Annotated in this window: 61 protein-coding genes, 1 tRNA gene and 1 pseudogene; 50 read left to right on the top strand and 13 right to left on the bottom strand. The window is 39.4% G+C overall.

The features are described 5' to 3' along the window. The first annotated feature begins 79 nt into the window (after positions 1-79). The 3 genes from GHD25_RS08540 (at position 80) to sigI (ending at position 2,876) form a co-directional block, all read left to right on the top strand. Complete coding sequence (locus GHD25_RS08540; RefSeq protein WP_164215969.1) at positions 80-901, top strand: S1 family peptidase; 822 nt, start codon at positions 80-82, stop codon at positions 899-901. A 75-nt stretch (positions 902-976) separates the two neighbouring features. Continuing rightward, positions 977-1,696 (top strand): PRC-barrel domain-containing protein, encoded by a 720-nt coding sequence (locus GHD25_RS08535; RefSeq protein ID WP_164215968.1) that lies wholly within the window; start codon positions 977-979, stop codon positions 1,694-1,696. Between the two features lie 445 nt (positions 1,697-2,141). Then, positions 2,142-2,876, top strand: a complete 735-nt coding sequence (sigI, locus tag GHD25_RS08530; RefSeq protein WP_462943521.1) for an RNA polymerase sigma-I factor — start codon at positions 2,142-2,144, stop codon at positions 2,874-2,876. A gap of 131 nt (positions 2,877-3,007) precedes the next feature. Here the strand turns inward: sigI and GHD25_RS08525 are convergent, their stop codons facing one another. After that, on the bottom strand, positions 3,008-3,247 hold the full coding sequence (locus GHD25_RS08525; RefSeq protein WP_164215967.1) for a YhdB family protein: 240 nt from the start codon (positions 3,245-3,247) through the stop codon (positions 3,008-3,010). Positions 3,248-3,411: 164 nt separating this feature from the next. Here GHD25_RS08525 and GHD25_RS08520 point away from each other — a divergent pair, with 164 nt between their 5' ends. The 11 genes from GHD25_RS08520 to GHD25_RS08470 all read left to right on the top strand — a co-directional run bounded on the left by GHD25_RS08520 (position 3,412) and on the right by GHD25_RS08470 (position 15,464). Continuing rightward, the gene (locus tag GHD25_RS08520; RefSeq protein WP_164215966.1) at positions 3,412-4,101 is read left to right on the top strand and encodes a YhcN/YlaJ family sporulation lipoprotein; all 690 of its coding nucleotides are present in this window, start codon (positions 3,412-3,414) and stop codon (positions 4,099-4,101) included. A gap of 329 nt (positions 4,102-4,430) precedes the next feature. Continuing rightward, positions 4,431-5,795, top strand: coding sequence for a sigma-54 interaction domain-containing protein (locus GHD25_RS08515; protein WP_164215965.1), 1,365 nt, complete (start codon positions 4,431-4,433; stop codon positions 5,793-5,795). 323 nt (positions 5,796-6,118) lie between these two features. After that, the gene (locus tag GHD25_RS08510; RefSeq protein ID WP_164215964.1) at positions 6,119-6,895 is read left to right on the top strand and encodes a 3-hydroxybutyrate dehydrogenase; all 777 of its coding nucleotides are present in this window, start codon (positions 6,119-6,121) and stop codon (positions 6,893-6,895) included. A 148-nt stretch (positions 6,896-7,043) separates the two neighbouring features. Then, positions 7,044-8,327: a GntP family permease gene (locus GHD25_RS08505; RefSeq protein ID WP_164215963.1), complete on the top strand. Its 1,284-nt coding sequence runs from the start codon at positions 7,044-7,046 to the stop codon at positions 8,325-8,327. Positions 8,328-8,566: 239 nt separating this feature from the next. Beyond that, the gene (locus GHD25_RS08500; protein WP_164215962.1) at positions 8,567-9,217 is read left to right on the top strand and encodes a class I SAM-dependent methyltransferase; all 651 of its coding nucleotides are present in this window, start codon (positions 8,567-8,569) and stop codon (positions 9,215-9,217) included. A 1-nt stretch (position 9,218) separates the two neighbouring features. Beyond that, the gene (locus GHD25_RS08495; RefSeq protein ID WP_164215961.1) at positions 9,219-9,680 is read left to right on the top strand and encodes an S-ribosylhomocysteine lyase; all 462 of its coding nucleotides are present in this window, start codon (positions 9,219-9,221) and stop codon (positions 9,678-9,680) included. Between the two features lie 30 nt (positions 9,681-9,710). Then, entirely contained in the window at positions 9,711-10,631 is a 921-nt protein-coding gene (locus tag GHD25_RS08490) for a PLP-dependent cysteine synthase family protein (protein ID WP_164215960.1), read from the top strand. Positions 10,632-10,644: 13 nt separating this feature from the next. Then, positions 10,645-11,781 carry a bifunctional cystathionine gamma-lyase/homocysteine desulfhydrase gene (locus GHD25_RS08485; RefSeq protein WP_164215959.1) on the top strand — a complete coding sequence of 379 codons (1,137 nt, stop codon included), beginning with the start codon at positions 10,645-10,647 and terminating at the stop codon, positions 11,779-11,781. A gap of 265 nt (positions 11,782-12,046) precedes the next feature. Continuing rightward, entirely contained in the window at positions 12,047-12,985 is a 939-nt protein-coding gene (locus tag GHD25_RS08480; protein WP_164215958.1) for a hypothetical protein, read from the top strand. Between the two features lie 321 nt (positions 12,986-13,306). Continuing rightward, positions 13,307-14,677, top strand: coding sequence for a dipeptidase (locus tag GHD25_RS08475; RefSeq protein ID WP_164215957.1), 1,371 nt, complete (start codon positions 13,307-13,309; stop codon positions 14,675-14,677). A 31-nt stretch (positions 14,678-14,708) separates the two neighbouring features. Continuing rightward, the gene (locus GHD25_RS08470; protein ID WP_164215956.1) at positions 14,709-15,464 is read left to right on the top strand and encodes a (S)-benzoin forming benzil reductase; all 756 of its coding nucleotides are present in this window, start codon (positions 14,709-14,711) and stop codon (positions 15,462-15,464) included. A 199-nt stretch (positions 15,465-15,663) separates the two neighbouring features. On the opposite strand, the gene GHD25_RS08465 is transcribed toward GHD25_RS08470, so the two are convergent. Genes GHD25_RS08465 through GHD25_RS08455 form a run of 3 tightly spaced genes read right to left on the bottom strand, consistent with a single transcriptional unit; the run spans position 15,664 to position 17,703 of the window. Then, a complete protein-coding gene (locus tag GHD25_RS08465) occupies positions 15,664-16,461 on the bottom strand; it encodes a hypothetical protein (protein ID WP_164215955.1) in 798 nt (265 codons plus the stop codon). Beyond that, positions 16,445-17,329, bottom strand: coding sequence for an ATP-binding cassette domain-containing protein (locus GHD25_RS08460; protein ID WP_164215954.1), 885 nt, complete (start codon positions 17,327-17,329; stop codon positions 16,445-16,447). The genes GHD25_RS08465 and GHD25_RS08460 overlap by 17 nt, the downstream gene beginning before the upstream one ends. Further along, positions 17,326-17,703, bottom strand: a complete 378-nt coding sequence (locus GHD25_RS08455; RefSeq protein WP_164215953.1) for a GntR family transcriptional regulator — start codon at positions 17,701-17,703, stop codon at positions 17,326-17,328. Before GHD25_RS08455 ends, GHD25_RS08460 begins: the two co-directional genes overlap by 4 nt. 276 nt (positions 17,704-17,979) lie before the next feature. Between GHD25_RS08455 and GHD25_RS08450 the strand changes: the two genes are divergently transcribed. After that, positions 17,980-18,090, top strand: a complete 111-nt coding sequence (locus GHD25_RS08450; RefSeq protein ID WP_164215952.1) for a YjcZ family sporulation protein — start codon at positions 17,980-17,982, stop codon at positions 18,088-18,090. 206 nt (positions 18,091-18,296) lie between these two features. After that, complete coding sequence (gene map / locus GHD25_RS08445; RefSeq protein WP_164215951.1) at positions 18,297-19,049, top strand: type I methionyl aminopeptidase; 753 nt, start codon at positions 18,297-18,299, stop codon at positions 19,047-19,049. 64 nt (positions 19,050-19,113) lie between these two features. Here map and GHD25_RS19945 read toward each other — a convergent pair. Further along, a pseudogene (locus GHD25_RS19945) lies at positions 19,114-19,284 on the bottom strand (Na+/H+ antiporter NhaC); the annotation flags it as partial. 470 nt (positions 19,285-19,754) lie between these two features. Between GHD25_RS19945 and GHD25_RS08435 the strand changes: the two are divergent. The 6 genes from GHD25_RS08435 (at position 19,755) to GHD25_RS08415 (ending at position 22,012) form a co-directional block, all read left to right on the top strand. Then, positions 19,755-20,483 (top strand): AzlC family ABC transporter permease, encoded by a 729-nt coding sequence (locus GHD25_RS08435; protein WP_164215950.1) that lies wholly within the window; start codon positions 19,755-19,757, stop codon positions 20,481-20,483. Then, positions 20,480-20,773 (top strand): AzlD domain-containing protein, encoded by a 294-nt coding sequence (locus GHD25_RS08430; protein ID WP_164215949.1) that lies wholly within the window; start codon positions 20,480-20,482, stop codon positions 20,771-20,773. The genes GHD25_RS08435 and GHD25_RS08430 overlap by 4 nt, the downstream gene beginning before the upstream one ends. A gap of 220 nt (positions 20,774-20,993) precedes the next feature. Beyond that, the gene (locus GHD25_RS08425; protein WP_164215948.1) at positions 20,994-21,227 is read left to right on the top strand and encodes an IDEAL domain-containing protein; all 234 of its coding nucleotides are present in this window, start codon (positions 20,994-20,996) and stop codon (positions 21,225-21,227) included. Between the two features lie 111 nt (positions 21,228-21,338). Then, on the top strand, positions 21,339-21,494 hold the full coding sequence (locus tag GHD25_RS08420) for a hypothetical protein (protein ID WP_164215947.1): 156 nt from the start codon (positions 21,339-21,341) through the stop codon (positions 21,492-21,494). Beyond that, the gene (locus GHD25_RS20160; RefSeq protein ID WP_276207812.1) at positions 21,495-21,626 is read left to right on the top strand and encodes a hypothetical protein; all 132 of its coding nucleotides are present in this window, start codon (positions 21,495-21,497) and stop codon (positions 21,624-21,626) included. It begins immediately after the preceding gene. Between the two features lie 233 nt (positions 21,627-21,859). Further along, positions 21,860-22,012 carry a hypothetical protein gene (locus GHD25_RS08415; RefSeq protein WP_164215946.1) on the top strand — a complete coding sequence of 51 codons (153 nt, stop codon included), beginning with the start codon at positions 21,860-21,862 and terminating at the stop codon, positions 22,010-22,012. Positions 22,013-22,062: 50 nt separating this feature from the next. Here the strand turns inward: GHD25_RS08415 and GHD25_RS08410 are convergent, their stop codons facing one another. Further along, positions 22,063-22,980 (bottom strand): zinc dependent phospholipase C family protein, encoded by a 918-nt coding sequence (locus GHD25_RS08410; RefSeq protein WP_164215945.1) that lies wholly within the window; start codon positions 22,978-22,980, stop codon positions 22,063-22,065. Positions 22,981-23,302: 322 nt separating this feature from the next. On the opposite strand from GHD25_RS08410, the gene fumC reads away from it, so the two are divergent. The 19 genes from fumC to GHD25_RS08315 all read left to right on the top strand — a co-directional run bounded on the left by fumC (position 23,303) and on the right by GHD25_RS08315 (position 40,695). Then, positions 23,303-24,688 (top strand): class II fumarate hydratase, encoded by a 1,386-nt coding sequence (gene fumC, locus GHD25_RS08405; RefSeq protein ID WP_164215944.1) that lies wholly within the window; start codon positions 23,303-23,305, stop codon positions 24,686-24,688. 157 nt (positions 24,689-24,845) lie between these two features. Further along, entirely contained in the window at positions 24,846-25,052 is a 207-nt protein-coding gene (locus GHD25_RS08400) for an alpha/beta-type small acid-soluble spore protein (protein ID WP_164215943.1), read from the top strand. Positions 25,053-26,209: 1,157 nt separating this feature from the next. Next, entirely contained in the window at positions 26,210-26,563 is a 354-nt protein-coding gene (locus GHD25_RS08395; RefSeq protein WP_164215942.1) for a YojF family protein, read from the top strand. A gap of 40 nt (positions 26,564-26,603) precedes the next feature. Further along, complete coding sequence (gene bshB2 / locus GHD25_RS08390) at positions 26,604-27,275, top strand: bacillithiol biosynthesis deacetylase BshB2 (RefSeq protein WP_164216089.1); 672 nt, start codon at positions 26,604-26,606, stop codon at positions 27,273-27,275. Positions 27,276-27,353: 78 nt separating this feature from the next. Then, complete coding sequence (locus GHD25_RS08385) at positions 27,354-27,548, top strand: PspC domain-containing protein (RefSeq protein WP_164215941.1); 195 nt, start codon at positions 27,354-27,356, stop codon at positions 27,546-27,548. Beyond that, positions 27,548-27,904: a phage holin family protein gene (locus GHD25_RS08380; protein WP_164215940.1), complete on the top strand. Its 357-nt coding sequence runs from the start codon at positions 27,548-27,550 to the stop codon at positions 27,902-27,904. Before GHD25_RS08385 ends, GHD25_RS08380 begins: the two co-directional genes overlap by 1 nt. Positions 27,905-28,010: 106 nt before the next feature. Continuing rightward, complete coding sequence (hprK, locus tag GHD25_RS08375) at positions 28,011-28,940, top strand: HPr(Ser) kinase/phosphatase (RefSeq protein ID WP_164215939.1); 930 nt, start codon at positions 28,011-28,013, stop codon at positions 28,938-28,940. Positions 28,941-28,956: 16 nt separating this feature from the next. After that, positions 28,957-29,853, top strand: coding sequence for a prolipoprotein diacylglyceryl transferase (gene lgt / locus GHD25_RS08370; RefSeq protein ID WP_164215938.1), 897 nt, complete (start codon positions 28,957-28,959; stop codon positions 29,851-29,853). A gap of 30 nt (positions 29,854-29,883) precedes the next feature. Beyond that, on the top strand, positions 29,884-30,843 hold the full coding sequence (locus GHD25_RS08365) for a nucleoside recognition domain-containing protein (protein WP_164215937.1): 960 nt from the start codon (positions 29,884-29,886) through the stop codon (positions 30,841-30,843). Beyond that, the gene (gene ppaX / locus GHD25_RS08360) at positions 30,818-31,453 is read left to right on the top strand and encodes a pyrophosphatase PpaX (RefSeq protein ID WP_164216088.1); all 636 of its coding nucleotides are present in this window, start codon (positions 30,818-30,820) and stop codon (positions 31,451-31,453) included. Before GHD25_RS08365 ends, ppaX begins: the two co-directional genes overlap by 26 nt. A gap of 3 nt (positions 31,454-31,456) precedes the next feature. After that, the gene (locus GHD25_RS08355; protein ID WP_164215936.1) at positions 31,457-31,972 is read left to right on the top strand and encodes an acyltransferase; all 516 of its coding nucleotides are present in this window, start codon (positions 31,457-31,459) and stop codon (positions 31,970-31,972) included. Between the two features lie 181 nt (positions 31,973-32,153). Further along, positions 32,154-33,830, top strand: coding sequence for a glycerol-3-phosphate dehydrogenase/oxidase (locus GHD25_RS08350; RefSeq protein ID WP_164215935.1), 1,677 nt, complete (start codon positions 32,154-32,156; stop codon positions 33,828-33,830). A 227-nt stretch (positions 33,831-34,057) separates the two neighbouring features. After that, a complete protein-coding gene (locus GHD25_RS08345; RefSeq protein ID WP_164215934.1) occupies positions 34,058-35,047 on the top strand; it encodes a tetratricopeptide repeat protein in 990 nt (329 codons plus the stop codon). 89 nt (positions 35,048-35,136) lie between these two features. Beyond that, positions 35,137-36,090 (top strand): thioredoxin-disulfide reductase, encoded by a 954-nt coding sequence (gene trxB, locus GHD25_RS08340; RefSeq protein ID WP_164215933.1) that lies wholly within the window; start codon positions 35,137-35,139, stop codon positions 36,088-36,090. A 614-nt stretch (positions 36,091-36,704) separates the two neighbouring features. Further along, positions 36,705-37,589, top strand: coding sequence for an RNase adapter RapZ (gene rapZ / locus GHD25_RS08335; protein WP_164215932.1), 885 nt, complete (start codon positions 36,705-36,707; stop codon positions 37,587-37,589). A 2-nt stretch (positions 37,590-37,591) separates the two neighbouring features. After that, positions 37,592-38,548 (top strand): gluconeogenesis factor YvcK family protein, encoded by a 957-nt coding sequence (locus GHD25_RS08330; protein WP_164215931.1) that lies wholly within the window; start codon positions 37,592-37,594, stop codon positions 38,546-38,548. Positions 38,549-38,583: 35 nt separating this feature from the next. Then, positions 38,584-39,534, top strand: a complete 951-nt coding sequence (gene whiA / locus GHD25_RS08325) for a DNA-binding protein WhiA (protein ID WP_164215930.1) — start codon at positions 38,584-38,586, stop codon at positions 39,532-39,534. 167 nt (positions 39,535-39,701) lie between these two features. Beyond that, the gene (locus GHD25_RS08320; RefSeq protein ID WP_164215929.1) at positions 39,702-40,145 is read left to right on the top strand and encodes a GtrA family protein; all 444 of its coding nucleotides are present in this window, start codon (positions 39,702-39,704) and stop codon (positions 40,143-40,145) included. A gap of 295 nt (positions 40,146-40,440) precedes the next feature. Beyond that, the gene (locus GHD25_RS08315) at positions 40,441-40,695 is read left to right on the top strand and encodes an HPr family phosphocarrier protein (protein WP_164215928.1); all 255 of its coding nucleotides are present in this window, start codon (positions 40,441-40,443) and stop codon (positions 40,693-40,695) included. An 86-nt stretch (positions 40,696-40,781) separates the two neighbouring features. Here GHD25_RS08315 and clpP read toward each other — a convergent pair whose 3' ends face one another. Further along, positions 40,782-41,375: an ATP-dependent Clp endopeptidase proteolytic subunit ClpP gene (gene clpP / locus GHD25_RS08310; RefSeq protein WP_164215927.1), complete on the bottom strand. Its 594-nt coding sequence runs from the start codon at positions 41,373-41,375 to the stop codon at positions 40,782-40,784. 341 nt (positions 41,376-41,716) lie between these two features. Here clpP and GHD25_RS08305 point away from each other — a divergent pair. The 6 genes from GHD25_RS08305 to GHD25_RS08280 all read left to right on the top strand — a co-directional run bounded on the left by GHD25_RS08305 (position 41,717) and on the right by GHD25_RS08280 (position 45,789). Then, positions 41,717-41,792: transfer RNA gene (locus GHD25_RS08305), tRNA-Arg, on the top strand. Between the two features lie 203 nt (positions 41,793-41,995). After that, a complete protein-coding gene (locus GHD25_RS08300) occupies positions 41,996-42,163 on the top strand; it encodes a hypothetical protein (protein ID WP_164215926.1) in 168 nt (55 codons plus the stop codon). 389 nt (positions 42,164-42,552) lie between these two features. Beyond that, positions 42,553-43,374 carry a sugar phosphate isomerase/epimerase family protein gene (locus GHD25_RS08295; protein ID WP_164215925.1) on the top strand — a complete coding sequence of 274 codons (822 nt, stop codon included), beginning with the start codon at positions 42,553-42,555 and terminating at the stop codon, positions 43,372-43,374. Between the two features lie 57 nt (positions 43,375-43,431). Then, positions 43,432-44,190, top strand: a complete 759-nt coding sequence (aroD, locus tag GHD25_RS08290; protein WP_164215924.1) for a type I 3-dehydroquinate dehydratase — start codon at positions 43,432-43,434, stop codon at positions 44,188-44,190. A 253-nt stretch (positions 44,191-44,443) separates the two neighbouring features. Next, positions 44,444-44,818 carry a PaaI family thioesterase gene (locus GHD25_RS08285; protein WP_164215923.1) on the top strand — a complete coding sequence of 125 codons (375 nt, stop codon included), beginning with the start codon at positions 44,444-44,446 and terminating at the stop codon, positions 44,816-44,818. A 20-nt stretch (positions 44,819-44,838) separates the two neighbouring features. Then, a complete protein-coding gene (locus GHD25_RS08280; protein ID WP_164216087.1) occupies positions 44,839-45,789 on the top strand; it encodes an aldo/keto reductase in 951 nt (316 codons plus the stop codon). A gap of 90 nt (positions 45,790-45,879) precedes the next feature. Here the strand turns inward: GHD25_RS08280 and GHD25_RS08275 are convergent, their stop codons facing one another. Then, positions 45,880-46,893, bottom strand: a complete 1,014-nt coding sequence (locus GHD25_RS08275; protein ID WP_164215922.1) for a LacI family DNA-binding transcriptional regulator — start codon at positions 46,891-46,893, stop codon at positions 45,880-45,882. A 144-nt stretch (positions 46,894-47,037) separates the two neighbouring features. Further along, the gene (locus GHD25_RS08270) at positions 47,038-48,399 is read right to left on the bottom strand and encodes a hypothetical protein (protein ID WP_164215921.1); all 1,362 of its coding nucleotides are present in this window, start codon (positions 48,397-48,399) and stop codon (positions 47,038-47,040) included. 249 nt (positions 48,400-48,648) lie between these two features. Between GHD25_RS08270 and GHD25_RS08265 the strand changes: the two genes are divergently transcribed. Genes GHD25_RS08265 through GHD25_RS08255 form a run of 3 tightly spaced genes read left to right on the top strand, consistent with a single transcriptional unit; the run spans position 48,649 to position 52,859 of the window. After that, the gene (locus GHD25_RS08265) at positions 48,649-50,079 is read left to right on the top strand and encodes an aldehyde dehydrogenase family protein (RefSeq protein WP_164215920.1); all 1,431 of its coding nucleotides are present in this window, start codon (positions 48,649-48,651) and stop codon (positions 50,077-50,079) included. Between the two features lie 25 nt (positions 50,080-50,104). Next, on the top strand, positions 50,105-51,097 hold the full coding sequence (locus GHD25_RS08260; RefSeq protein ID WP_164215919.1) for a zinc-dependent alcohol dehydrogenase: 993 nt from the start codon (positions 50,105-50,107) through the stop codon (positions 51,095-51,097). Positions 51,098-51,110: 13 nt separating this feature from the next. Next, positions 51,111-52,859 carry a thiamine pyrophosphate-binding protein gene (locus GHD25_RS08255; RefSeq protein WP_164215918.1) on the top strand — a complete coding sequence of 583 codons (1,749 nt, stop codon included), beginning with the start codon at positions 51,111-51,113 and terminating at the stop codon, positions 52,857-52,859. Between the two features lie 392 nt (positions 52,860-53,251). On the opposite strand, the gene GHD25_RS08250 is transcribed toward GHD25_RS08255, so the two are convergent. From GHD25_RS08250 to GHD25_RS08235, 4 genes are all read right to left on the bottom strand, one after another. Beyond that, positions 53,252-54,751 (bottom strand): tripartite tricarboxylate transporter permease, encoded by a 1,500-nt coding sequence (locus tag GHD25_RS08250; protein WP_164215917.1) that lies wholly within the window; start codon positions 54,749-54,751, stop codon positions 53,252-53,254. A gap of 15 nt (positions 54,752-54,766) precedes the next feature. Then, positions 54,767-55,204, bottom strand: coding sequence for a tripartite tricarboxylate transporter TctB family protein (locus GHD25_RS08245; protein ID WP_164215916.1), 438 nt, complete (start codon positions 55,202-55,204; stop codon positions 54,767-54,769). Between the two features lie 248 nt (positions 55,205-55,452). Next, positions 55,453-56,499, bottom strand: coding sequence for a tripartite tricarboxylate transporter substrate binding protein (locus GHD25_RS08240; protein ID WP_164215915.1), 1,047 nt, complete (start codon positions 56,497-56,499; stop codon positions 55,453-55,455). A gap of 28 nt (positions 56,500-56,527) precedes the next feature. Continuing rightward, complete coding sequence (locus GHD25_RS08235; protein WP_164215914.1) at positions 56,528-57,595, bottom strand: Bug family tripartite tricarboxylate transporter substrate binding protein; 1,068 nt, start codon at positions 57,593-57,595, stop codon at positions 56,528-56,530. Positions 57,596-57,671 lie beyond the last annotated feature (76 nt).

Here is a 57,671-nt window from a genome sequence, read left to right as displayed (position 1 = left end):
TATAGTTATCAAGTGTATCAGCCGCAGCAAGGTAGAGGACAACAGCTGCTGTATAAATGCTTAAAGCATGGGGTGACATATGCAAAATAAGGATGATCATAACAACCGTGATATGATAGACGAAGATTTATATGAGGAATTTGATGATGAAGAGCTCTATGAACTTGTGCAGGAGGAGAAGAAAAAAGCACTGGAAAGGGAGAAAAAAAATCAGGAAGAGCGAACATCAAAGCGTCGCTTCCCCAAGTGGGTGTTTTGGCTGATTGCTATTGCTCTGGTGTTTAATATTTTTGCATTAATTCCGCAGACATTTTCCATTCCTGCCATTGAGTTTTTACAAACTTCAGCAAGACTGTCCGCACAGGACGATATTCAAACATATAAGGAATCAGTGGTGGTAGTGGAAACAGTCGATTCCAGGGGAACGGGCTTTTCCATATCTGAAAATGGAATGATTATGACAAATCATCATGTTATTGAGGGAGAAGATGAAGTAACTGTTGCATTTCCGGAAGTTGGTTTATTTAACGCGGAAGTGACTGAACAATACCCGGACATTGACTTGGCCATTTTAGAGGTGGAGAAAGGAGATGATCTGCCCTATCTATCCCTTGCGGAGGAAGCAGCATTTCAGGAAGATGAACATATTTATTTTATCGGAAATCCTTTAATGTTTAATGGGATTGCCAACGAAGGTACGATTGCCGGTTATACAAATCTCAGCAGCTGGGAAGAGTCTGTAGTGATGCTGAAGGCACCAGTGTATAGAGGGAATAGCGGCAGTCCGGTGATTAATCAAGCCGGGGAAGTGATCGGTGTTGTATTTGCTACTTTGCACCATGATGTGGAAGGCAGAGTAGGTCTGTTTGTTCCGATAGATTATTATTATGAACGGAAATAGCTCAATATATCTTCGTTTACTGTAAAAAATCAGCGGGTATATATCATTATATAAACGTCTAAAGGGAGGCGGTATATGATGTATGCTTTCACTTCTGATTTGAAAACATATAATATTGAAGCAGCAGATGGAGAAATGGGAAAGGTTAAGGATTTGTATTTTGATGACCATAAATGGGCCATACGTTATGCGATCGCAGACACGAGAAAATGGCTGCCGGGGAGAAAAGTATTATTATCACCGGAATCATTTAAAGAAATAGAGGATAAGAATAAAATATTGCATATAGGCTATGACAAGGAAACAGTTAGAAATAGTCCTTCTGTGCCTGAAAACAAAGCCTTTACGAGGGATACGGAAAATACGTTAATCGGCTATTACGGCTGGAGCAGATACTGGATAGGCAGTATGCTTTGGGGGCCGGGGGACCGTCCGCTGGCAACTTTCAATGTACAGCCGCAGCCAGGGCAGATTGATGAGAAAGACGTAACACCATATGAACAAAGGCAGTCAGAGCTGCGCAGCGAGAACGAATTAATTGGCTGCCGCGTTCATGCGGATGACGGCAAGCTCGGACAGATTAAAGATATCGTTTTTGATACAGCGTATTGGAAGTTAAGATATATTGTCATGCAAAATAGTGAAAACTTTACAGAAGAGGAATATATCCTGTGCCCCGCGGAGGATATCGAATCTGTTGATTGGAACGAAATGGATGTTTATGTAAAGGGTACTGTCATGGAACGAAAAGCGAGGTTTTTTTACAATCAGGATGAAATATTAAAAAGTATATAAACCATGGGTGAAGACTGTTCCAGTTCATATGGGACGGTCTTTTATTACGCTAAGAAACAGCCATGGCAGACAAGCGTATACTGCCGTTTATGATGAAACCAGCCAATTCCATTGGAAACAGTATCCTCTTCATTACGATGGTTACACTGATGAATTGTTCTGTCCCAATAACCGCTGTTTTTAAAAGTTTAAAATTTTTAGGCCAGTAGACTTTTCAGATCGGCCAATCGCTTCGAAATTCTGCACATTCCCTCGTATGTTTCAATTATTACTTATCAAGTAAATATATTTTAAAGAAATTGTTATCCAATTGTGATGGAAACAACAGTCATTCTGGGATAAGCTAAATCAAAGTATGACAAGCCTGTAAAAACTTTTCAGGTTTTATAAGCTTATCTGCATAAAATAGAAAAAATAGATGCAAAGATAGCCGGAGGTGAGTCTCTTGGAGATAAGCGAACCTTTAGGAGGTATATCATTAGAGGAAATGATTATCTCAGCACAGCAGGGTGATGGATCCATTCAGAATTTTTTATTGCGTTCCTATCAGCCGTTTATCGCCACTTGTGTCTCCGAAGTGTGCAAACGATTTATAGATCCAAAAAAAGATGATGAATTCAGTATCGGTTTATGGGCCTTTAATGAGGCAATATTATCTTATGCCCCGGAACGGGGATGCTCCTTTTTATCCTTTGCAAAACTTGTTGTTAAACGGAAGGTCATTGATTATATCCGTTACATAAAACGAAAACAGCCTTTTTTTTCATTGGATGAAACGTATGATGCAGAGCAAATGGAAAATCCGAGGGAAATTGCGGCAGTAAAGAAAAAATATGCCCAAGAGCAGGATTGGATACACCTGAAAGAGGAATTGTCCGATTATAAAGAATCACTTGGTAAGTATAAATTAACACTTGCTGAACTGACAAAAACCGCTCCAAAACACCGGGATGCCCGTGAATCTGCTGTTTATACCGCAAGAATTCTCTATAATGATCCAGCTTTACGTACATACGTTTACCGAAAGAAAAAGCTGCCGATCAAAGACTTGCTGAAGAAAGTGAATGTGAGCAAAAAAACATTGGAAAGAAACAGGAAATTTATCCTGGCTGTTTTTGTTGTTTTCGACGGTGATTATGAGTATATCCGTGAATATTTAAAGGGGGTTGGCGAGAGGTGAATCGATAATCCCGACAATCGGGAAAAGGCATCCTTACTGTTTTGGCAGACGGGAAAGTATAAAACTTTCCTGTCTGCATAAGTCCCAAAGCTTGGTAACAAGCCAAGTTTTATAAATGGAATGTCGGTGTTTTATACCTTCATCGCCATGCTTATTGATTCCTGTTTCATGGCGTGGTCTAAATAAAAAAGAAGGTTATCATGGGAATCAATGATCTTGCGCTGATCCAGTGAGTAATGATAAGCATTCAGGAAGTACTGTATTTTTTTTGAAAGCAAATCGTCATTCGTGCGCACCATCAAGACGAGTAAATCATCCCATTGGCCCCAAAGTGTGTAATACAGTGCCTTGTCGTAATCAGGTATATCCATATTTCCCCTCCTTAAAAATAAGGGTCATTACCTATTGTCTCCCTAACTTATATATATTGTCTGAAACAAATATGGTGTTATTACCATAAAAAGGTTGATCCTGCTGAGAATAATTTGAAATCACAGCTGCATACTAAAACCAAAATCGTAAGGAGGATAATATTATGAAATGGAAATTTTTTAGTGTGCTAACTGTGCTTATTATTGCGCTTGCAGGGTGCGGGACGGATAACAATAATAATGAAGATGGTGCAATGCAGGATAACAACAACGTAGAGCCAACCCGTTTTAACGATACTAATCGCGGAATGAATGACGACCGGGATTTTGGGATGATGAGAAATTCTGAACGTGAGCAGGAACGTGATGATAACGCCCGCGGCAACGATAATAACAATCGTTATGAGATTGCTGATGAAGCAGCAGACAAAATAACTGAGCAGGTGGATGAAATTGACCGGGCTTATGTGCTTACCACAGAAAATAATGCTTATGTTGCTGCCGGACTTGACACTGAGCGATCACAACGAAATGACCGCGGTGGACAGGGGAATACAGCTGACGGAAATGGCCAGGACAATGAAGTTGAAACAGAAAACCTGAGACGCAATACACCTGATGGAACAGATAATGACCGTTTTGACGATCAGTTATCTGATGATGTAAAGAATGAAATATCCGAAATTGTACAGTCTGTTGATAATGATATTGAAAATGTGTATGTTTCAACTAACCCTGACTTTTTTGATTTAACGAATAACTATGCAGATGATATGGATCGCGGAGAGCCGGTAGAAGGCTTCTTTGATCAAATAGGAAATGCTATTGAACGATTGTTCCCGCAAAATAGATAAAAACTAACAGCAGATAGTGAGTGCTTTCCATAAATGGAGAGCACTCTTTTTTTGGCTGGGAGAGAGTACAACATCGATGAGATGTGACCGCGGCAACCCCCAACAGAAGTTTGGACTTGTATGGTAGTAAAACGGATATGTTTCCGGAGCGGTTTTTTGGAGGTTCAGATTTCTTTTGCCGAGGCTTGTAGAAAAATGAGGATTCCAAAACTTACTTATATTCCCTATTTAAAATAGTTATGAAAATTGTATTCAGAATATTGCCATTTAATTATCTTTGTTGGTATACTGTGATTAGACTTTTATAAAATCTCGAAGGAAGTGGGACAATGGATGTCTTAATAAGTCCGTATCGCAGTGAAATCCTGGAAACCGTTTTAGAAAAGCTTTACTACTGCCTAGTTATTGTCGATGATCGGGGTCACGTAATCTATTTAAATGATCATTATTGCCGTTTTCTTGAAGTAGAACGAGAAAACGCGATTGGCAAACATGTGACAGATGTAATTGAAAATACGCGAATGCATATCGTATGTAAAACGGGGAAGGATGAAATTGCTGATCTTCAATACATTCGCGGCAATCATATGATCGCAAACCGGGTAGCAGTGAAAGCAAATGGAAAAGTAGTCGGAGCTGTTGGTATCGTGCTTTTCCGGGATACGAAAGAATGGATGAATCTGAACAGTCATATCAAAGAGTTATTATTACAACTTGATGATTACCGAAAAAAACTGGACGAGCGTTATGGTACGACATATTCACTTCATGATATTATTGGTAATTCCCCGCAGGTGATAGAACTTAGATCAAAAATAAAAAGAATTGCCTCCAGTGATGCCTCTGTATTAATTAGAGGGGAAAGCGGAACAGGGAAAGAACTTGTTGCCCATAGTATTCACCATTTAAGTGAACGCAGTGCCAAACCTTTTGTTTCCATTAATTGTGCATCAATTCCGGAGCACTTACTTGAATCTGAGTTATTTGGCTATAAAGAAGGAGCCTTTTCGGGTGCAAAAAAGGGAGGAAAACCAGGTAAATTTCAGCTCGCAGATGGCGGTACCCTTTTCCTGGATGAAATTGGTGATATGCCTTTAAGTGCTCAGGTGAAAATTCTTAGAGCATTGCAAGAAGGTGAAATCGAGGCAATTGGTGCAGTAAATCCACAGAAAGTGGATGTCAGGATTATTGCTGCGACGAATCAGCCATTAGAAAAGTTAATTGATGAGCAGCGCTTCAGAGAAGACCTATTTTATCGGATTAATGTTATACAGTTAAAAACTCCTTCCTTAAAAGAAATACCAGAAGATATCCGTCTATTGGCAAAGTATATACTGCAAAAGGTAACCAATCGCACCGGAAAACGTGTGCTTGATTTTGATAAGGAAGTATTGAATTATTTTATGTATTATCCATGGCCGGGTAATATTAGAGAACTGGAGAATGTTATTGAGTCGGCGGTCCATTTGACCAACTCGGAAATTATACAAATGGTGGACCTCCCGGATCATATACAACCGAATATATTAGTAGAAGAGCATAATGGGACGTTAAAGGAAATAATCGGGGAAACGGAAAAACTGGCCATTTTGCATGCTTTGAAAAAAGCGAATGGAGATAAACAGCTTGCAGCAAAAAAATTAGCAATCGGTAAATCCAATCTATATCAAAAAATAAAAAAGTATGGACTATAAATTCCAGATTTCCGGAATGTATTCCATGAATCCGGAAATTTACCAATCACCCCAAATTGAAAGGGGTTACAATTTGGGTGATTAAGTATTTAACCTGCTTTCCATAAAACTGGAAAGCAGGTTTTTTATTTTTCATAATGGGATTGCAGATTTGGGATTTGCCAATTTTGAATAGTTGGCATGTTTTTTGCTTGTATGTAGTTGGCAGAAGGGAGCCAGGTCGTCGAAGCTCATATTTACCTATTTCTTGATAGTTCTGCAGTTGAAGAGATGGTGGGTAAAAAATTTTAAATTGAAATCCATTGATGAAGGAGGACACAAAATTGGTAAAAGAAAAGGTCGTTTTTATTACAGGTGCAGCGGGTGGTATTGGGTATGAAATTGGATTTTCTTTTTTGGAAAACGGTGCAAAAGTTGCCTTTTCCGATGTAAATGAAGCAAAGGTAATTAAAGTGACAAAGAAGTTACAGGAAGAGGGCTATAGCTGCATTGGTCTTAAATGTGATGTGACAAACGAACAAGAATTGCAGCAGGCAATCGATGCTACAGTTGAGAAATACGGCAGGCTGGATGTTTTGGTTAATAATGCAGGTTTACAGCATGTCGATAATATTGAGGATTTTCCAACAGAGAAATTTGAATTTATTACAAAAGTAATGCTCGTCGCTCCCTTCATGGCAACAAAACATGCTTTTCCTATTATGAAAAAACAAGGGTTTGGCCGAATTTTAAATATGGCTTCCATCAATGGTTTAATCGGCTTTGCTGGTAAAGCAGCCTACAACAGTGCCAAGCATGGAGTCATTGGTTTAACAAAGGTAGCAGCTTTAGAAGGGGCAGATCATGGGATTACGGTTAATGCGATATGCCCGGGATATGTGGATACGCCACTTGTGCGTGGTCAATTTGCAGATTTGGCAAAAACGAGGAACGTTCCATTAGAATCGGTGCTTGATGAAGTGTTATATCCGCTAGTACCGCAAAAACGCTTATTGGATGTCCAGGAAATTGCGGATTATACATTATTTCTGGCAAGTAATAAGGCAAAAGGAATAACTGGTCAAGCTGTTGTAATTGATGGAGGTTATACGGCACAGTAAGGATTTGAATGGGAAGGAAGGTAAGGTAAGCAGCAGATTGAAAATTGGCGGTAAATCAGAATTTCTTCTTAGCTTAGGGGTGGAAGTTAACGGGTGAAGGTGGCAGTGGAGAAAGTTTGGCTCTTGATTTTATAAAGGAGGGGTTTTTATGTTTGGTATTATTCTTGGACTTATTGTTTTAATGGTTCTTGCCTATCTCGGCTGGTCAATTATTTGGGTTGCACCGATTGCTGCTGGAATCGTGGCTTTAACCGGTGGATTAGATTTACTTGAAGCATACACGGGGACCTATATGAGCGGGTTTGTCGGTTTTGCACAGCAATGGTTTCCTGTGTTTATGCTAAGTGCAATATTTGGAAAGTTAATGGATGATTCCGGAATGGCAAAATCCATTGCAATCTCACTCTCAAAATTAATGGGCAAAAAAAGGGCCATACTTGGTGTTTTGCTATCCTGTGCTGTGCTGACATATGGTGGAATTAGCCTGTTTGTCGTTGTCTTTGCTGTTTATCCGCTTGCCTTGTCCATGTTCCGTGAAGCGAATATAAGCAGAAAAATTATGCCGGCTACCGTTGCACTGGGGGCATTTACTTTTACGATGACAGCCATTCCCGGAACACCGCAAATTCAAAATTTGATACCGATGCCATATTTTGAAACCACCCCAACGGCAGCTCCAGTTATGGGGATCACAGCTGCTATCATTATGGGGGCAGGCGGTTATTTCTATTTACTCTGGAGGCAAAAGAAATTATCTGCAAGCGGGGAAGTATTTGAAGAACCAAAAGATAAGAAGACTATGGATGAAGGCGGGCAAATGCCGCATGTCATCCTTTCGCTGCTGCCCCTTATCACTGTTCTTGCTACATTAAATTTGCTTGGATGGGACATTGTTGTCGCATTAATTGCAGGCATCTTACTGATTATGGTGCTTAATTTGCATAAATTTAAAGGTTTTCCTAAATCACTTAATAGCGGTGCAGTCGGCTCTATAACAGCCATTATTAATACAAGTGCTGCAGTTGGTTTTGGAACCGTTGTAAGAGAAGTTCCAGGCTTTGCACAGCTTACTGATTTGCTGCTGGGAGTGAGAGGCAATCCTCTCATATCAGAAGCAGTAGCAGTTAATATTTTGGCTGGATCGACGGGGTCAGCTTCAGGCGGTATGGGGATTGCTTTAGAAGCTTTAGGGTCACAATATTATGAGCTTGCATTGGAAACAGGCATCAGCCCGGAAGCATTTCACAGAGTGGCATCCCTGGCTTCCGGGGGGCTGGATTCCCTTCCGCATAATGGAGCGGTTCTAACATTGCTCACAATCACAGGATTGTCACATAAAGAAAGTTATAAGGATATATTTGTTGTTTCAGTATTAATTCCGGTTGTTGCAGTAATTGCAGCTATTATTCTTGCTTCATTGGGAATTTATTAAAATATTATCATATTAACAGCCCCGAAAATTGGATTTGGAGCGTCTGATTTTCGGGATTTTTTATAGGTACACATTGCTAACACACATTGAAACCATATTCTTGAGAAACTTTATGACAAATGTTTTCAATCAAAAATGCTCCCTTTTAATAATCAGTAACATATGGTATCCTTATACATATAATTCATACTATCCATAGTAATTTACTATGTTTAAATAAACGAGCGGAGTTGAATGAAATGGGCAGGGAGTTTCTTCATATTTTTGATGGGTGGGCAGAAACATATGATGCCAGTGTTGGGGGCAAGGATGAGCAGTATGCAAAAGTATTTGAAAACTATGAAGGTATATTAAAAGCAGTGGCGGAACAGGTCAAACCGGGGATAATTCTCGAATTCGGGGTTGGCACTGGTAATTTAACGGAAAAATTGCTTAAAGCCGGCCATGAGGTAATCGGCATTGAACCTTCCGATGCGATGCGGAAGTTAGCAGGGGAGAAACTTCCTGGTTTGCCCCTGTACGAAGGGGATTTTATTGATTATCCAAAAGTAGAAAAGGTCGATAACATTGTAAGTACATTTGCATTTCATCACTTAACCAATTCTGAAAAGGAAATTGCCGTTATGCAGTTTGCTGAGCAGCTGACAGACAATGGAAAAATTGTTTTTGGAGATACGATGTTCACATCTGATCTCCACAAAATGGCGGTCATTAAAGAAGCGAAAGAAAAAGGCTATTTAGATTTGGCTGCAGATTTGGACAGGGAATACTACCCAAACATTGATCTGCTGCGTAATATTTTTACTTTGCATGGTTTTGATGTAACATTTAGGCAGATGAATGATTTTGCCTGGTTAATAGTGGCAGCGAAAAATAAGGAGAGGATATAAAATGGCTGAAAAAATGAACGTAGAAAGCTTTAATTTGGATCATACAAAAGTAAAAGCACCATACGTAAGACTTGTTGGTGTTACGGAGGGGACCGGCGGAGACAAAGTGTATAAATACGATCTTCGTTTTAAACAGCCAAATAAAGAGCATATGGAAATGGCTGGCTTACACTCCATCGAACACTTAATGGCGGAAAATATCCGGAATCATATGGACAATGTACTGGACATTGGCCCTATGGGCTGCCAAACAGGATTTTACCTGTCCATATTAAATAATGACAGTTATGAAGATGTAACTGAAGCGCTGGAAAAAACATTGAAAGATGTACTGGAGGCGGATGAAGTACCGGCATGCAATGAAGTACAATGCGGATGGGCTGCAAACCACAGCCTGGAGGGCGCAAAAAAGATCGCGCAGGATATGCTGGACAAAAAAGAAGGATGGCACGAGGTTTTTTGATTGCAGCATGAAACGGATTGAGGAGAAAATATGACATTATATCATTCAACCCATGAATTAATTGGAGATACCCCTTTACTGGAACTAACGAAATTTCCACTGCCCGAAGATGTGCGTCTGTTTGCGAAACTTGAATTTTTTAATCCGGGCGGAAGCGTGAAAGACAGGCTTGGTGCAGCATTAATTGAGGATGCTTTCGCAAGAGGCGTTTTAAAAGAAGGCGGAACGATTATTGAGCCAACCGCCGGAAATACGGGAATTGGATTGGCACTTGCTGCGCTTGATAAAAATCTTTCTGTTATTTTTTGTGTGCCTGAGCACTTCAGTCAGGAAAAACAATTAATTATGAAAGCGCTGGGCGCAAAAATTGTTCATACCCCTAAAAGTGAAGGAATGGTGGGAGCAATTGAAAAGACAAAAGAGCTTGTCAGCGAAATTCCTGGCAGCTATGCGCCGCAGCAATTCCATAATCATGCAAATCCAGATACTTACTATCGTACGCTTGCACCGGAGATCTGGAATGATTTGAATGGAAAGGTAGATATATTTGTTGCCGGAGCAGGTTCCGGCGGGACATTTACGGGAAGTGCGAAATATTTTAAAGAAAAAAACCCGAGTGTAAAAACGGTCATTGTTGAACCGGAGGGATCGATTATTGCCGGGGGCAAACCGGGGCCACACCGCACAGAAGGCATTGGCATGGAATTTTTGCCGGAATATATAGAACCGGATCATATGGATGAAATTTATACAGTCAGTGATGAGGATGCGTTCAGGCTTGTGGAAGAACTGGCAAAACAAGAAGGATTGTTGGTGGGAAGCTCTTCGGGGTCTGCCATGTTTGCGGCATTGGAAGAAGCAAAAACTGCCCGGCCGGGGACAAATATTGTTACAGTGTTTCCGGATGGCAGTGATCGTTATTTAAGCAAAAATATTTATACAGCGGAGTGAGGGGGAAGAACAAATGCGGGATAAAACAAAGATGATTCACGGCGGGATTACCGGTGATGACCGGACAGGAGCCGTTTCCGTTCCGATTTACCAAGTAAGTACGTATAAACAGGATGGGGTAGGCAATCTGAGAGATGGTTACGAGTATTCAAGAACAGGAAATCCAACCAGACATGCACTGGAAACGGTCATCCGGGATTTGGAAAATGGTGAGGCAGGCTTTGCCTTTGGTTCTGGTATGGCTGCGATAACTTCTGTAATGATGCTGTTTGAAACAGGCGATCATATTGTCATGACAGATGATGTATACGGCGGGAGCTATCGCTTGGTGGCGAATGTGCTGAACAGATTTAATTTGGGTCATACCTTTGCTGATACAAGTGATCCGGCAAAAGTGGAAGCAGCAATTCAGGATAACACGAAGGCTTTATTTATAGAAACACCGACAAACCCACTTTTAAAAATTACGGATCTGAAGAAAATGAAGGAAATTGCGGATAGACATGATTTGCTTCTTATCGTGGATAATACATTTGCCACACCGTACTGGCAAAAGCCGCTGGATTTTGGTGCCGATATCGTTTTGCATAGTGCCACAAAATATATTGGCGGACACAGTGATGTAGTATCCGGTTTAGTTGTGGTAAATACAGCAGAACTGGCAGAAAAGCTTCATTTTATCCAAAACTCGGCAGGAGCAGTACTCGGTCCACAGGATTCCTGGCTGTTAATGCGGGGAATTAAAACACTGGCATTAAGAATGGAAGCTATTGAAGAAAATGCAAAGAAGCTAGTACAGTTTTTGACAAAACATCCGCAGGTGTCTAAAGTCTATTATCCGGGCCTTGAAGATCACCCGGGTCACGAGACTGCCAAAAAGCAGGCAGGAGGATTCGGCGGAATGATTTCCTTTGATGTTGGCAGCGGGGAAATGGCTGATAAATTACTTGAGCGTGTAAACTATTTTATATTGGCTGAAAGTCTTGGTGCAGTGGAGAGTTTAATTTCCGTTCCGGCAAAAATGACCCATGCATCCATTCCTGCTGGCAGAAGGAATGAACTCGGGATTACCGACGGGCTTATCCGCATTTCTGCAGGAATTGAAGATGCGGAAGATTTAATTGATGATTTAAAACAGGCTCTGGAGTAATGCTGGACCGGGTCTGCCGAGAAAAACTGTATACAAATGAGTAAATAAATCTACAACGACTGGGCTGCCCGGTCGTTTTTAATTTTTAAATCTTTATCGAAACGCAGCAAAAATTAACGTGGTGGATACCAATCTAAAATCCCTAAATTGATTATCCATGTATGGCAATAATCATCACAATGATGAAACTTTGCTGTAATTCCTTCCGTACTAATTATTAAACACTTACAATCATAAAGCATTTTTAATTAACCGGAGGGATTACATGTCAGGGGATATAAATGTTAGGTTTGAACAAATAAAAGAAAGAATAAAAAAGAAAAGAAAGTGGGAAATGCAGCTTTCCGATTATAAAACGGAACTAAACGATGTGGAAAAAATGATTTACAGACTGGAAGACCAGCTGACAGATGAAAAAAAAGATGTACAAAAACTGGAGAGTGTGGGGTTTACTAACTTCTTTCAAACACTCCTTGGCGGGAAAGAAGACAGGCTGAATAAAGAAAAACAGGAGGTAGTAGCTGTTCAATTAAAACTGAAAGAAGCCAACAAAACCAAAAAGGAAATTGAACAGGCTATATTAGAGGTGAACAATAAGTTAAAAGATGTGGTAAATGTAGAAATAGAATATCACAGCATATTGTCTGAAAAAGAAAAAATAATTACCAGAAGCAATTCCATCTCCGCCCGCCAATTATTTGATGCAAGTGAAAAAATAGGAGATATCCAGGCATATATAAAAGAACTGGAGGAAGCAATTCATGCAGGTGAAGCTGCGGAAAAGGCGCTTGCAGATGCGGTGAAATCACTGGAAAGTGCAGAAGGGTGGGGAACTTTTGATTTGTTTGGCGGGGGAGCAATTACAGGTCTTATAAAACATAATCACATTGATCAAGCTACAGAACATATTCATGCGGCACAATCCAAAATGAGGAGTTTTCAAAAGGAATTGCTCGACCTTGATGAAAATGCTGATATACAGGTTGAAATTTCCGGTCTATTAAAATTTGCCGATTTTTTCCTTGATGGAATCATTGCAGATTGGCTGGTTCAAGGTAAAATTAGGGATTCATTGGAACAGGCCAAAGATCAGGAAAATAATGTAAAACGTATTGTAACGGGTTTAAAATTCCAAAAGGAACGAAAAGAAATAGCGCTGGATGAAATTAAAAAAGAAAGAGAAGCACTGATTGCAGGGTTTTAAAGTCAGGGACATCATATACTTTATCAGTTCATCAGAATGAATGAATATAAATTATGTTACCTTGAATTTTCGGCAGTTTAATTGACTGGCCAAATAACGCTGCACCCTGTGCATTATAAGGCCGCCTCTTAAAAAATTGTGGAGAATCCGGCATTTATAAACGGGGTTCACCGTTTCGCCCGGCTAACAATCAAACGGGTGAAAGAAACCTCCTATGATGGAAGGTTCACTTTAACAATAACCATGTTGTTCATAAGCTGTTCTTTTCAATCCGTTATGATAAAATGTATTATAAATATGTACGTTTTGGAGGATGAACAGATGAGCGAAAAAGTATTGGCTTACTTAAACGAGAACAGGGACAGGCTGCTGGGTAAATTGAATGAGTTTTTAGCGATACCAAGTGTAAGTACGGACAGTGAATTTAAAAAAGATGTGGATCAGGCAGCTGACTTTATTGTTACATATTTAAACGATATTGGATTTGAAAAAGTGGAGAAGCAGGAAACGGGCGGACACCCGCTTGTATATGCTGAATATAACGGGGCAGGTGCTGATGCGCCAACCGTTTTATTTTATGGTCATTATGATGTGCAGCCGGTGGATCCGCTTGAACTATGGGAAAGTGATCCATTTAAGCCCGAAGTAAGGGATGAAAGATTATATGCCAGAGGTGCCAGCGATGATAAAGGACAGGTATTTATGCACCTTGCTGTATTTGAAGCTTTTATGAATACGGAAAGCAGTCTGCCGCTGAATGTAAAAGTATGTATTGAAGGGGAAGAAGAAATCGGCAGCGAAAATTTATACGATATTTTACAAGGGAAAAAAGATCAATTTCAGGCTGATTTTGCCGTTATCTCCGATTCAGGTATGATTGCCAAAAACCAGCCTACCATTTTGTATGGTTTAAAAGGGTTTACGGGAATCGAAATTACAGTCAGCGGCCCGGACCATGATTTGCATTCAGGTATGTATGGGGGTGCGGTCAGAAACCCGATTATGGCACTGAACCATATTTTGGCCTCTATGAAAAATACGGATGAAGTAATCACGGTCGAAGGCTTTTATGATGGGGCAGAACCGCTGTCCGAGGAAGAACGGAAATTAATTGCCGAGGTTAAAGGAGAAGATTATAAGGAAGCAGCCGGTGTGAAAGAAACAGCCTCTGAAAAAGGCTATACAGCAAAAGAGCACACGATGGCAAGACCAACTTTTGAAATTAATGGAATATACGGCGGGTATCAGGGAGAGGGAACGAAAACAATCATTCCATCCTCTGCAACCGCAAAAATCACCTGCCGGCTCGTACCAGGTCAGGATCCGGGAAATATCCAGCAAAAGCTTGAGGAACATATTAAAAAAGTGACGCCTTCCGGTGTAACTGTAGAAGTTAAAAAAGAAAAACTATCGGCAAAAGCATACAAAGTGGAGCCAAACCATCCATTAATTGAAAAAGCAGCGAAAAGCTATACGAAGGCTTTCGGAAAAGAAACCGTGTATGTACGAATGGGAGGTTCCATCCCGGTGGTGGAATGGATCGATGATATTTATGGAATCCCGATTGTATTGCTTGGGTTCGGCACCCCGGATGATCGCCTCCATTCCCCGAATGAAAGCTTTCCTTTGGACAGTTTTGATAAAGGAATGGAGACGTTAGTGTATTACTGGAATGAGGTAAACAGTAAGTAAAAGTATTTTTGAAGCCAGGAGGTTATGTTATATGATATACGCGGTTGTTACAGGTATTTCCAAAGGGCTTGGAGAGGCTGCCGCAGTGAAGCTGATGGAAGCAGGTGTAAATGTAATTGGAATATCCAGGTCAGGCAATAATCAATTACCTGTGCTCGCCGAAAAAAATCGTGTTTCCTATACGGATTACCGATGTGATATTGGCGATCTGTCTGCCTTGGAAGAAACTTTTCAGCAAATAAGTGAAGTGATTTTTCAAGATAAAATTACGAAGCTGTACCTGGTCAATAACGCTGCAGTAATCGATCCTGTTGATCAGTCCATGAATATTAAAGCAGAAGATCTGGACTATCATATGAAAGTGAATGCAACGGCACCTATGGTATTCATGAACAAGTTTCTTTATAAAGCCAATCAGAAAAATATACCGTTTGTCGGTGTAACAGTTACTTCCGGAGCTGCTGAAAGGCCGATCTATGGCTGGAGTGCCTACTGCAGCACAAAAGCCAGCATCAATATGTATACGCAAACTGCTGCACTGGAACAGGATCAATTAAATACAAAAAATAAAGTCATTGCATTCAGCCCCGGAATCATGGATACACCAATGCAGGGCAGGATCAGGGAAAGTTCGGAATCAGAATTTGCCGATGTCAAGACGTTCAAAGGGTACAAAGAAAATAATCTGCTGAAAGATCCTTCCGTCGTCGGCAAGGTGCTCATTGACATACTGACAGACGACAACGTGAAGAATGGAAAAATATATTATGTGAACGAATATATATAATACTTTAAATTAAACCTGAAAAAACGAATCACATAACACTTTAATAGTGTTCTATGTGATTCGTTTTTACTGTCAAAGCTGTAAATTTGGTTTTTTACTCACACACCGCTTTGCCGGGTTAAATATCTGCCTGCTTTTCACATAATAATAAATAAAAGAGCAATAAAAAAGATGATTGCTGCACTTCCATTTATAAATTCTAAATTTCAATAGGCACCCGTTTTGTTAATAATCGGATAACCCAAATAATGAATAGAATTAAAATCAAAATACCTGCAGCGGCAATCCATGGTGAGAAAGGCTCTAATGCCGAAAAGCGGGCAGAAAAAGGTAAATCCATTGCAACTCTTAATAATGTATCTTTTACTATATTTATAGCGAATGCGAAGATAATAAATACTAAACCGATGATTATGCCGCCTCTGTAAAAACCCGCACTGATTAACCAACCAAGCAAATAAAACATAAAAATGTTTAAAGCAAATACAGCTATAGCCAATATCCAGTTGCCGGAAGGGTCAATGTTTGGGCTTAATATGACAGAAAGGATTAAATCTCCAATAATACTCCCAAGACCACTATCTGTATCTATTATCGCTTCATTGAAAATTTCATTCAAATTCTGCATTTTATAACTTATGTTCAGCAGGTTGGATAAAATAAACCGTTCCACGATAGCTATCAGCAATGTAATAATTGGTATCACAAAAGATACTGCAGCAGAGGCGAGCAGTGTACCTTTAAAATAGTCCTTTCGTGTAACCCCATTTTCTACGTAATAGGGGAGAAAGTAGATCGAAATAATTCCAATGATAATCATATAAATGTTGGAAGCAATCAGTAGTGAAACATAGAAGCCGCCGTCCACTTCTGCTCCCTGTATAACATTAATTCCCCGCTGGATAATGTTAATAACGATCATGACACCTATAAATCCAAATGTCCAGGACATCAGGACTAAAAACATATCTCTTGTTATCTTAGGATAGTTTTTCATCCGCATTTTCCTCCTCCGTTAAATGGATAAACAAATCGTGAAGAGAGACAGGTCCTACTTCCAAGCCTTTATCCAGTGCAGTTTTTCTTTCCGTGTCTGTCAGTTTGCCATAAATCATGACAGATTTTGTATTGCCCAGCTGTTCTTCATTAAGCTGCACCTTTGACTGCACAAATGCCTCGACTAATTGTTTCTCACCGGTAATCCTGGCTCCCTTTGAAGTAAGGGAATCATAATCCTCCTGAAGTAAAAATTCTCCATTCTTTAATATAATGACTTCATCAAATAAATAATCCATTTCCGAGACGAGGTGTGTAGATAAAATAATGATTCTCGGATAATTTTCCTGGTCATTCAATAACTCTTTATAAAATATATCTCTTGCAGGAGCATCCATGCCGAGGTACACTTCATCAAAAATAGTAATTGGTGTTCTGCTTGCCAAGCCGGTAATGACATTTGCTGCAGATTGCATTCCTTTGGAAAACTTTTTAATTGGTTTGTTTCTGTCGAGTTTAAATTTTTCTACCAGATATTCCGCATATTCCATATCAAAATACGGACGGTATGGCTGAATACCCTGCAGCAGTCCAATTATGTTATCTGACTCCTCCTGATAATCTTTATCATATAAAAATGCTACTTGCTGCATGATTTTAGGGTTTTCAAATGGCGTTTCTCCGTTGATGGTTACGGATCCTGCAGTTGGTTCACGGAATGATGCCAGAATCGAAAGAAGAGAAGTTTTCCCTGCACCGTTTCTCCCTAACAGTCCGTATATTTTCTTTTCGGTTAAATCAAATGTAACGTCTTGGAGTGCCCGCTGATTACCAAAATTCAAGCCTAAACGATTGGCCTTTATATTCATTCTGCTTCACGTCCTTTTACATTTTTAATGAATTGGATAATTTCATTTTCCGTAATCTCTAATTTATTCGCTTCATGCACTAATTTCATTACATAATCTTCAAGAAATGATTCCTTACGCTTTTGCACTAATTTTTCTCTGGCTCCGGCAGCTACAAACATGCCAATTCCCCGTTTCTTATATAGAATTCCTTCCTCCACTAACTGATTTACACCTTTAGAGACCGTTGCATGGTTTATTTTGTAGAAATTAACAAGCTGATTGGTGGAAGGTGCTTGCTCATTTTCTTTAAGCTGATGGTCAATAATTTGATCTTCAATTTTTTCACGAACTTGAATATAGATCGGTTTATCCTGCTCAAAAGATTTGCTCATGGTTATCTCCCACAATTCTAATTATTGTCATACAGTAATACGGTTATATACTCATGTGTATAACCATATCAGTATAAATGTATTTAGTCAATACTTTTAAGTAATATTATTATTTTAAATATGCTGGTCATAAGCCCAGTAATAATTTTGGTCCCGGTTTCCAAAGTATTAAATTTCAAATAAAAAATTTTATGTAAAAATATATGAGGATATTTTCTCCCAAAACTCCGCTTCTCTGCATAAGCTGAGAATGAGAATGCAGGAGGAGGGAAGCTGATGAGCAAAGGTGCAGTTGGATACGGCTCCGGCTTTGCGCTTATCGTCGTATTGTTTATTTTGTTAATTATAATTGGTACTGCCTATACAGGCGGCTATGGCGTTTATTAACAAGTACAATCATGCAGGGGCAGTGTGCCTCTGCGTTTGTTTTTGGTCAAATAATGGCTGAATAGCCCCAGGCTGGCTTGCTAATTTCTTTTTAGAATAAATGAAGATATGATACACTTTATGTTGTACGCAAACAGTATCTTATGATGGTAAATTTTTTTTCATATATAGAAGAATATAAAAGTGTGAATGAAAGGAAGAACTGAATGATCACAAGAAAGAGCAAACGGGAAATTGAGAAAATGAAGGAAGCGGGCGACATCCTTGTTAAATGCCATAAAGAAATCGCAAAAATGATTAAGCCGGGCATTACCACCATGGAAATTAATGCATTGGCAGAGAAAATTATGGAGGAGCATGGCGCTACACCTGAGCAGAAAGGGTATAATGGATATGAATATGCAACTTGTGCTTCCATAAATGATGAAATCTGCCACGGGTTTCCGCGAGATGAGAAATTAAAGGACGGGGATATTGTTACCGTTGATATGGTGGTAAATAAAGATGGAGGCCTTGCAGATTCTGCCTGGACATATGCTGTTGGAAATGTCGATGAAAAAGGGCACCGGTTAATGGAAGTAACCAAAACTGCATTATACAAAGGGATCGAACAGGCGCAGGCGGGGAACAGGATCGGGGATATCGGCCATGCCATTCAGACGTATGCTGAAGGAGAAGGTTTCTCAGTGGTACGGGACTTCACGGGACATGGGATCGGGCCAACACTTCATGAAGATCCGCATATTCCTCACTTCGGCCTGCCAAATAAAGGCTTACGATTAAAAGAGGGAATGGTCATTACGATTGAACCGATGATCAATGAAGGCAGCTGGCACAGTAAAATGGATGCCAACAATTGGACTGCCAGAACGACAGATAAGGGCCGCTCTGCCCAATACGAACATACAATTGTTATTACGAAGGAAGGACCGATGATATTAACTGATCAGGATAACTGAATTGAGGTAAATAAACTCAAAAAAATGCTGTCCGGGGAATTCCCGGACAGCATTTTTTATGCGTTTACGTATTACTTTTAAATGTTTTTCCGCCAAATAATATGGCAATCACAGGGCTCAGCAGACAAAAGAATGCAAAGGGCAGCTATGTCATTACCGGAACCCCGGGCACGTCGGCTATAATTACACCGCAAACACTTCAGGGAATAAACGGGTTAATAACAGTGCCGGCATTTGGAAAGTGCTTTTCTTGATCAATGAAATCTATTGTTTTATATGAATGAATTAATCTCGCAACGAAAAATTAGTATTGAACCCCTGGACAGAGGAGATTTTTTCTTCACACTTACGCTTTCACGAAGGCACAAGTGCAACATCCGGACTGCGCACGTTCCGATCTACCGAAAACATTTGCTCAAATACCTTTTCGCCAAGTTTACTTTTCCGGAGACTATGCCTCAGCCTCCTTGCTTTGCTGCGGACCATCGTTATATGTTCCCGCAGGAGCTGCGCTTCCTTCCGCTCCAATCTAAGCGATATAGCAGAGAATGATGTAATGTATTTACATATGAAATTTTGGATAGTTAATTATTAGCAAGAATGAAATTAACTCAAATTCAATGTTAATTAAAAGATGATACCCTTTATTATTCTATGCATTTGAGCTATAATAATCTAATTATAACTTCATGGGGGAGTAGATTTATGGTGACAAAACCGGCAGCAAAAGGGCAGACACAGTCCGTACAAATGATCCGAAAAGGGATCGTTACAGGGTTCCCCATTATGGTTGGTTACTTGCCGATCGCGATTACATATGGTGTGTTGGCGAAGCAGTCCGGGATGTCGTTAACTGAATTAACTTTAATGAGTGTCATGGTGTTCGCGGGAGCAAGTCAATTTATGGGTGCTAATATGATTGCAGTCGGAGCTGGCGTGCTGGAAATTATTATTGCAACCTTTGTACTGAATTTCCGGCATTTTGTAATGAGTTTATCATTTATGAATCGATTGCGCGACGTGCCAATGCGGTGGAAAGCCCCGCTTTCATTGGGATTGACAGACGAAACTTTTGCAGTATCTGCACTGCATCCCAAAGAAGCAAAAATGGAAAAAGGTGCTTTATTTTATACTGCACTCATTTTAACTGCATATTTTTCATGGGTGCTGGGTTCTCTTTTGGGTGGTTTGCTGGGAGAGGTAATACCTGAAAGACTCAGTCAGAGTATGGGTATTGCACTTTATGCGATGTTTATCGGCCTGCTTGTTCCTTCTGTGAAAAAAGAATTAAAGGTCGGGCTTATTGCAGTAATTGCTATGCTTATTAATGCGTTATGCCTTCAATTGGGAATGAGTACCGGCTGGGCCATTGTACTGGGAACCATACTTGGTGGTATGAGCGGTATTTATTTGTTGAAGGAGGAAAAGTCATGATTTATTTAATTATTATTGGTATGTCTTTGGCAACGATGATTCCTCGTCTCATTCCGGCATTTATTGTTGATAAATTACAATTTCGCGACTGGGTGAATCGATGGTTAAACGCTATTCCATACGCAGCATTGGGTGCTTTAATTTTTCCTGGAATTCTTTCAGTGCAGCCGGAATATCCACATATTGGATTCATAGGCGGACTTGTCGCAGTAATTTTGGCTTACATCGGATTAAATGTAATTTTAGTAGTGATTGGAGCAATTGCAGCAGTATTTTTATTATCCATGTAATTGTAATCTGTATAAAAATGCCGATAACGGTGGTTAACCCCCCCTTTAAGTAAGATATTTTATACTCCAACTTTGGAAGGAAACCGCCTACTTGCACTTATTGAGTGTTTTAAATGAATTCAGTCAATTTGTGACAATTATATTATTTTTGTTTTTACCTATTGAAATTTTTCAAAAAATTTAGGATAATAGTAAAAAGAGGAACAAGGGGGCATGTTCCGTGAAAAAACAAAAGCAAATCTTGAAATATTATCGTTATAATGGAAATATTATTCCAGCCAGAAGGGAAATTGCTTTTGAACTGCAGCTCGCTTCCCGTCTGGAGCTTGATGAGTTATGTTTTAGTTACAACAAAGAAAAACTGGAAACAGCGATTAATGAAGCACTGGAAACAGGAAACAGAGAAGCTTTTATGACATTAAGTGAAGCCTATAAACAGTTTATTTGGGAATAGGAAATGTTTTCGGGTATTACTTTCAGTCTATCAGCAGATAAAATTATTGTGGGAAAATACTGGCCTTGCCTTGGTGGGCAGGGCTATTTTTAATGAACAGGATGGAATAAAGTGGAAAAGGGTAAAACTACTTCCGACAGGCAAATTGGAGAAATTACGAATCAATTTGCTAAATTTATAACATATTTTGGCTATTTGGAAAAACAGGCAAGCCAAATTCAATCTTCCTCCGAATCAATTGATGTCTCTGTTGATCATTTCGCGTAAGTGATCGAAGAAAATACGGTTGCCATCAAGGAATGGGAAGCAATGGTGGATGAACAGGTAAACAGAATGACAAGCCTGGCAGCCAATATCGAGCACATTAATGAAGCTGCTGCGATGCTGGGATTTGCTTGAGAAGGGGAAGAAATATATCTTAGTTATTTAGCAATGTGACTATTTTTATTTGAATTTTGGTTGTACAATAAGGACAGGCTGTCGATTTTCGTATGGTTAAAGATTATAATTAATTCTAATTCGCTTGTTGCAGTGATATTTGCTGAGGTTCATTTTCTAATAGATCAGTCAGCAGCGACAGGATATGGAAGAAATTGAATAAAAGAACAATTTTTACCGAGGGGGCCAAAATAATGCGGATCAATAGCATACGCAGATTCCTTTATATGTTAGCCCGTATTTTAGGTGATGTGAATGCCGTTAAAAAAGGCAGGGCGGGCAGACGTGCAGGCAGGCGTATTGTGGGAAGAGGCGCAGGCAGAATGATAAGAAAGCTTTTTAAATAATAAAAACGGCTGTTTAAACATGTGTGTACATGTTAGACAGCCGTTTTGTTTCATACTATGGGTGCGGAATATTTGTTTTCCATCTGTAATTCCAATGGCATCCCTGTGTCATAGGAAATGTTACCAACCAATTGATGGATATTTTCTTTTGAACCGGCATAATCATCCTGCCAGTAATGCTGCACCTCCGTTAATATTTGTATCCCTTCCGTGCGGGCTTTTTCATACAATTCGACAAAGCTTTTTTCAGAAGGCTCATTGGTAGCAGGATGGTACCATGTTGTCTCCTTTAAGTTAAGATAATCTTTATCCTCTTTAATCGGCTGGTGGGAGTAAGAAGAAATCAGCGATTTTAAAATAATATTTTTCCATCCGTACGGGTCCGATAATATCCTTAGTGCAAGGCGCATATCCCTGTAAGCCTTCTGAATATAGCTGCAGGAAGATTCCAGTTTCAATTCAGGGTAGTGTTCCTGTATTGCTTCATGCAAAAACTGACAAATCTCTCCATTCAGCTTTTTTCCAACATCAATTTCTTTGTATACAGGTGTCTTCCATGTTTGTAAATTATGGTATTTTTCCATCATGGTAGTATCAATTAAAATTTCAAGTTTTTGATGATTTGTACCATCATAGCCTGCATGATAATGGATGTAGGGATGGGTGTTTCGGTCCAGAATATGATGGGTGATAAAACCGAATACATAGGCTTGAATTTCCGGACTTTCATCCTTTGCTTTGACGATTAAATCCATTAAAAATTTCCCGCACCTTTTTGTATGAAGCGCCATCCCAACATTTCTGCCGAATGTCTCATCAGCCCATGGCCAAAAATTGTAATAAAAAAAGGGGTCAGGCCCCTGAGCTCCAAGCTTCATGTAGCTTTCAGTCTGTGAAAAAGGGTAGGGTTTTTTAATTGCATCTGAGACCTCTTCACAAAATAGTATATGCGTCCATATATTCGGCATGTCGAAATCCTCCTGTGCAACATTTTTAGAAGACTTCCGATTACGTAAAATTAAAAGGTTTATACTTTTGAGTTGAAAAATAGTTGTCTTCCTGCTTTCTCGGCTTTTATAAATCTTCTTACCATATTATATAGTATATATTAAAGGAAATGGGGGGAAATCAGGGACAATTTTGTGTCAAATGTCATTTTTTATATTAAATTCTGGTTCCGGGGAACAAAAATTTGCTTTTGAGAACTAATCGTTACATGAATTATTTTTTTTGATACAATGGAATTGATATATGAATTAGTTTTTCATTTATACATAGGGAGGAAAAGAAATGGATTACCGTATAGAAAAAGATACCATAGGAGAAATAAAAGTACCTGCTGACAAATATTGGGGAGCACAGACACAAAGAAGTAAGCAGAACTTCCCAATTGGTAATGAAACAATGCCGTCTGAAATTGTGAAAGCATTTGCAATTTTGAAAAGAAGCGCGGCAAAAGCAAATAGTGATTTAGGATTATTGGAAAGAAAAAAGTTCGAAGCAATCGATTACGCTGCTCAGCAAATCATTGATGGAAAGCTTGAGGATCATTTCCCTCTTGTGGTATGGCAAACAGGAAGCGGAACCCAATCGAACATGAACGTAAATGAAGTGATCGCATATGTCGGGAATCAATGGCTTAAAGAAAAAGGAGAAGATGTAAAATTACATCCAAATGACGATGTGAACAAATCGCAAAGCTCTAATGATACATATCCGACAGCCATGCATATTGCGCAATTGATTAAATTGGAGGATGATGTACTGCCGGCAGTGCGCAAGCTGAAAAATACTTTTAAGGAAAAGGTGCATGCTTACCAGGATATTGTTAAAATTGGACGAACCCATCTCCAGGATGCTACGCCATTAACACTTGGACAGGAAATCAGCGGCTGGCACCGTATGCTGGAAAAATCGGAAATGATGATTGAACAGAGTGCCGGGTATCTAAAAGAGCTGGCCATCGGCGGTACTGCAGTCGGCACCGGATTAAATGCACATCCGGATTTTTCAGAAGCAGTGGTTGCCGCAATAAATGAAACGACCGGAAAGAAATTTATTTCCGCACCGAATAAATTTCATGCTTTAACCAGCCATGATGAATCGGTTTATGCGCACGGTGCGTTGAAAGCACTTGCTGCAGACATCATGAAAATTGCCAATGATGTCCGTTGGCTGGCAAGTGGTCCACGCTGCGGCATTGGGGAAATTACGATTCCTGCCAATGAACCTGGAAGCTCTATTATGCCGGGAAAAGTAAATCCGACACAAAGTGAAGCAGTTACGATGGTTGCAGCCCAAGTAATGGGTAATGATGCAACAATTGGCTTTGCAGCGAGTCAGGGCAATTTTGAATTAAATGTGTTTAAACCAGTCATAGCCTATAACTTTTTGCAATCCTGCCAATTGCTTGCTGACAGCATTATTTCTTTTGATGAACGTTGTGCAGTGGGAATTGAGCCAAATCACGAACAGATTGAAAAATATTTGAATGACTCCTTAATGCTTGTTACTGCATTAAATCCGCATATCGGTTATGAAAATGCAGCGAAGATTGCCAAAAAAGCATTTGAGGATAACGCCACATTAAAAGAGACGGCTGTTGAATTAGGTCTTTTAACAGAAGATGAATTCGATCAATATGTGAAGCCGGAGGAAATGACACACCCAAAATAAAATAAGCCCTTTTTGAGAAAAAGTCCATTACAAATAGGTAGTGGGCTTTTTTTATGTTTATAACCCTTTGGCTGGTAACATCACTACATTTTACCAATGATTATTGCTTATAAGTTTTACCTAACTGCTCACACTATAATTACAGGAGGTGAAAAACATGGCTAACAACAATAATAGCAACCAATTGCTTGTACCTGGCGTACAACAAGCTCTTGATCAAATGAAATATGAAATTGCACAGGAATTTGGCGTTAACTTAGGTGCTGATACTACTTCTCGTGCTAACGGTTCTGTTGGTGGAGAAATCACAAAGCGTCTTGTGCAAACTGCTCAACAACAAATGAATGGACAATTTCCTCAATAAACATGGATCCGGGAAAGCCTTTAGGGGCTTTCCCTTTATATTAGGCGGAAAATATCTTCTACAGGAAGTCTCCCACTTAAGATGAAAAAGTGAAAGGACATGAATCCACATTGCATTGCTTCATACCGAGGATCAGTCAACGAATGACCCAAAAATCTCCCCGTTCATCACTTCATACTGCTGATCAGTCGACGAACGAACCCCAAATCTCCTCGTTCATCACCTCATACTGCTGATCAGTCGACGAACGAACCCCAAATCTCCTCGTTCATCACCTCATACTGCTGATCAGTCAACGAATGACCCAAAAATCTCCCCGTTCATCACCTCATACTGCGGATCAGTCAACGAATGACCCAAAAATCTCCTCGTTCATTGCCTCATACCGAGGATCAGTCAACGAATGACCCAAAAATCTCCTCGTTCATCACCTCATACCGAGGATCAGTCAACGAATGACCCAAAACTCTCCTCGTTCATCACCTCATACCGCTGATCAGTCGACGAACGAACCAAAAATTACCTCGTTCATTGCTTCATACCGAGGATCAGTCGACGAACGAACCCAAATCTCCTCGTTCATCACCTCATACTGCTGATCAGTCAACGAATGACCCCAAACTCTCCTTGTTCATCACCTCATACCGCTGATCAGTCGACGAACGAACCAAAAATCCCCTCGTTCATCACCTCATACCGCTGATCAGTCGACGAACGAACCCCAAATCTCCTCGTTCATCACCTCATACTGCTGATCAGTCAACGAATGACCCCAAACTCTCCTTGTTCATCACCTCATACCGCTGATCAGTCGACGAACGAACCCCAAAACTCCCCGTTCATTGCTTCATACCGCTGATGAGTCGACGAATGAACCCCAAATCTCCCCGTTCATTGCCTCATACCTTCCGAATGTACCCCAAAAAAGAATATTCGAATGAGTGTACGTATAAGAAAGCCTCTCTACATTCCTGCTTCTCGTCCCGTCCTTGGCCAGTCCATTACCAGTCCATTACATGTATAATGAGTCATCCCAAGTTTTCGGGAATTAATTATATCCCAGGAAGCATATATAAGTTATATAAAATCAAACTAAACTTTTGACGCAAACCTTCCCTTTCGATAAGCTAAAAATGACAGGAGTGGAGGGATCGTAAATGGAACCAATTGAATTGGAAAAAGTACAGCAAGAACTGGATGCCTTTAAGGATAAACCGGTATATATTCATGTAGAAACCACGAATGGTGCGTATGCCAGTCATTTTAACAAAGAAGCTTATAATGTTGGTGCGTACGTACGAAATGTACAGGTGGAATTTAACCAGGCTAAAATTGTTGGCAACGATGGGACTTACCGGGTAGGGCTTAAAATGGGCAAAGGGTGGATATATGTGGAAGGACTGTCAGACTGGGTTATTCATAAGAAAACGCAGCTTTTGCTTGCGGGACACGACAGAGAGGGCCGCTTGATGGTATCGTTGCAAATCAGTGAAACACCTTTCAGTTACTGATTTTCATTTTGCTTATAATAAAGAGAATAAGGTGATAGAAATGGAGAAGCATGTTGTAGTAATTTATCCGCATCCGGATGATGAATCCTTTGGAGCGGCAGGAACTATTGCGAAATTCAGAAGTGAAGGGGTGCCTGTTACTTATTTATGCGGCACACTTGGGGAAATGGGACGGAATATGGGTTCTACCACCTTTGCTAACCGGGAAACATTACCCGAAATACGGAAAAAAGAATTAAAGGATGCTTGCCGGGCACTTGATATGGAGCTTCGGCTTCTTGGATATCGCGACAAAACAATTGAATTCGAAGATCGCAGGATGGTTGCGGAACATATAAAAGCAATTCTGGAGGAAATAGAGCCGACACTGGTGATCACACACTATCCGGAATATGCTGTGCATCCCGATCACAATGCACTGGGGGCAGCGGCAATTGAAGCTGTCAGCATGATGGATCAGGAGAAACGTCCCACCGTTTGGGCACAGGCAATTTCCAATAAATATAAAGAAGAGCTTGGAAATACGGACATATCCAATGATATACACGCATTTTTCGATAAAAAACTGGAAGCGATTTTTTCACATAAGTCACAAGTGGACGGCATGTTCAGCCAATTTAAGGAAACGAAAAATGTTCAGGGAGACCTGAAAGAGGCATTAAAAGAACGTTTTGTAAAAGAAGAGTTTTATGTCTGGAATTTTGGTCAATAAAATAAGTAAAGGAAAACCCTGTATTAACGGGCAGCAGGTTTTCCAGAGAACTCGGACAAAAGCGAGGGAGGTACGCTTATGAAAAAGTTATATCGTTCCAGCACGCAGCGCATGGTAGCCGGTGTGTTAGGCGGACTGGCAGAATATTTTAATGTGGATGTGACCATTTTTCGGCTCATCTTTATTGTTCTGCTATTCTTGAGTTTTTTTACCCTTTTACTGATTTATTTGTCTGCTGCTTTCATTATTCCCGATGAAAGGGATGTTTATTAATGTTTGTACGCTGGCTCATTTCCATTGTATTAAATGCCGTTGCCCTGATTGTAGTTGCCGAATTGTTTGAGAGTTTCTATCTCGATGGTTTTGGAGCAGCCATTTTGGCAAGCTTTATCCTCGCTATTGTCAATGTGATTATCAAGCCAATCCTCGTTGTACTGACATTGCCGATCACCGTGGTCACGCTCGGGTTATTTCTGTTTATTATTAATGCAATTGCCCTTATGATTACACAGGCAATTATGGGTTCCGGCTTTGATATAGACGGATTTGGCACCGCAATCATCGCATCCGTGATTATATCTATTATTAATTTACTGTTAAATAATCTTGTCAGGGACTCCATAAGATAAAATGAAGCATCCAGTATATAAATTCGTAGGTAGACTGCCTACGTTTTTTTTATTGATTATGCTACAATAATAATCAGTTGTTTGGGGGAAGAAGGAGGACAGCTATATGTCAACAGTGCGTACACAAGATTTATTGGAAAATTTTAACCTGACCCTTGTTGCAGGGAAGGATGGCATACATAGAGAAATATTTTCAAGTGATCTTTCCCGTCCCGGGATGGAATTAACCGGGTATTTTAAATATTATCCAAAGGAAAGACTGCAGTTAATCGGTCAAACGGAAATGAATTTTTTTCTTGATCTTACTGAAGAAGAGCAGAGAGATAGAGTAAGGCGCTTATGTACGGATGTGACCCCGGGAATAGTTATTTCCCGAGGAATGGAAATACCTGAAGTAATTATTGAAGCAGCAAATGAATCAGGGGTGCCTATTTTGCATTCCCCAAGAAAAACAACCAGAGTGATCAGCAGATTGACTAATTATCTGGAGGCAAAATTTGCTCCTACTACTGCTATCCATGGTGTTTTGGTGGACATAAATGGCGTTGGTGTTCTAATAACCGGACAAAGCGGTGTAGGTAAAAGTGAAACAGCATTGGAACTTGTGAAGCGCGGACACAGGCTTGTGGCAGATGATAATGTAGAAATCAGGCAGGAGGATTATGATACTTTAATCGGGAGTGCTCCACCGTTAATAGAACATTTGCTGGAAATCCGGGGAGTAGGCATCATTAATATTATGACCCTTTTTGGAGCCGGAGCGGTCAGAAGTCAGAAAAAAATATCCTATATTGTCAACCTGGAAATCTGGGATGAAAAAAAACAGTATGATCGCCTCGGTCTTGATGAAGAAAGATTAAAAATCATGGATGTGGAATTGCCTAAAATAACGATTCCTGTTCGCCCGGGAAGAAACTTGGCTGTGATCATTGAAGTAGCAGCCATGAATTTCCGTCTGAAAAAAATGGGGTTTAATGCAGCGGAGGAGTTTTCAGATCGGCTGACAACCATGATTGAACAGGAACGGGAAGTCTAAAGAAGGGAATGTTAGCATGAGTTGTGAAGCACCAGCACTGGACAGGGTTTTTATAGAAATCGGACCAATTCCTATTTACTGGTATGGCGTAATTATTGTAGCAGGCGTATTCCTTGGTTTGCTTTTAGCTACCAGAGAAGCCAATCGTATTGGCTTGCAAAAGGATTTAATTATTGATTTGCTTGTTTTTGCAATTCCAATAGCAATTATTTCTGCCAGGCTATATTACGTGATATTTGAATGGGAACGCTATGTTAACGGTCCATGGACAGATATATTTGCGATAAGGGAAGGTGGAATTGCGATCCATGGTGCATTAATTGGCGCAGTGTTAACCGCTATCGTTTATGCACGTGTGAAAAAAGTCTCCTTCTGGCAGCTGGCTGATGTAGTGGCGCCGAGTATTATACTCGGCCAGGCAATCGGCAGATGGGGAAACTTTATGAACCAGGAAGCACATGGCGGTCCAATCTCAGAATCCACCTATAACAGTTTCCATCAGTATCTTCCTGATTTTATCATGAACCAGATGTGTATTGATGGGGTCATGTATCACCCGACCTTTTTATATGAATCTGTATGGAACTTACTTGTATTCGTATTTTTACTTGTATTAATCAGATATAACCCATTACGAGGGGAAATATTTTTAAGTTATGTCATCACCTATTCCATCGGCCGTTTCTTTATCGAAGGGATGCGTACGGACAGCTTATATGTAGTCGGAGAGCTTCGTACCGCACAATTAATTTCTATACTGCTTATTGTCGGTGCCATTATTTTACTCCTTTACAGGAGATTTAATAAGGGGATAACGGCAAGATATCATGATGTAAAGCCTGTCGCTACAAAGAAATCAAATAAGAAAAATCAGTCAAATAAAAAGAAAACGAAAAAGAAAAAGAAGAAATAAAATGATACAGAAAGATGAGGAGAAAGCAGCATGACTGGAACGTTGTATCGTGGTCTGCAGCAAGGTGGAAGTACCGTCTGGATGCTTGGGAAGGTAATATTTCCGGTAACATTGCTGGTTACTATACTGCAATTTACGCCGGTTCTCCCATGGTTGATTGAAATTCTCACACCAATTATGGGCATTTTCGGTTTATCAGGGGAAGCTGCCGTGCCGCTTGTTTTGGGGAATTTCCTAAGTTTATACGCTGGCATCGGTGCTATAGTTTCATTTGAATTCACCGTGAAAGAAGTGTTTATTATGGCTATGATGCTATCGTTTTCTCATAATCTGTTTATCGAATCAGCGGTAGCATCCAAAGTGGGAGTCAAATGGTGGCTGATTGTCGGCATCCGCATCGGGCTGTCAATACTGGCAGGTATAGTCATTAATCTTGCGTGGAGTGGCGGCAGTGAACAGGCGCAGTATGGGATGATAGAACCTTCTGGAATTATTCCCTCTGGCTGGAGTGAAATAATTCTTCAGGGGTTTCAGACAGCATTTACAGCAGTTTTGCAGCTTGCCATCATTGTCATTCCATTAATGATCATCATGCAATATTTGCGTGATTATGGCTGGCTGAACGTATTTTCGGATAAATTTGCTCCGGTAACCAGGATGCTGGGAATGGAAAAGAACACTTCTATGACATTGGTTGCCGGGCTGACGATCGGATTAGCTTATGGAGCAAGTCTGATGATTCAGGCAGTGAAGGAAGACGGGGTTTCCAGAAAAGATATGTGCCTGGCATTGATTTTTCTTGTCTCCTGTCATGCCGTTATTGAGGATACACTGATATTTATCCCGCTCGGAATTCCGGTCTGGCCACTGCTCTTAATCCGTCTCATAACTGCGGTTATTCTAACAATGATCATCGCTTATTTCTGGAGGCAATATGAGATTAGAAAAAGAAGGGAAACAGCAAATGAGCATTCATACCATACTTTTTGACCTGGATGGAACGTTAATTGACACAAATGATTTAATTATGGCTTCTTTTGAGCATACTTTTCAGCACTATGAACTGACATTTACCCGTGAAGAAATAATGGAATTTAATGGCCCGCCTTTGGTTGATACGTTCCGCGCTATTGATCCGGACCAGGCGGATGGAATGATTGAAACATACCGGCAGCATAATTTACGGGTGCATGATGATTATGTAAAAGCTTTTCCATACATTAAAGAAACTGTCGAAGAACTGAAATACAATGGCTGTCAGCTCGGCGTAGTTACAACGAAAATGAGAAAAGGGGTAAATATGGGGCTTGCTTTAACAGGACTGAATCACCTGTTTGACACCATTATTACCATAGATGATGTAAAACACCCGAAACCCCATCCCGAACCTGTGATAAAAGCATTGGCTGAACTGAATGCCAGTGCTGACACTGCGTTAATGGTAGGCGATAACTACCATGATATTCTGGCAGGGAAAAATGCAGGGACACAGACAGCGGGAGTTGCCTGGGCACATAAAGGGAAAGAACGATTACTGGAATATGAACCAACCTATATGCTTGATGATATCCGGGATATCCTAAAAATAACAGGAGTGTAAGCAATGCGTAAAACCAATCGGTTTCCAATTAAAGAAGCCAATTCCCTTTGGCAGATATATAGAACGGTTCCTTTTTGGAAGGTGGTAAAAAATTTTATCGTCATTCAAACGGCAAGGTTTACCCCCTTTCTCGGCATGAAAAATTGGATGTATCGCACTTTTTTAAAGATGAAGGTTGGGGATAAAACAGCTTTTGCCCTCATGGTCATGCCGGATCTTATGTTTCCGGAAAAAATTACGGTAGGCGAAAACAGTATAATCGGATACAATACAACCATTCTTGCACATGAATATCTGATTAAAGAATACCGGCTTGGTGATGTAATTATAGGCAAGGAAGTGATGATAGGGGCTAATGCAACCATTTTGCCCGGTGTAACTATAGGCGATGATGCTATTATTTCTGCAGGAACCCTTGTAAATAAAGACGTACCTCCCGGAGCATTTGCTGGCGGCAACCCGATGCAAATCATATATACGAAGGAAGAATTGGAACTGCGTAGAGAGAAAGAAAGCTGATAAAAACCAGGCAAAGCTGTTATAGTTTGCCGATGCATTTTAATTCTGCTTTAATGCAGCTTGGTTTAATAGTGAACTGCAAAATTTTCGGATTAATCACCCGATTGTTTTGCAGTTATTTTTATACTTACTATAATCCGGGTAATAATAAATGAAAGGTGTAATATAGGAGGAATGATTAATGAATGGTTTTTCAAACTTCAACCGTGAAGCTTTATTTAATGCCCTGACAGAAAAACAATTAGATGTGCTTGTCATTGGAGGCGGTGTTACTGGAGCCGGCATTGCGCTTGATGCATCTTCCCGGGGTTTGAATACGGGGCTTGTGGAAATGCAGGATTTTGCTGCGGGCACCTCCAGCCGGTCAACAAAACTTGTCCATGGCGGACTTCGTTATTTAAAGCAGTTTGAAATAAAAATGGTGGCGGAAGTAGGCAGGGAACGGGCAATTGTTTATGAAAATGGTCCCCATGTAACTACACCCGAAAAAATGCTGCTTCCTTTTTATAAAGGCGGTACGTTTGGCAGTTTTACCACGAATATTGGACTTTTAATGTATGATTTTCTGGCTGGTGTTAAAAAAGCGGAAAGAAGAATGATGCTCAAGCCGAAGGAAGTTTTAAACAGAGAGCCATTAGTAAAAGAAAAGGACTTAATCGGAGGCGGTTTATATGTGGAATATAAAACAGATGATGCACGCCTGACGATTGAAATACTGAAAAAAGCTGTTCAGCATGGTACTAAATCTGTTAACTATGCAAAAGTGATTGATTTTCTTTATGAACCATCCACGCATAAACTAATAGGGGCGGTAATGGAAGATCAAATCACGAAGGAAACCTATTCCATTTATGCTAAAAAAATTGTCAATGCCGGCGGGCCATGGGTAGATGAACTTCGGGAAATCGATAAATCAAAAAAAGGAAAGTCTCTCCATTTAACAAAAGGAGTTCATCTGGTGTTTACCAATGATAAATTTCCGCTGGATCAGGCAGTGTATTTTGACACACCTGACGGGAGAATGATTTTTGCCATCCCGAGAGGAGATATAACCTATGTGGGGACAACGGATACAGACTATGCCGGTAACAAAGAACAGCCGTTAATGACAGTGTCTGACCGGGATTATTTATTGCGGTCCATTGATTTTATGTTCCCTTCATTAAACCTGACGGCTGATGATGTAGTTTCCAGCTGGGCGGGTTTGAGACCACTGATTGCTGAAGAAGATGCAGCTAATCCAAGTGAAATATCGCGGAAAGATGAAATATTTACTTCCGATTCCGGTCTGATATCAATAGCCGGAGGAAAATTAACCGGTTACCGTAAAATGGCTGAAAGCGTGGTAGATACACTGGTTAAGCAATTGAAGGAAGAAGAGGGAATACTCTTTTCAGCATCAGAAACAAAGTATATGCCCCTTGCCGGAGGAGAAATAGGAGGATCCGAGCGTTTAAAAGCCTTTAAAAAGCAAAAAATAAAAGAAGCGGCAGTGCTTGGAATCAGTGAAAAAGATGCAGACAAAATGGTGCAGAGGTATGGTGCAAATACGGATACGGTTTTGCGGTTGTTCCGGGAAAATCAATCAGAGGCAAAACAGGAGCATATGGATCCCCTGGTTTTTGCTGAGCTGCTATATGCATTGCATGAAGAAGCAATATATAAACCGGCTGATTTTTTTGTCCGGCGAACCGGAGCCTTATTTTTCGAGATGGAATGGCTGAAAGCACACAAAGAAAGTGTCATTCAATATATGGCTAAAGCCCTGAATTGGACAAAAGATGAAAAAAATGCATATTCAGCAGAACTGGAACAATTAATTTACCATGCCATCCAACCGGCAGAAACTTCATCCTGACAATTTAATAACAGCTTAATTGCAGCCTGGTTTACACATTAACAGAGTATAACATTTCAGCTGGGAAGTCGTTTTGCGGAAGTTATTTAAATCTTAAGTATAAAAAAGCTGACGCACTCACTGAAGGCGAGCAAAAGCAAGTTTTTCCAACAAGTTTAAAATGTATATTATTCCACCGGCAAATATGATATACTTTGTTCGTATGTCTAGAGAATCGGGGGATTTGCATGCAGCAATTGAAGGATAAACATATAATACGAGAAAAGGTAATTCCATTTATCCCTGAAGGTGATTTTTATTTTACAAAAGGGGTAGAGGCTTTTAAAAAGCGTAAATTTGATATTGCGTTGAAATGGCTGAAGAAAGCAACGGACCAAAACCCGAATGATCCTTTATATCAATGCCAAATGTCCATTATATACACGGAGGTCGGCTCCTATCATAAGGCAAACCAGCTTTTAAGGCAGGTTCTGGAGTCGTCTGATTATGTTGATTGCTATTATTTACTCGCAAACAATTATGCCCATTTAGGGCTTCTGCATGATGCAAAAAAATATGTTTTAACGTATTTGGAAAAAGAACCGGAGGGAGACTTTGCAGAAGATGCAAGCAGTCTGCTGGAGCTAATTGATTTCGAAGAGGATGAGGATGAAGGGCTGGAGCTTGAAGATGAGGATGAGCTGCTGATATATCAGGAAACTTGTTTTTATCACATGGAAAATTTGGAGTGGCATAAAGCACTTCCCCTGCTGGAAGATATGCAAGTGTTATTTCCAGAATATATTAGTGCTATTCATGACTACACGCAGGCACTGTTTTTTACCGGTTCCAGGGAAGAGGCTTTACAGCTGGAAACAGATTTTCTTAAAAAACATCCAAATGATATAAACTGTCATATCAATTTAGCATTGTTTTATGATGAGTTGAACGAAAAAGAAGCGTGTGAATCTCATATAGGGCAGTTACACAATGTATATCCTTTCCATGAACAGCAAAAATTAAAGGTAGCTGCTGTTTTTGCTAAAGTCGGTTTGTATGAGGAAGCATTTAACCGGTTCAGGAAATTAAAAAAAAGAAAATTGAATGGGCACCTGTCCTACTACCGCTGGTACAGTAAAGCTGCATTCCAGACAGGCTATCCATCAAAGGCTCATCAGATTTGGAAGGAAGGCTGTAAAAAGTATCCGCAGCTGGGGAACGAAGAAATACCGTGGTGAGCATAAAGATAGACGAAAATACTGTGTTTAGATAAGCTGAATATGGCGAAATAATAAAAGGTTAATTATGAGAAAAAGGGGCGATTTATATGTCCGAAGAGCGTATGTATGACGTGATTATTGCAGGAGCGGGCCCGGCTGGCATGACTGCAGCAGTTTATGCTTCCCGTGCCAATCTGGATACACTGATGATTGAACGCGGAATCCCGGGCGGCCAAGTTGCAAATACAGAGGATGTAGAGAACTATCCGGGGTATGACCATATTCTGGGACCCGATTTATCGAATAAGATGTTTGAACATGCGAAAAAATTTGGTGCTGAATATGCTTATGGAGATATTAAAGAAGTTATTGACAATGGGAACTATAAAACAGTTATTGCAGGTCAGAAAGAATATAAGACGCGAGCATTGATCATTACCACCGGTGCCCAGTACAAAAAGCTGGGTATTCCGGGAGAAGAGGAACTGGGCGGCCGTGGTGTATCTTACTGTGCAGTATGTGACGGCGCCTTTTTTAAAGAAAGGCACTTGATAGTAGTAGGCGGCGGGGACTCTGCCGTAGAGGAAGGCATTTACCTTACCCGTTTCGCCGATAAAGTAACTGTAGTTCACCGCAGAGATGAACTGCGTGCCCAGAAAATCCTTCAGGATCGCGCGTTTGATAACAGTAAAATAGACTTTATCTGGGATACTGTGGTGAAAGAAATTAATGAAAAGGACGGCAAGGTAGGCAGTGTAACCCTTCATAATAATAAAACCGGTGAAGAATACGACCATGAAATTGACGGTGTTTTTGTATATATTGGCATGGTGCCATTAAATGAGCCATTTCTGTCACTGGGGATCACGAACGAGGAAGGGTATATTCCGACAAATGAAGAAATGGAAACGAGTATTAAAGGAATATTTGCAGCCGGGGATATTCGTGAAAAATCCTTAAGACAAATTGTAACAGCAACCGGAGATGGGAGTATTGCCGCTGAAGCTGCGATTAAATATGTGGAGAATCTGCAGGAAGAATTAAAAACGGCAGATATTTAATTGCCGCGTCTGTTCTATGCATGTAGGTTACCAGTTATGTCATGCCCGTAAAATAATGAATGATGTACCCGGGAGAAGTTCTCAGGTACGTCATTACGGTAAAAATACAAAAAGATGTATACCGGTATATCATCATGCTTAAGGCACCCAAATGAGTATTCAGTTTGATGATCCAAGACCAAAAAATAATTTTCATGCAGTATTTTAAATTAAATTAATAAGAAGTAAATGGTTTTTAATGCTGTTGTAATACGTTCGAAACAATTATGGGTTACAATAAGAATAACTAATTGACCCCCTTTTAATAGATAGATTAGTTAATTGGCACAGGTGCTTGTCACCTGTGTATTTTTTTGCAAGAAAAAACTATAACAGTTTACGGAGTAATCTTTAAGTAAATGGTTAAGTTTTCAGTGGTCAATATTTATTTATCCAGGTTCATTCAAAGTTGGAAAAAGAACATATACTTGTTGCCTTAAATCCAATAATAGTATAATGGTTGTAACAGGGATCTATAAAAATAATGTTTCTGCATAGTACCGATTAAAAATTTATAGTATAAAAAGTAATTCATTATATTAAATAGATCAACTTCAGTCAAAGGGGGGAACAGCGTGAAAAACAACGAGCAGGAAACAAAGCTGGTCATTATAACAGGAATGTCCGGCGCCGGAAAAACAGTAGCAGTGCAGAGCTTCGAGGATTTGGGATATTATTGTGTTGATAACCTGCCGCCGACATTACTCCCGAAATTTTTGGAGCTCATGAAGGACTCCACAAACAATATACAAAAAGTGGCACTCGTCATGGATTTACGGGGGCGGGAATTTTTTGATTCCTTATTTGACGCTTTAGATGTACTTGCCAAAGAAGAATGGATTGATGAACATATTCTGTTTCTTGATGCGAAGGACGAAAAGCTTGTAAGCCGATATAAGGAAACCAGACGATCCCACCCTTTGGCTGCCGACGATCTGCCGCTGAAAGGAATACGGCAGGAAAGAGAAATTCTTGATGAACTTAGAGGCAGAGCGCAGCGGATTATAGACACGACAAATCTGAAGCCGCGGGAACTCAGGGAAAAAATTGTCAGCAAATACAGGGAAGAGAAGCAGGAAATATTCTCTGTCCATTTTGTTTCTTTTGGTTTTAAGCATGGATTGCCAATAGATGCAGACCTGGTATTTGATGTACGTTTTCTGCCTAATCCGCACTATGTAGCTCAAATGCAGCCGTTAACAGGTTTGAATAAAGAAGTGAGTTCCTATGTTTTTAAATGGGCAGAAACGAAGATGTTTAACAAAAAATTACTCGATCTGCTGCAATTTATGCTGCCGCAATATAAAAGAGAAGGAAAATCACAACTGGTAATTGCGATTGGCTGTACAGGCGGCCAGCATCGTTCCGTCGCGCTGGCAGAATACTATGCTAAAGAACTTTCAGATCAATATATAACACACGTGAATCATAGGGATATCGATAAAAGAAAGGGACATTAAGTATGGAACATAAAAGTAAGCCACGTGTCGTGGTGATAGGCGGCGGAACAGGTATGCCTGTTCTTCTGAGGGGCTTAAAAAATCTTCCCATTCATCTGACATCACTCGTTACGGTGGCAGATGATGGCGGGAGTACCGGAAGATTACGGAATGAAATGGCTATCCCTGCTCCTGGGGATATTCGCAACGTTATTGCTGCCCTTTCCGATGCAGAGCCAATGCTTGTTGAGCTATTCCAGCACCGCTTTGATGTCGGGAATGGCCTGTCCGGTCATTCCATGGGCAATTTGCTTCTCGCAGCAATGACTTCCATTACAGGAAATTTTAATACAGGTATTAAAGAAATTTCCCGAGTATTGAATGTAAAAGGAAAGATATACCCTATCTCCAACGATAATATGGCACTGCATGCTAAAATGACAGATGGAACAATAATATCCGGTGAATCAAATATTCCAAATACCAATAAACAAATAGAACGGGTTTTTTTAAGCCCGCAGCCTGTAAGGCCGTTGCCAAATGCAGTGAGAGCTATTGAAAAAGCCGATCTGGTTGTTATCGCACCGGGAAGTCTTTACACGAGCATTTTGCCGGCAATCATCATGCCGCAAATTGATGAAGCAATCAAAAACACAAAAGGAAAAGTTGTTTATGTCTGCAATGTAATGACTCAGGCCGGCGAGACAACTGGTTATACTGCATCCGATCATGTTAAGGCGATTACAGACCATATTGGCGAGAATACGATTGATGCAATTGTCGTCCACAATGAACCGATTAAAAAAGCAATACAGGATGTCTACGCGGAAGAAAATGCAGAGCCGGTCGACTATGATACCGACCGGTTATTAAATATGGGAATACAAATCATTGAAGGGGACATCATTGACCATACGCAGTCGGTAATGAGGCATGATACAAAAAAAATCTCCCAATTATTATTTTCCATTATTAATTAATAGCTGATGATCTATATTTGAAAGGAGGGATAAGTATGTCATTTGCATCTGTTATCAAAAAAGAACTTACCTCCATCGAGGCTGATGCATGCTGTAAACAGGCCGAGCTCGCAGCTTTAATTCGGATGAATGGAGTTATTTCCGTATCCAGGAATAAATATGTACTGGATGTGCAAACGGAAAATGCTGCCATTGCCAGAAGGATTTATACATTGATTAAAAGTCTTTATGGACTGCCTATGGAATTATTAGTACGGAAGAAAATGAAGCTGAAAAAGAATAATGTTTATATCGTGCGCATGAAAAAGGACGTGGATACATTTTTATCAGGTTTGGACATATTGAAAAAACCTTTTACATTGAAACGGGATATTTCCGAAAAATATTTACGAAAGGATTGTTGTAAAAGAGCCTATCTGCGTGGTGCTTTTCTTGCAGGAGGTTCGATTAATAATCCGGAAACATCCTCTTACCACCTGGAAATCTATAATTCCTATGAGGAGCATAATGATGCTTTATGTGATTTATTGAATGACTTCGACCTTCGTGCGAGAAAGCTGGAAAGAAAAAAAGGGTATATTGTGTATATGAAGGAAGCAGAAAAAATTACCGCATTTTTAAGTATAATTGGTGCCCATAATGCCGTGTTTAAATTTGAGGATGTGCGCATTGTCCGGGACATGCGAAATTCCGTAAACCGGATTGTGAATTGTGAAACAGCTAATTTAAATAAAACAATTGGTGCTGCTTTTAGACAGATACAAAATATACAATTGATTGATGACACGATAGGACTGGACCAGCTCCCGGAGAAGTTACGTGAAATAGCGGTTCTGCGTGTACAGTATCAGGATGTATCTTTAAAAGAACTTGGTGAATTGGTGACAAACGGAAAAATATCCAAATCAGGGGTAAATCACCGTCTGAAAAAAATAGATGATATTGCCGAACGTTTAAGACGAGGAGAAACCGTGGGAAAAATGTAACATAGCTTTCTTCTCCTTGCAAACGGTTCAACATGTTTCGAATGTTATATTAAATGGAGAACGTGGAGAATAGATAAAGAAAATCTGTACAATTTCCTGCAGAAGATACAAATTAGTGTGTTGTACTTAATAAAACTGAGAAATGCATTGTTAGTCTGACAGGTGAAATGCCAACAGGGAGGCATCATGAAAACCGGAAGCAGTGGAGAGATCCTTTTCATTTTCTGCAATTTAGTGCAATCGGCATTTCAAATGCTATAGTTGATATGGGTACGCTGAACCTTCTTCTGTATATCTTCCAGACAGAGGAAAGCGGGTGGCTGTTTGTATTTAACACAATAGCCTACTCACTGGCGGTATCCAACAGTTATTTTTGGAATGCCGGCATTACTTTTGGAGCTTCATTCATCATACCGGGTGATATAAGCCTTGGTGTAAATAACTTTGTGTTTCGGGTTTTCAGTGAATTATTTCGATTCTCTGATGTTACCGGCTGGCTTAGTGTCAATATCATAAAGGGCATTGCAATGGGACTTTCATTCACTGCAAGTTTTTTTATGATCAAGTATTTTGTGTTTAAAGATACTGTAAAACACAGTATGAAAAAATAATTCCATTATAATTGAATAGCTTTAAATAAGTTCCAATTAAATAAACAAATAGTATACGTAATCCGGCATTTTCCAGTTATTTCATATAAATAGTACTACATACCTTTTAAGTATACGATTAAATGTTCTGTAACTTTTATTTTTTTCATGATATAATAGCTATATATATGAATAATATATTAATATATTGACTGGAAGTCATTCCGGCAGTTTACATTTACTACTGCATAACTGCAGTAATTCAGTATTATACATGAAAATGAGAGCGTTTGCTATTCGGGGAGGAGTAAATATATTGGTTGAGCGAACGGTGGAAGTAAAACTTGAAACAGGATTACAGGCGAGACCTGCTGCGCAATTTGTGCAGGAAGCCAATCGTTATTCTGCACATTTATTTCTTGAAAAGGACGGAAAAAAAGTAAATGCCAAAAGCATCATGGGTTTAATGAGTTTGGCTATCACAAATGGCCAGGAAATCAAACTGATTGCCGATGGAGCAGATGAGGAAGCTGCACTGAATCATTTAAGTTTGTTTGTAGCAAATGAATAGCCTGTGTTCATTCTGTGAAGCAACCAACAAGAAAAATCCCTTTCCATTTAAAATGAAAGGGATTTTTATACATGCCATGGCAAGAATTATTTTTTATCTTCGTTGCGCTCCAGAATTCTATCAATTAGCCCGTATTCCACCGACTTTGCAGCTGACATAAAGTTATCGCGGTCTGTATCCCGCTCAATAACTTCAATTGGCTGACCAGTGCGATCTGCCAGGATTTCATTAATTTTTTCGCGCATTTGGATAATCCGTCTTGCATGTATTTCGATGTCCGCAGCTTGACCTTGTGTACCGCCTAATGGCTGGTGAATCATTACTTCACTGTTCGGCAGTGCATAACGTTTTCCTTTTTCGCCGGCTGCAAGCAAAAATGCGCCCATGGAAGCAGCCATGCCTGTGCATATCGTGGATACATCCGATTTAATAAATTGCATTGTATCAAAGATGGCCATTCCTGCTGTAATGGAACCGCCCGGTGAGTTAATGTACAGGGAAATATCTTTTTCAGGATCTTCTGCTTCCAAAAATAGTAATTGGGCCACAATAGAGTTTGCTACGTTATCGTCAATAGCACTTCCAAGCATAATAATTCGGTCTTTCAACAAACGTGAATAAATGTCATAAGCACGTTCACCGCGATTTGTTTGCTCAATAACTGTTGGTATTAAATTCATAAGTAAATCCTCCCTTTTTAAATAACAGTTCCTATCTATATGATAACTAAAAGGTCAATAAAGGTCAAACGATAGTAATCAGTTATTTTACTTTTATATCATACAGCAAAGATTTAAATTGGTGCCAACTATATAAATCACCGGCACTGCTCCGGATTTTTCCTGCAAATTCACTTCCCATCATACCCAAACAGTGGATAATATAAACATGTCATCATGTTAACTTATCGTGCTTTTCCCGGACATGGCAACAGACAGGAAAAAAAGACTTGTATATCTTCATTAAAAACGTTATAATAATCTTTGTGCCCCAAAAAGGCACACCAAATAAATACCTTTATGCGCCCATAGCTCAGCCGGATAGAGCACTGGTTTCCGGTACCAGGTTTGTCGGGGGTTCGAATCCCTCTGGGCGCGTTCATAAGCATTAAATGCTGATATGGCGGGGAAGAGACACCGAACTATTAGGGCGAAATTAAGAGCGTCGGTTGACCAGAAAGACGCCGCACCATATAAACGTCCCTGACGTTCAATTAGAGAGTTAGCAACACTCTAATGAAGTCTATACCGTGCCATATGAAACGCTAAACCTTCCGTAATAAAATATGGGAGGTTTTTTTGTGTCCCAAATTAAACGTAAAGGATTCGTTAAGCTTCGAGAAGCTGGTGTTAACTACGAAATAAACAGGAAAAACTTGCACTATAAGGACGCCTTAGAACATATTATACAGATTTATGAATCGGAAAACTACCGGGAACGAACAATTAAAGACTATCGAAAAAATTGACCGGAATATTTCAAGGTGATCAGAAAGAAAACTTATTCAAGTTTACAGATACATAAAACAACGTATTCGAGTAGACGAATTGGCAGCTAGGGACTGCCAATATTCATTCGGTTAGGCGAGTTCAAGTCCATATTTTCGAGGTTAGCTTCAGAGAAAATTATTATTGAAAGCCCTAGGAAGGATATTCCCAAGTTACCAAATACACTCACGGATGAAAATAGTATCTTTACTTTTAATGCGAGGTATTAAGAATATACATTGAAATAATAATTGGATTATTGTATTATAATGCTAACACTAACCCTTGGATCGATCTAATACATTTTTATGAGAATTTTAGATCGATCTAACTAAATTTCCGTGAAAAATTTTTTGAAGGAGGAATTATGATGACACAACAATTTTCATTAGCTTATTTAACTGTTGCTAATACGCCGCCACCGGAAATGGTTTATATGGCTGATCGGGTAGGGTATGACTTTGTGAGTCTTCGTCCTATTAATATGGGGTTGCCCGGGGAACCAGATTTTTCATTAGCTAAAAGTAAATCTTTATTTAGAGAAACGAAACAGGCTTTAAGGGATACAGATATAAAACTACTTGACATAGAACTGGCAAAAATTGAGAATGGAGTGGATCCACTTGATTATGAGCCAGAATTAGAAGTTGCTGCAGAGCTTGGGGGGCGTCACGTGTTGAGCAGTATTTGGACGGATGATCGCGATTTTTATATAGAACAGTTTGCGAAACTATGTGATCTTGCTGCTCAGTACGAATTAACAATAGATTTAGAATATGTGCCAATAGCAAGTGTGAAAAATTTAAACGAGGCTATGGACGTTTTAAATACAGTGAAAAAAGATAATGCCGGTCTTATGCTTGATATTCACCATGTTCACAGAGCTCGTGATGTAGCGGAAGACTTAAAAAAAGTTCCGAGAGAATGGTTCCATTTTCTACATTTATGTGATGCACCCGGAAAAATTCCATCTGATCAAGAAGAAATGCTTCGTATCGTTCGTGAGGCGCGTTCGTATGTCGGGGAAGGTGGCATCGATGTTGCAAGCATTGTAAATAGTGTTCCCGAAGTACCATATTCAATTGAGTTACCAAATAAACAGCAAATTGATTTATTAGGGTATGAAGAATTTGCTCGCCAATGCTTAGTAAAAGCAAAAGAATTTTTTGCAAAACAATATCTTGTAAAGTAAATTATTAAGTTAATTCATGATATACTATCGAGAGTGGAAGAATTGGAGTGAATTAAAATGACGAAAGAAACTTTTGGCAATAAAAAAGTCCCTTACGTTTGTACACCTTTAACAGGAAAAACGAAAGAAGAAGTTTTAGCACAATTAGAAACAATTTTGCTACAAGAACCTGATTTGATTGAGTGGCGTGCGGATTTTTTAACAGAAATATCAGATGGTGAGCTTGTGTTAGACCTTGTTCAGAAAATGAAAGCAAAGACTGATATCCCATTATTATTTACTATACGTGCTGAGCACGAAGGTGGAGAAAAGATTTCATTAACAAAGGAAGAAAAGGTTGAATTAATTAGCGATGTATGTAAAGAAACAGACATAGATTTCGTTGATTTTGAAACGTCGAACGAGGAGAAATATATAAAGAAACTGAGAGAAGTTTCAAAAGGAAATAATAAACAATTAATTTTATCGTACCACAATTTTAGTGAAACACCTGATAATGAAGAATTCGTTAAGCGGGCAAAAAAGGCTGATTTATTTGGGGCAGATATTGTAAAATTAGCAGTTATGCCAAATTCCAAAGAAGATGTTCACCGATTACTTGAGTTGACAAAAATAATCGATGATATGTTAGATGTACCGGTTGTCACCATGTCGATGGGACATATCGGTGGCTTAAGCAGGATTATTGGCTGGGCATACGGTTCGATAATCACATTTGGCGTCGGAGTGGAATTGTCAGCACCTGGGCAAATTCCTGTTAAAAAGCTGAAGGAAGCAATCAAACTGACACAAGAATTAGTACCTGCTTGGGAATAATGGAAAAAGCGGTGACATCAATTATGCTTACAAACGTAATAGATAAAAGGTTTTCCCCCATCATAGAATCTAGTTAACATTGGGAGTATGAACTTAATAAAGAACGGATGAAGGGGACAGGGATTGTCCTCTTTGTGATCAAAGAAAACCTGTACATAGGTAAGAATTCACCTTATAGCTGGCGATAATCCAACAATCTATAAAAAATCTGCTATTTTAGTGAAAGGATGGTTAAATGGGAAGTGACAACACAATGGATTACAACCCATATTGGAAACTTATTGGACTTAAAGAGGTGAAACTGGAAAAAGGCAAGTCTGTACTGGAATTGCCGGTTATTCATGAAATTACCCAAAGTAGAAACACTGTCCACGGTGGAGTAATCGCAAGTCTTGTTGACGCAGCGGTAGGAGCAGCTCTACGTTCGCGAGTGGAAAAAGGAAAGGGCGGAGTAACTGTTGATCTGAAGGTCAATTATTTACAGCCAGCCGCAGGTGAAAAATTGTTTGCCAAAGGTCACATCGTAAAAAAGGGAAAAACGATTGTAGTTGGTGAAGCAGTAATAGAAAACGATGTAGGAGAAAAAGTTGCAATTGGACTTGCAACGTATATGATGAAAAAAAGATAATATGGAAAGAAGTGATATTCATTACTGAAAAAGTAACTATTCGAGGAACAGATTTAGTTGTTAACCCAATTGGACTTGGAACAAATACAGTAGGCGGCCAAAGGCTTTATCCTCAAATAAAAGATGAAACTGGTAGAGAAATCTTACATACTGCAATAGAACAAGGCGTTGATTTTTGGGATACGGCGTTTGGGTATGGACCGAAGAAGTCTGAACAAATTATCGGGGAAGTGCTTGAAGAAACTGGGAAACGGGAAAATATTGTTCTCGCTACGAAAGCTGCCCAGCGTTTCTATAATGGAAAAACCCTTATTGATAACTCACCTTCTTTTTTAAAACAATCAGTCGAAGATGCTTTAAAACGTCTTCATACTGACTATATTGATCTCTTCTATATTCATTTTCCTGACGTAGACACGCCGAAATATGAAGCAGTGGGCGCACTAAAAGAATTAAAAGATGAAGGGAAAATTCGTGCGATCGGAGTATCAAACTTTTCATTAGAACAATTAATAGAAGCAAATAAAGACGGCTATATAAATGTGTATCAAGGGTTATACAACTTAGTTGAGCGCAATAACGAAACTAAGATTTTTCCATACACAATAGAAAACAATATTTCTTTCATTCCATTCTATCCCTTTGCTTCAGGTCTTTTAGCTGGAAAATACACGAAAAACCTCACGTTCCCCAAGGGTGATTACCGCGCGAAAATGAACCAATTCCAACCGGGTACTTTTGAAAAACATTTGGAAACCATTGAGAAAATTCAGGAGATTGCCGCCCGGAAAAGAGTAGAAGTAACGCACCTAATTCTTGCATGGTATTTAAAACAAGAAGCGATCGATGCTGTTATTCCAGGTGCAAAAAAAAGTGAACAAATTATAAGTAATGTACAAGCACTGAGAGTAGATCTAAGAGAAGAAGAATTCAATATGATTGATAAGCTATTCTGCCAAAAAACTAAATAAAAAAATCAAGATGTGTAGCAAATATTTGCTAGACATCTCTTTTTTAAAATAAACCCCAATATGACTAATTGGACCACTGCTTCGTGTTAATTATGATGATTCCCGTTTGACCAGTTCTGGTTCTATAATAATACGCTGTATTTCTCTTCCTGGTTCCTTAATTCGTTTGTGCAGAAGTTTCGCCGCTTTCGTGCCAGTTACCTGTGCAAAGGAAGAAACGGTCGTTAAAGGAGGGTAGGAAATTTCAGCTTCTGGAATATTATCAAATCCAACAATATCAATGTCTTCCCCTGGTGTATATCCCATTTTTCGAAGCCCGATGATCGCCCCAAATGCAATTAAATCACTAAAACAAAAGATAGCTGTCGGAGGATTATCATGATTCATTACTTGCTGGATCACTTTAAGCCCACCTTCTCTTGTTGGTTCGCTGTCTATAATAAGCTTATCATCAATTTCTATACCAGCCTCCTCATGGGCTATCCGATATCCTATCATTCTCTCTGTCCACGTCGTGGATTCAAATATACCCCCAATAAAAGCAACTCGTTTATGTCCTTTGCCAAGAAGATGCGTTACAGCCGTGTAGGCTCCAGTTTTGTAATCAAGTCCTACATAATCACAAGCTAGACCGGAAAGCTCTCGAATTCCAAGCACGATTGGTATATTAAGCTGTTTGATTCTATCCACAGTTTCTGAAGAACTTTCAGATACGGGACATAATAACAGGCCACCCACCCGATTTTCCAACATGGTGGAAATAAGGCGATTTTGATCTTTTAATGAGTCATATGTTGTCCCTAAGAGAACCGTATATCCGTGTTTTTCCAGTTCCTGGTGAACACCGAGTAATAATTGTGCAAAAAAAGTGTTACCAACATCGGTTATAATTGTACCGATCGTCATGGAACTTTGCGAGCGTAAATTTGCAGCCACACGGTCATACACATACCCGAGTTCTTCCATAGATTGTAAGACCTTCTCTCTAGTGCTATCGGCGACTTTCGGGCTATTGCGAACAATTAAGGATGCTGTTGCACGGGAAACACCAGCATGCTTTGCAACATCCTGTAAAGTTACACGGCGCGGTGGTTTTGTCGTCATTTTTGTCCCCCCAATAAGAAAGTTAAAAGTGTTTGATTGCTTAAATGTTATTTTAGAAAAATTTAATATGAATTTAATTGAATTAGTTTTATTATAGAATATTAATTAATTAAAGTATAGGTAACCACTATACTTTTATCTATCTCAAGCAAAAACACTAAATACTAGATGAAGGATATAAGCAAAAACTATAGAAATCCCCATTAATAGTAGCGAGAAGGGGATATTCCAAATACTTACTTGAAATGAATTTCGGTTTATTTCTGCTGATAAAATAGATAATGACACATTAAATGGACTGTACATAACCGTACTAAGACTACAAATAATTAACACGAATGTCAGTGGTAATCCTGCTACTTCTGGAAGTATTGGTGCTATAATTTCTGCCAGAAGAACGATTGAAACAAGCGGGTGAAACCCGATAAAGGATGTAATGAAAAAATATAGTCCGATATAAATAAAAAGTAAGAGCAATTGACCGGAAACATTCGTAAAAATGTCCTGAAGAATTGATAACAGCTCTGTTTCTCCAAGCATATTAACGAAAAATCCAGCACTTAAAAACATGAAAAAGAAATTTGCCAAACCTTTTGTTCTTTTTTTAAAATGCGGAATCGTATATGCGACATAGCTTTTCAATTTCCCGATTCGCTTCGCCCATAGAATAGATACCGGAATAATTAATATTACTAAAGAAAATAGATAGCCTTCTCCTAAAAAACGGTTTAGTATTGTAACAACAAAGACTAATAGTAAAAGCAGGACGAACAGTTCTCTTATTTTTTTCATAATTGCAGAAAGCGTCACATTAGATTCGGAAATGGCGATCGGATAATCTGAATACCTCCGTTTGTTGAATGTTGTATCCAAATAAAGCATAATGCCGGCAAACAAAATTAAAAATGGAAAAATGGCAATATACCCTCTGTTTGTAATCTCAAGTGATTGAATAACCATTATTTCCATCGGGCTCCACATTAAACATAGCGCATACGCACGAAGTAAACTTTGTGTATAAAATTTATCTGTAAAGGAAGTAGCATATTGTTTCATGGAAGTATGAAGCGAATGCAGTACTAAAGGTATAGTTGCAATGTTTAAAAACAGTCCAAGAATATGGCTGACAATTCCGCCTCTCTGATATAAGTCTCCAGCATGATTTACTTTATATTCAAGAAGAGAGCTAAGATGTTTATCATATCGGCCAACAAGAATAAGTGAATTTAAAAAAGGCAGCATAATAAATAATGCGAGTATTCCCAGCATAGAATCAAACTGAAGAAAAAAGGATTGCCAGGAAAGGTCATTACTTAAAAATAAAATCATTCCAAGGATATAAAAAATGATTCCAGAGTATAAATAAAGTCCTTTCGCATGGAATAAAGAAATAATAATGGCAATATTTGCGAGCACTCCAATCAATTGAAACAATAATGAATGGGGTACAAGGGTTGTAATGATGTAGATTATAATAATGAGCGGATAGACAAAAAGCCGAAGCATGACAAATCCTCCTGTAGCGTAACTATTCCCATATATGTTTTATCTTATTTTTTATACTTTTATAATTTCAATCTTAGTATTGAAATTTAATAAAATTTATAGTATGCTAATGCTAACGATTTTATTAGATCGATCTAATTAAACATATTACTATTTTTATCATAAAAATCAACACCAAAAGCATATAAAATTAACAAAACGCAAAAATTAGATCGATATAATATAAAGATTATAGAGGTGATAATTAAAATGAGTGTAACAGTTGCAAACTCGTTTGTCGATGGAGAATGGCTTGATACAAATCGGGAAGCAATCGACATTGTCAGTCCGTACTCAAAAAAGAAGATCGGTGTCCAATATGTTGCAACTAAAGATGATGTTGAGCGTGCATTGGAATCTGCTTTTCAAAGTAAAAAAGAAGTAAAGCAGATTTCTTCTTTAAAACGAGCAAAAATATTACAAAAGGTAGCAACTCTTTTAGCAGAAAGAAAGGAAGAGTTTGCAAAACTTCTATCCAGTGAACTTGGTAAACCGTTAAAAAATACATTGGACGAAGTAGACCGTTCAATCGAAACATTGGAATTATCCGGTGAAGAAGCAAAACGTCTTCATGGAGAAACGATTCCTGGGGATGTATCTTCACGTGGGATGAATGCAATGGCATCGACATTCCGTGTTCCTGCAGGTGTAGTGGCTGCTATTACGCCGTTTAATGCGCCGCTTAACCTTGTTTGTCATAAAATTGGTCCTGCCTTTGCTGGTGGGAATGTTACCGTATTAAAACCAGCACCACAGACGACGTTAATTGCTACTGCTTTAGTACATTTATTGTTTGAAGCCGGATTTCCAAAGAGTGCACTTAATATGGTGTTGGGCGGGGTGGAGGTTGGTCAACAAATCGTTAGTGATGATCGAATTAATGTTATTTCATTTACTGGTGGAATTGTGGCCAGTAAAAATATATCTCAAATTGCAGGTATTAAAAAGCAACTGTACGAACTGGGAGGAAATGCTGCGACCATTGTACATGAGGATGCCGATTTGAACCGTGCTGCTGTACAATGTGCACGTACTGGATATAGTAATTCCGGACAAAGCTGTATTTCCGTTCAACGGATTTATGTACATGAAAAAATCATCGATGAATTTACTGAAAAACTCGTTGCGGAAGTTGCCAAATTAAAAGTAGGCGATCCGCTTGACCCAGCGACAGATGTTGGGACACTTGTAGATGAAAATGCAGCTGACCGCATAATGACTTGGATAAAGGAAGCGGAAGAAGCTGGAGCGGAAATTCTTCATGGCGGTAAGAAGAGGGGAGCTTCTGTAGTACCGACTGTATTAAAAAATCCACCGAAACAAGCTAAAGTAGTGTGTGAAGAAGTGTTTGGTCCGGTTGTGAGCGTGATTCCTTTTGAATCCATGAAAGAGGCTGTAAATGAGGCGGATAATTCTCCGTTTGGATTGCAAGTCGGTCTGTTTACGAACCAAATTGATTTGGCTCATAAAGTTGCAAAAAATATGGAAGTTGGCGGTGTTGTCATTAATGGAACGTCGAACTTTCGACTTGACCACTGGCCATATGGCGGTGTGAAAAACAGTGGTATCGGCCGGGAAGGTCCTCGTTTTGCAGTGGAGGAGATGACCGAATCAAAAATGATCGTGCTTCGAATGGATTAAGTTTTGTAAGTAGGCGGTGGAAACGATGAAAAGTCTTTATTTAGATAAACCGGGAGAAGTTGCTTTTACGACACTTCCAGATATAGAGAAGATCGCGGAAGATGAAGTAAAGTTACGCGTGATCTACGGTGGGATTTGCGGGTCTGATGTGGGTGTTTTTAAAGGAAAACTCCCGCATGCATCATACCCGGTTGTGCCCGGTCATGAAATATTAGGAGAAGTTGTAGCGGTTGGCTCGCATACTAGTATAGAACTTGGGAAGAGAGCTGTTGTCCAGCCTAATTCTTTTTGTGGTGAATGTGAGTATTGTCAAGCAGGAAACACAAATATTTGTCCTGAGAAAAAATCCCTAGGCATTAATGAGAACGGTGGGTTTCAAAATGAATTTATTGTTAAGGAAAAATACGTAATCGAAGTACCGGATGCACTTTCAAATGAACGTGCGGTGTTAGTGGAGCCATTGGCAGTCATTGTGCATGCGTTAGAGAAAGTGAGCATTGGACCGGGTACATCGGTTGCCGTTATTGGTTGCGGCACAGAAGGGATGCTTGCTGTTGCATTAGCGAGTTATTTTGGAGCTAAAATAACTGCGATCGATATTAATCCGGAAAAGTTAGATAAAGTGAAGGAACATTATCCAGATATTACAACTTTGCACCCTGAAGAAGTACATTGCAACCAGTTTGAGATAGTTGTTGAAGTTGCTGGAGTACGAGCTTCATTTGAACAATGCTTAGATATTGCCAAACCAGGGGGAGCCGTCATATCAGTAGGATTTCCAAATATAGCAGAAATAGAAGTTGTGAGAATGGTTCGAAAGGAATTGACAATTTACGGATCAATTATTTATAATGTTCCAGATGATTTTTACACAAGCATTTATTATTTAATGGATGATAAATTTTATGTTGAACCAATTATTTCAGAAATTCTGCCGGTAACAGCTTTTGAAGAAGCATATGAAAAAGCCTGTTCCGGAAAGTATCGAAAAATTGTTTTGGATTTTAATAATTTTTAGGAGGTAAGAAGAGATGTCAAAAAAATTGGTCTCGAATTTATTAGTTGATTATTTAGAAGGCCGTGGTGTCGAGCATATTTTTGGACTTTGCGGGCATACGAATATTGCATTTTTGTCACAGCTTGAAAATAGTAAAATTGATTTTATTAACGTCCGCCACGAACAGACTGCATCCCATATGGCGGACGGGTATGCACGTGTAAAGAAAAAAGCCTCTGTTGTACTCAGTCACTTAGGACCAGGGTTAACAAATGCAGCAACAGGAGTAGCAAATGCAGCGCTGGACTCTATTCCAATGGTAGTCATTGCTGGAGATATTCCTAGCCATTTTTACGGTAAACATCCGCACCAGGAAGTAAACTTACATTCAGACGCTTCACAATATGAAATTTATCGTCCTTTTGTAAAACGTGCATGGCGAGTAGATCGTCCAGATTTATTGCCGGAAATTATGGAGAAAGCTTTCCAATTAGCTGAAACTGGTCGACCAGGTCCGGTTTTAGTGGATGTTCCAATGGATATTTTCTCTAAAGAAATTGATGAATCTTTATTCGAACGTGCGAAATATCATACCCGTTCAATTACAAAACCTTCTATCGATGATGAGAAAGCTAAAGAAATTATTGAAAAGCTTGCTAGCTCCAAAAATCCTGTAATCTACGCAGGTGGAGGTGTTATTTTAGCGGATGCTGCTGAAGAAGTTAGGGTGTTTGCAGAACATTTTGATATCCCTGTCGCCCATTCCCTCATGGGGAAAGGAGTCATGTCGGATGATAATGATCTAACACTTGGTATGACAGGTTTTTGGGGGACAAAATTTATTAACGAAAAAACTCGTACAGCAGACACGATTTTTGCTTTAGGTACACAATTTGCTGAAGCGGACAGTAGTTCATGGGAATCGGAATACACATTTGATATTCCAAAAACAAAATTAATTCATATTGATATCAACCCAGAAGAAATTGGTCGTAACTATCCTGCAGAAATCGGTGTTGTCGCTGATTTGAAACAGGCATTAACAGTGTTAAACCGTGTAGCAAAAGAATTGTATCCAAAAGGTAAAACGAATGATAAAATTAGACAAGAAATTCATAATTACAAAAAAGAGTTCCTTGCAAGCAATAAAGAAGTACGCGAAGACGACAGCTATCCGTTAATGCCGCAACGTATTTTAGCTGATGTGGAAACAGTAATTCCAAAAGATGCATATATCACAACAGATGTGGGCTGGAATAAAAATGGTGTTGGTCAACAATTTCCAATTTATAAAGCAGGAAGCATTTTAACCCCCGGTGGATTTGCAACAATGGGCTTCGGTGCGCCAGCTGCTATGGGTGCGAAAATTGCAGCACCTGATAATGTCGTTATTTCACTTGTTGGAGATGGGGGGTTCGGACAAAATCCTTCACTACTTGCAACTGCAGCTGAAGAGAATATTCCGGTCGTCTGGGTTATCATGAATAACTCCTCATACGGAACGATTGCAGGACTTGAAAAAGCGCATTATGATACAACATACGGAACTGTATTTGAAGACTCGCCAGACTACGCAGCAATTGCAAAAGCATACGGCGTTGAAGGAATTAAAATTAAAGCTGCAGACGAATTCAAACCAGCACTTGAAAAAGCGATCAAAATGAATAAGCCAGTCGTGCTTGATGTACCTATGATCAACAACCCAGTACCTACAGACGGCCACTGGAATATCATGGACATCTACTCTCCGGGAAAAAAAGTACATCACGCAAGTGTAAAATAAAGGAAGAAGTCTCTCCTGGACTATTGAGAGCAGGGTTTTTTAGGAAATGTATATGTTCCCATGCGAGTTATGAGAACAGCCTTAATGAGTAACTCGTGAAAAGAGATTTTTATTTGTAGCACGAGGGTACCTGGAAAATGAGTTGCAGTAGATTCAGAATGCAGATAGACAAGACTGATTACAGCATAACAGCATATACATCAAACGAAGCAAATACAAAACGGCTTTAATTAAAAGCCGTTTTGTATTTTACACTCTTATTATTTTTTTCTCATCATCTGCTTTTTTATTGTGAGTTCGACTTCCTCTAACTCCCGTAGATCCTGTGTAAATTTATAACCGTGATTTAAACCAAGAACAACTATCTTTGTTTTCTTCACATCAATTAATCCTTATACTTTCTTCAGCTTATTTTTAAGCTTAGTAAATATGTTTGTTTGAGAAAAGATAGTAAAGAAAAATACAATCGTTAAAATAAGTGTAATTGGAGAGTTGACAAAGCCGATTAAAAAGTCCCCCATACCTTCTGATCCCATGTAAGCCCGTCTGAAAGAGGTATCGACGAGTGGTCCAAGAATAATTCCAAGTACAAGCGGTGCAACTGGGAACTTGTGTACTTTCATAAAGAATCCTACGATTCCAAAACCAAGCATCCAGTAAACATCCGTAACACTATTGTTTAATGCATAGGAACCTATCACAGTTATCACTGCAATAACCGGCAATAAAATCTGTTTTGGTACAGTTACAATTCGAATAAAAATTGACACAACGAGTAGACCAAAAATAAGTAAGAAAATATTCGCAAGTGTTGCAGACCCAACAATCATCCAAAATAAATCCCCGCTTTGTTCCATGAGTAATGGTCCTGGCTGGAGTCCATGAATGAATAATGCTCCAATGAAGATGGCTGTAACTGCGTCCCCTGGAATACCAAGTGTAAGTAATGGAATTAAGGCACCACCAATAGCCGAGTTGTTTGCCGCCTCTGGCGCGATAACGCCTTCATGTGCTCCTTCACCAAACGGGCGATTCGGTTTTTTCGCTGTCTGTTTTGCGTGGTCATACCCGAGTAAAGCAGCAATTTCTCCACCTGCACCTGGTAATGCCCCGATTAAAACACCCATAATTGATACTCGTAAGGATAAAGGTAAAAATTTTAACAAAAAAGCGATTGTTGGAAAGGCTGTTTTCTTTAAAATTGATACTTTTCCTTTTGAAGCAACATTTTTCATCTGATATAAAATTTCTGCCATTCCAAAAAGGCCTAAAATAGCTACAACAAAGTTTACACCGTTCATTAGCTGCAATGATCCGAAAGTAAATCTACTTCCACCCCCAATTGAGTCCATTCCAACGAGACCCACAATAATACCTGCTCCGGCAGCGAAGATCCCTTTTGCATTTGCCCCTTTACTAAGACTCCCTACTAGAAGAAGGCCGAGCATTGCAAGTAATAAATAATCTCGCTGTGCAAAGTTAATGGCAATTTGTGAAACAAGTGGTGCCGCTACTGCCAGCACAATAACTCCGATTATTCCACCAATAAAGGAAAAAATCGTAGTTAATGTAAGTGCCAATTTTGCCTCCCCTTTTTGAGACATTGGATATCCGTCAAATGTCGTTGCAACAGAAGATGGTGAACCAGGCATATTAATTAAAATTGCTGCTCTTGAACCACCGAACACCCCACCAAAATAAACACCAAGCATGAGCGCAAGAGCGTCGTACAGTTCCCAGGAATAGGTGAGTGATAACAGGAGAGCAACCCCCATAGTTACGGAAAGACCAGGGATTGCACCGATAATAATTCCGGCAAATGTACCAGCTGCAACGAGGAAAAGTAATCTGAAATTTAAAAATGGTACGAGAAAATCTTGAAGTATTTCCATGTTAAACGCTCCTTATTACGGAAATATAATATTAAATAGTTCCGAAAATAATAAATAAATAACAATAACACTACCAATAGAGACGAGAAAATTTAATTTCCAAGAGACATCTTTCAAATAAAACATACTTGCAACTAAAAAAATTAATGTGGCAGGGAAAAAGGTTATAATTGATAATAAAAATACATAAACAACGACCATTGCAAAGAAAATGAGAATAAATCGGTATTCTTTTGCAGTAAACCCTTCCTCTCCATGTTCTGTTTGCGGATACTTTTGAAATAATACTGTTATTCCGCAGATTAGCATAATAAGAGAAATTAATGCTGGAAAGAAACTTCCTCCAGCAGGATCAAAAATATCCGCCCTCTCCATAACAAGTGCCTGACTTAAAATAACAAGGCTAACTATGATCATCACCATGCCAGGGGCCAATGATTTAATCGCATACATTTTGGTTCCTCCTTAACTATAATAAGATGATTACAAGTGGGCTACAGTAAATTAAGAAAATAATAAACGTGTTTTTTAAATCACGTAGCTCACATTAATTATCCACTATGTAGGTAAAAAAATTAATAGAGAACTCTGGCAGAAGCTTTGCTATTGCAGTTCATGCTAACATAACCGATCACACATAATGGAAGACTTAAAATCCTAAGAAAGAATAGCTCGCGAGTAGCGAGCTATCTCTTTCTTTATTATTCCTCTTCTACTTTGGGGATATTAAATTCTTCCGGAGACTTCTCTGTTTCACCAGCTTCGTAGAGCATCCATGCAGAAGTAGAGCGGTTTTGGTCAACGAAATCGATTGCTTCTTGTCCGCTAATATTCATATACTCCATCCCGAGATTTGCTAGTGTTTCTTTAAATTCATCTGTTTCAATAGCTGTTTCGAAGGCTTCCGTTAGTTTTTCCAACACACCAGTTGGAGTATCTTTATGTGCAAATACCGCTTGGAATGGACCCCATGGTAAATATTTACCGATTTCTGGGTAGGCATCTGTAATTGCAGGAACATCCGGAAGCGAGTCAATTGGCTCATCATTGACTACTGCTAGCATACGGAAGTCGCCCGATTCCACATATTCTTGTGCAGCGGAAACAGTAACAGATGTAACATCAACTTCACCGCCTAATAGGGCAGTAGATACAGGTCCCTCACCCTCATAAGGAACCGTTCTAAATTCAGATTTAAGTTCATTTTGCAGCATGGCAAGAACAACACTTGGAAGCCCTCCCTCACCAGTTGTACCAAAGATTAATTCATTCGGATTTTCTTTAGCCGCATCAACGAGTTCTTCTAAGTTTTCATAAGGTGAATCCTCTTTCACAATAATACCGGCAAAACTATTGGCAATAATTGATACTGGAACAAAATCTTCTTGATAACTGCGTTCAGAGATATCCAGCACTTGATAAAGGTTAGGATTTTCAGCGCCAAATAATAAAGTGTATCCATCAGCGGATTGGTCGTATACGTACTGAGTTGCGATTGCACCAGCAGCCCCTGCTTTATTTTGCATAACTAGTGAAGAGCCAATTTCATCTTCTACAATAGGAGCGAGAGTTCTACCAATGATATCTGTTGCACCGCCTTCACCCCACATAATAATCCCATCAATATTTTTTTCAGGATAAGAGCTAGTTACATCTTCGTTATCAACTTGTCCATCTGCATTTTCTGTTTCTGAACCACAAGCAGCTAAAACAAAAATGATGATGATGATAAGTATGTTTTTCTTCATGATAGTACCCCCTCCCCGTCAAAAAAATTTAATTTTCTTCGCCGACTCTAGGAATACCTAATTCTTCAGGAGAGATATCTGTTTCACCAGCATCGTAAAGCATCCAGGTGGACGTCGACTGATTTGCCTTTACAAACTCTACTGCTTCTTCGCCACGCAGATTTAACGAATCAACACCCAAGTTTGTAAGTTGCTCAATAAATTCTTCATCGTTTTGAGCTGCTTCGAATCCGTCGCTTAATTTTTGGATGACTTCTTCCGGCGTGTCTTTATGTGCAAAAATTCCTTGGAACGGTCCCCATGGCAAATACTGATCAAACTGTGGATAAATATCTGTAATTGGTGGTATATCTTCAAGAGAATCTAATGGTTCATTGTTTAAAACAGCTAGCATTTTAAATTCTCCGGAATCTACATATTCCTGTGCGGCAGAAACTGCAAGTACAGTTACATCAATTTCATTTCCAAGCAATGCAACAGATAGTGGTCCGTCTCCGTCATATGGGACTAAATTAAAATCAGTATCAAGTTCACTTTTTAACATCGCACTTGCCACATGTGGTAGTCCACCTTCACCTGATGTTCCCATTATAAGTTCCCCAGGATTCTCATTTGCATAGGTCACTAAATCTTCTAATGTATCAAATTCAGAATCTTGATGAACGACAATTCCTGCATAACTTTGTCCAATAATAGAAACTGGAACAAAGTCATTCATATAATCCCTTTCGGAAATCTCTAATAACTGATATAGATTTGGATTCTCAGCTCCAAATAATAGTGTGTATCCATCTGCTGGCTGATCGTACACATATTGTGCCCCGATTGCACCCGATGCACCTGTTCTGTTTTCCATTACTAATGAAACGCCAATCTCATCCTCAGCAATAGCAGCAAGCGATCTGGAAATAATGTCTGTTGCTCCACCTTCACCCCATTGGATAACTCCATTGATATCATTTTCCGGGAAGGAAATATCTTCATCGTCTTCGATTCCATCCGCACTACCTTCTTCCGAACCACCACAAGCTGCTAGTACCAAAATTGCAATTATAGCTAATAAAACACCAAACGTTTTAAAAAAACTACTCCTCATTTTAATCTCCCTCGTATATTATATTTAGGCTCTTCATTCAGCCTATAAATTCCTTAAAAACCTTTTTAGTACATGT

This window comes from Virgibacillus aidingensis, assembly GCF_010994035.1.
Classification (GTDB): domain Bacteria; phylum Bacillota; class Bacilli; order Bacillales; family Amphibacillaceae; genus Virgibacillus_N.
This window is presented reverse-complemented; position numbering and strand designations above follow the sequence as displayed.

What these genes read in the sequence shown, in the direction of transcription:
- GHD25_RS08540 (WP_164215969.1), top strand. Translation starts at nt 80, where the DNA reads ATGCAAAATAAGGATGATCATAACAACCGTGATATGATAGACGAAGAT.
- GHD25_RS08535 (WP_164215968.1), top strand. Translation starts at nt 977, where the DNA reads ATGATGTATGCTTTCACTTCTGATTTGAAAACATATAATATTGAAGCA.
- GHD25_RS08525 (WP_164215967.1), bottom strand. Translation starts at nt 3,247, where the DNA reads ATGGATATACCTGATTACGACAAGGCACTGTATTACACACTTTGGGGC.
- GHD25_RS08520 (WP_164215966.1), top strand. Translation starts at nt 3,412, where the DNA reads ATGAAATGGAAATTTTTTAGTGTGCTAACTGTGCTTATTATTGCGCTT.
- GHD25_RS08515 (WP_164215965.1), top strand. Translation starts at nt 4,431, where the DNA reads ATGGATGTCTTAATAAGTCCGTATCGCAGTGAAATCCTGGAAACCGTT.
- GHD25_RS08505 (WP_164215963.1), top strand. Translation starts at nt 7,044, where the DNA reads ATGTTTGGTATTATTCTTGGACTTATTGTTTTAATGGTTCTTGCCTAT.
- GHD25_RS08500 (WP_164215962.1), top strand. Translation starts at nt 8,567, where the DNA reads ATGGGCAGGGAGTTTCTTCATATTTTTGATGGGTGGGCAGAAACATAT.
- GHD25_RS08495 (WP_164215961.1), top strand. Translation starts at nt 9,219, where the DNA reads ATGGCTGAAAAAATGAACGTAGAAAGCTTTAATTTGGATCATACAAAA.
- GHD25_RS08490 (WP_164215960.1), top strand. Translation starts at nt 9,711, where the DNA reads ATGACATTATATCATTCAACCCATGAATTAATTGGAGATACCCCTTTA.
- GHD25_RS08485 (WP_164215959.1), top strand. Translation starts at nt 10,645, where the DNA reads ATGCGGGATAAAACAAAGATGATTCACGGCGGGATTACCGGTGATGAC.
- GHD25_RS08480 (WP_164215958.1), top strand. Translation starts at nt 12,047, where the DNA reads ATGTCAGGGGATATAAATGTTAGGTTTGAACAAATAAAAGAAAGAATA.
- GHD25_RS08475 (WP_164215957.1), top strand. Translation starts at nt 13,307, where the DNA reads ATGAGCGAAAAAGTATTGGCTTACTTAAACGAGAACAGGGACAGGCTG.
- GHD25_RS08470 (WP_164215956.1), top strand. Translation starts at nt 14,709, where the DNA reads ATGATATACGCGGTTGTTACAGGTATTTCCAAAGGGCTTGGAGAGGCT.
- GHD25_RS08465 (WP_164215955.1), bottom strand. Translation starts at nt 16,461, where the DNA reads ATGAAAAACTATCCTAAGATAACAAGAGATATGTTTTTAGTCCTGATG.
- GHD25_RS08460 (WP_164215954.1), bottom strand. Translation starts at nt 17,329, where the DNA reads ATGAATATAAAGGCCAATCGTTTAGGCTTGAATTTTGGTAATCAGCGG.
- GHD25_RS08455 (WP_164215953.1), bottom strand. Translation starts at nt 17,703, where the DNA reads ATGAGCAAATCTTTTGAGCAGGATAAACCGATCTATATTCAAGTTCGT.
- GHD25_RS08450 (WP_164215952.1), top strand. Translation starts at nt 17,980, where the DNA reads ATGAGCAAAGGTGCAGTTGGATACGGCTCCGGCTTTGCGCTTATCGTC.
- map (WP_164215951.1), top strand. Translation starts at nt 18,297, where the DNA reads ATGATCACAAGAAAGAGCAAACGGGAAATTGAGAAAATGAAGGAAGCG.
- GHD25_RS08435 (WP_164215950.1), top strand. Translation starts at nt 19,755, where the DNA reads ATGGTGACAAAACCGGCAGCAAAAGGGCAGACACAGTCCGTACAAATG.
- GHD25_RS08430 (WP_164215949.1), top strand. Translation starts at nt 20,480, where the DNA reads ATGATTTATTTAATTATTATTGGTATGTCTTTGGCAACGATGATTCCT.
- GHD25_RS08415 (WP_164215946.1), top strand. Translation starts at nt 21,860, where the DNA reads ATGCGGATCAATAGCATACGCAGATTCCTTTATATGTTAGCCCGTATT.
- GHD25_RS08410 (WP_164215945.1), bottom strand. Translation starts at nt 22,980, where the DNA reads ATGCCGAATATATGGACGCATATACTATTTTGTGAAGAGGTCTCAGAT.
- fumC (WP_164215944.1), top strand. Translation starts at nt 23,303, where the DNA reads ATGGATTACCGTATAGAAAAAGATACCATAGGAGAAATAAAAGTACCT.
- GHD25_RS08400 (WP_164215943.1), top strand. Translation starts at nt 24,846, where the DNA reads ATGGCTAACAACAATAATAGCAACCAATTGCTTGTACCTGGCGTACAA.
- GHD25_RS08395 (WP_164215942.1), top strand. Translation starts at nt 26,210, where the DNA reads ATGGAACCAATTGAATTGGAAAAAGTACAGCAAGAACTGGATGCCTTT.
- bshB2 (WP_164216089.1), top strand. Translation starts at nt 26,604, where the DNA reads ATGGAGAAGCATGTTGTAGTAATTTATCCGCATCCGGATGATGAATCC.
- GHD25_RS08385 (WP_164215941.1), top strand. Translation starts at nt 27,354, where the DNA reads ATGAAAAAGTTATATCGTTCCAGCACGCAGCGCATGGTAGCCGGTGTG.
- GHD25_RS08380 (WP_164215940.1), top strand. Translation starts at nt 27,548, where the DNA reads ATGTTTGTACGCTGGCTCATTTCCATTGTATTAAATGCCGTTGCCCTG.
- hprK (WP_164215939.1), top strand. Translation starts at nt 28,011, where the DNA reads ATGTCAACAGTGCGTACACAAGATTTATTGGAAAATTTTAACCTGACC.
- lgt (WP_164215938.1), top strand. Translation starts at nt 28,957, where the DNA reads ATGAGTTGTGAAGCACCAGCACTGGACAGGGTTTTTATAGAAATCGGA.
- GHD25_RS08365 (WP_164215937.1), top strand. Translation starts at nt 29,884, where the DNA reads ATGACTGGAACGTTGTATCGTGGTCTGCAGCAAGGTGGAAGTACCGTC.
- ppaX (WP_164216088.1), top strand. Translation starts at nt 30,818, where the DNA reads ATGAGCATTCATACCATACTTTTTGACCTGGATGGAACGTTAATTGAC.
- GHD25_RS08355 (WP_164215936.1), top strand. Translation starts at nt 31,457, where the DNA reads ATGCGTAAAACCAATCGGTTTCCAATTAAAGAAGCCAATTCCCTTTGG.
- GHD25_RS08350 (WP_164215935.1), top strand. Translation starts at nt 32,154, where the DNA reads ATGAATGGTTTTTCAAACTTCAACCGTGAAGCTTTATTTAATGCCCTG.
- GHD25_RS08345 (WP_164215934.1), top strand. Translation starts at nt 34,058, where the DNA reads ATGCAGCAATTGAAGGATAAACATATAATACGAGAAAAGGTAATTCCA.
- trxB (WP_164215933.1), top strand. Translation starts at nt 35,137, where the DNA reads ATGTCCGAAGAGCGTATGTATGACGTGATTATTGCAGGAGCGGGCCCG.
- GHD25_RS08330 (WP_164215931.1), top strand. Translation starts at nt 37,592, where the DNA reads ATGGAACATAAAAGTAAGCCACGTGTCGTGGTGATAGGCGGCGGAACA.
- whiA (WP_164215930.1), top strand. Translation starts at nt 38,584, where the DNA reads ATGTCATTTGCATCTGTTATCAAAAAAGAACTTACCTCCATCGAGGCT.
- GHD25_RS08320 (WP_164215929.1), top strand. Translation starts at nt 39,702, where the DNA reads ATGCCAACAGGGAGGCATCATGAAAACCGGAAGCAGTGGAGAGATCCT.
- clpP (WP_164215927.1), bottom strand. Translation starts at nt 41,375, where the DNA reads ATGAATTTAATACCAACAGTTATTGAGCAAACAAATCGCGGTGAACGT.
- GHD25_RS08295 (WP_164215925.1), top strand. Translation starts at nt 42,553, where the DNA reads ATGACACAACAATTTTCATTAGCTTATTTAACTGTTGCTAATACGCCG.
- aroD (WP_164215924.1), top strand. Translation starts at nt 43,432, where the DNA reads ATGACGAAAGAAACTTTTGGCAATAAAAAAGTCCCTTACGTTTGTACA.
- GHD25_RS08285 (WP_164215923.1), top strand. Translation starts at nt 44,444, where the DNA reads ATGGATTACAACCCATATTGGAAACTTATTGGACTTAAAGAGGTGAAA.
- GHD25_RS08275 (WP_164215922.1), bottom strand. Translation starts at nt 46,893, where the DNA reads ATGACGACAAAACCACCGCGCCGTGTAACTTTACAGGATGTTGCAAAG.
- GHD25_RS08270 (WP_164215921.1), bottom strand. Translation starts at nt 48,399, where the DNA reads ATGCTTCGGCTTTTTGTCTATCCGCTCATTATTATAATCTACATCATT.
- GHD25_RS08265 (WP_164215920.1), top strand. Translation starts at nt 48,649, where the DNA reads ATGAGTGTAACAGTTGCAAACTCGTTTGTCGATGGAGAATGGCTTGAT.
- GHD25_RS08260 (WP_164215919.1), top strand. Translation starts at nt 50,105, where the DNA reads ATGAAAAGTCTTTATTTAGATAAACCGGGAGAAGTTGCTTTTACGACA.
- GHD25_RS08255 (WP_164215918.1), top strand. Translation starts at nt 51,111, where the DNA reads ATGTCAAAAAAATTGGTCTCGAATTTATTAGTTGATTATTTAGAAGGC.
- GHD25_RS08250 (WP_164215917.1), bottom strand. Translation starts at nt 54,751, where the DNA reads ATGGAAATACTTCAAGATTTTCTCGTACCATTTTTAAATTTCAGATTA.
- GHD25_RS08245 (WP_164215916.1), bottom strand. Translation starts at nt 55,204, where the DNA reads ATGTATGCGATTAAATCATTGGCCCCTGGCATGGTGATGATCATAGTT.
- GHD25_RS08240 (WP_164215915.1), bottom strand. Translation starts at nt 56,499, where the DNA reads ATGAAGAAAAACATACTTATCATCATCATCATTTTTGTTTTAGCTGCT.
- GHD25_RS08235 (WP_164215914.1), bottom strand. Translation starts at nt 57,595, where the DNA reads ATGAGGAGTAGTTTTTTTAAAACGTTTGGTGTTTTATTAGCTATAATT.